The organism is Lactobacillus laiwuensis (assembly GCF_019972835.1).
Taxonomy (GTDB): domain Bacteria; phylum Bacillota; class Bacilli; order Lactobacillales; family Lactobacillaceae; genus Lactobacillus; species Lactobacillus laiwuensis.
The window spans coordinates 1-57,554 of the sequence record NZ_BPPB01000006.1; the positions used below are offsets into that span (position 1 = coordinate 1).

A 57,554-nucleotide genomic window follows, 5' to 3' on the forward strand; every position below is an offset into this window, starting at 1 on the left:
AACACAGCAGTTAAGCTTCTTCACGCCGAGAGTAGTTGGTGGGAGACTGCCTGCGAGGGTAGGACGCTGCCGTGCTTATGGAGGATTAGCTCAGCTGGGAGAGCATCTGCCTTACAAGCAGGAGGTCACAGGTTCGAGCCCTGTATCCTCCATTCCGAGTCGTTAGCTCAGTTGGTAGAGCATCTGACTTTTAATCAGAGGGTCGACGGTTCAAGCCCGTCACGACTCATGGCCCCATTTTGCGGGTGTGGCGGAATTGGCAGACGCGCTAGATTTAGGTTCTAGTGTTTTCGGACGTGTGGGTTCAAGTCCCACCACCCGTATTCGCCAATAATATATACCATATTTACATTTTGCCGATTTAGCTCAGTTGGTAGAGCATCTGTCTTGTAAACAGGGGGTCGTACGTTCAAATCGTATAATCGGCATTACATATTATGCGGAAGTAGTTCAGTGGTAGAACATCACCTTGCCATGGTGGGGGTCGCGGGTTCGAATCCCGTCTTCCGCTTTCATTACTTGCCGGGGTGGCGGAATTGGCAGACGCACGGGACTTAAAATCCCGCGGTTGGTTTCAACCGTACCGGTTCGACTCCGGTCCTCGGCATTTAGTGATGCGCCCTTAGCGCAACTGGATAGAGTGTCTGACTACGAATCAGAAGGTTGAAGGTTCAAATCCTTCAGGGCGCATGATAACGGGAAGTGGCTCAGTTTGGTAGAGCACCTGGTTTGGGACCAGGGGGTCGCAGGTTCGAATCCTGTCTTCCCGATTGTAATCTTTGTAAAATGGTTACATTGTTGGCGGTGTAGCTCAGCTGGCTAGAGCGTCCGGTTCATACCCGGGAGGTCGAGGGTTCGATCCCCCCCGCCGCTATTTTCCAGAGCTTGGACCTTTAGCTCAGTTGGTTAGAGCAGACGGCTCATAACCGTCCTGTCGTAGGTTCGAGTCCTACAAGGTCCATAAAGTATGGAGTTTGTTTGTACTTTTATATTTTAAAATCGCGGGATGGAGCAGTCTGGTAGCTCGTCGGGCTCATAACCCGAAGGTCGGTGGTCCAAATCCACCTCCCGCAATATGGTCCATTGGAGCAGTGGTTTATCTCGTCTCCCTGTCACGGAGAAGATCATCAGTTCAAATCTGATATGGACCGTAGGATGGCTCGGTAGCTCAGTCGGTAGAGCAAAGGATTGAAGCTCCTTGTGTCGGCGGTTCGATTCCGTCCCGCGCCATTTGTTATTAGTGCGGGTATGGTTTAGTGGTAAAACGAAAGCCTTCCAAGCTTTAGTCGCGAGTCCGATTCTCGTTACCCGCTTTTTGGGGCCTATAGCTCAGCTGGTTAGAGCGCACGCCTGATAAGCGTGAGGTCGATGGTTCAAGTCCATTTAGGCCCATTGTGGAGACTTACTCAAGTGGCTGAAGAGGCGCCCTTGCTAAGGGTGTAGATCGGGTTATTCTGGTGCGAGAGTTCGAATCTCTCAGTCTCCGCTTATACATTAAAAAGACCGTTAGAATTATATCTACGGTCTTTTTAATTGGTAAAGTTAGCTTTAATTGAGCTGCTAATACTTTTCAAAGGAAGCTGATACAACCTTTTCTATGATATTATGTTTTAATACTGTGATTGCTGGAAAAAGTATGTTTAGCTGGGAATCTTTTGAAAAAAAGTTCAACTTTTTGCACAAAAGTCTTGCATGATGAACCATAATCCTGTATTATTAATAACGTTGTGATTCAGCAACTTAACAGGATTTGTTGGGTTAACTAAATAAAAAACAGTTGACTTTTGACAATAAGTTAGGTATTATAATTAAGCGTCTTATGGCGTAGGAACGATAAATATGACCCGTTGGTCAAGCGGTTAAGACATCGCCCTTTCACGGCGGTAACATGGGTTCAAATCCCGTACGGGTCATTACCATTCTTGGTATATTTACATTTACATTTGGAGGATTACCCAAGTGGCTTAAGGGGACGGTTTTGAAAACCGTTAGACGGTCTTGCCGTGCGTGGGTTCAAATCCCACATCCTCCTTTAATAATAATCGCGGGATGGAGCAGTCTGGTAGCTCGTCGGGCTCATAACCCGAAGGTCGGTGGTCCAAATCCACCTCCCGCAATATGGTCCATTGGAGCAGTGGTTTATCTCGTCTCCCTGTCACGGAGAAGATCATCAGTTCAAATCTGATATGGACCGTAGGATGGCTCGGTAGCTCAGTCGGTAGAGCAAAGGATTGAAGCTCCTTGTGTCGGCGGTTCGATTCCGTCCCGCGCCATCAGCCTGGAGGAGTAGCGAAGTGGCTAAACGCGGCGGTCTGTAAAACCGCTCTCTCTGAGTTCGGCGGTTCGAATCCACCCTCCTCCATAATAGGGATATCGTATAAAGGTAGTACATCGGTCTCCAAAACCGCTAGTGTGGGTTCAATTCCTACTATCCCTGTTTACCTTCATGGCGGAATTGGTGAAGGGGTTAACACACCGGTTTGTGGATCCGGCATACATGGGTTCGAATCCCATATTCCGCCCTAGTATTGGGATATAGCCAAGCGGTAAGGCACTAGACTTTGACTCTATTATGCGCTGGTTCGAATCCAGCTATCCCAATCTATTTATTAATAAAATTCGATGGCGGTGTAGCCAAGTGGTAAGGCAGAGGTCTGCAAAACCTTAATCGTCGGTTCAAATCCGATCCCCGCCTTTATCGGTTCACTCATTGAACTGTAAATTAAAACACATCATGGCGGTGTGGCGGAATTGGCAGACGCGCCAGACTCAAAATCTGGTGTCCGTTTAGGACGTATCGGTTCGACCCCGATCACCGCTATTACTAAGCAGTCCTCATACGAGGGCTGCTTTTGTATTGTTAGTTTTTCTATAAAAATTGCACAAGTCATGTATAATCTTTATAATACCTTTTATGGAGGTATTCAAGATGAATATAGGTATTTTTACCGATTCATATTTCCCACAATTAAGTGGTGTAGCAACATCAATTAAAACCTTAAAAGATGCTCTTGAAAAGCAAGGTCATAATGTTTTTATTTTTACTACTACTGATCCTCATATTAAAAAGGGAACAGTTGAGGCTAATATATTCCGTTTCAGCAGCGTTCCTTTTATTTCATTTACCGATAGGCGTGTGGCGTTTAGAGGCTTTTTTGAAGCTACAAAGGTTGCTCGTGAGGTTAAATTGGATATTGTTCACACCCAAACTGAATTTGCTTTGGGTATGATAGGGAAGTATGTTGCCCACCAATTGAAAATTCCGGCAATTCATACTTATCATACTATGTATGAAGATTACCTGCACTATGTTTTAAATGGTCATTTGCTTAGGCCATATCATGTTAAGCAATTTACTAATGCTTACTTAAAAAATATGGATGGTGTTATTGCACCTAGTAAGCGCGTAGAGGCTCTTTTGAAGCGTTATAAGGTAAATATACCTATGAGGGTTATTCCAACTGGTGTGGACATAAATAGTTTAAATAGGCCTGAAACAGTTGACGTTCGCAAAGAGTTAGATATTCCAGACAATGTCCCGGTATTATTGACTTTGAGTAGAGTTGCAGAAGAAAAGAAAATAGATCGCATCCTAAATGCAATGCCGGAAATTCTTGATGAGTTTCCGCAAACACGTCTAGTGATTGCTGGAGACGGACCAGATATGGAAGTTTTGCAAGAACAGGTGGAGCGCTTAACATTGGAGGACAGTGTAATATTTACTGGCGATATACCTCATGATGATGTTGGTTCATACTATAAAATGGCAGACCTGTTTGTTTCAGCCAGTGATACGGAAACTCAAGGTCTGACATATATTGAAGCTTTAGCTTCAGGTACGAAATGTGTCGTTTATGATACGGACTATACTGAACATGTTTTTGATGATGAAGAATTTGGCAAAGTCTTTAGCGGTCCTGGCGAAATGCTAAATGAAATATTATTCTATTTAAGAAAAGGGAGAAAAAGAATTCAGCCTGATAAATTGGCTGCAAAATTGGAACAAATCTCTGCTCAAAAATTTGCTAGTTCAGTTTACCAATTTTATCAAGATACAATTTCAAATTCTCAAAAGGATCTCAAAGAGGAGACAAATGATTAGAATTAATATGTTTTCACAAGCTGCCTCGGTAAAAGGGCAGGGGGTCGGATCTGCATATACAGAGCTGATAAGATTACTTAGAACACACTTGGTTGACAAGTTTTATGTTACTAATAACAGATATGGTAAAAGTGATCTCACACATTATCATACAGTGAACCCAACTTATTTTGCTAATAGTTTTTCACCTGCACGTGGACGCAAAATTGGTTATGTTCACTTTTTACCGGAAACGCTTGAAGGATCAGTTAAATTGCCATCAGTGGCAAAAAATATCTTTTATAAGTACGTAATTGATTTTTATAAACGAATGGATGAGATCGTAGTCGTTAATCCCATTTTCATCGATAAATTAGTTAAATATGGCATCAAGCGTGAAAATGTTAAGTATATTCCGAACTTTGTGTCGAAAAATGAGTTTTATTCGGAAAGTCAGGAAAAAAAGAATTCATTTAGGCATCAATTAGGCATTCCACTTAATAAATTCGTAGTTTTTGGTGATGGTCAAGTACAGGCTCGTAAAGGCGTTGATGACTTTGCCAAACTGGCTGAGGCAAACCCTGAGATGCAATTTATCTGGGCCGGAGGTTTTTCTTTTGGCAAAATAACTGATGGTTACGATCATTTTAAGAAATTGGTCGAAAATCCACCACAGAATCTTAGATTTACGGGAATAATTGATCGGCGGAAATTAGTTGATTATCTCAACATTGCGGATCTATTTGTTTTGCCATCTTATGATGAGCTTTTTCCTATGTCTGTTTTAGAGGCCTTTAGCTGTGGTACGCCAGTTTTGTTGCGTGATCTCGATTTATATCAGGCAATAATTAATGGTTACTACCTGAAGGGCAGCAATTTTACTGAAATGAATCAGCAATTACAAGCAGCTGCTCACGATACTGCAATTTTAAATAAATATAGCAAGTTATCCGATGAAGCCAGTGAAAAATATTCTGAAGATAATTTAGCCCACATATGGGATGATTTTTATCACGAACAGTATGAAATTGGTCGTGAGCTGGGACAAATTCGCTAATGAATAAAAAACACTTGTGGGGCGTTGCCATAGTTCTTGTAATAAGTGGCATAATCTTATATGTTGACTTAAGATCAACTCCAATTGCCCAATTGGAGCAAGCAGCTCGCAATATTAATTTGATTGGATTAGTTGCTGTTTTTGGTTTGATGCTTCTTTCTTATGTTTTTGAAGCTAGCATTTTGGCAGTTCTTACCAAACGCAAAAATGAACCTAAACGTTCAAAATGGTCTTTTTTTAGAATTCCTTTGATTCAAGCGCTTTTCAATGCCATCACTCCTATGTCAACTGGTGGTCAGCCTTCGCAATTGGCTGCTATGGTTCAAATGGGAATAGAAGGCGGTCGGGCAACATCCTTACTACTAATGAAGTTTATTATTTATCAAATTGTAGTTTTTTTAGCTTACGTCACTACAATTATTACCGGCTTTCATATGGTTGCAACCAAGTTTGCGGGTTTAGCTGTTTTCATTGCAATCGGCTTTTTAATTCATGTTAGCTCTATTGCTTTTTTGCTGGCAATTTTGTTTGCCTATAATTGGACTAAAAATGCTGCCAACTGGATAATGAACTTACTAGCGAAATTTATTAATCAAAAGCGAGTCGCTATATGGCGTAAAAACACGCTTGACAAAATTGAAACATTTTATGAAGAAAGCCAAAAGCTAAAAAGAGAAAAAAAGAAATTGCTAGTGTGTGTAGTACTGACTGTTTTACAACTATTATGTTTTTATTCAATTCCTTACATGACTCTGGTCACATTAAATGTTTCTGCTGATTGGGCAAGCGTAACTCAAATGAACATTATGATTATCATGTTCATGGCAATCATACCAATTCCTGGAGCTTCAGGTGGGGCAGAATATAGCTTTCAAACTTTATTTTCCACCTTTATTTCATCTAATGGTACCTTAATCGTAGGGATGTTCTTGTGGCGTTTTGTCACGTATTTTTTCGGCATGATTTTAGGAATCTTTGGCTGGATTTTTAAACCGCAAAAATTGCTAAGCCCACAAAATGATTAATTTTTATTAAAATCCCTGTGTTTAACTGCAGTTAAGGGTAAGATATAGGCTTAGTGAGAGGAGAATAGGATGACACGTATCAAGTCTTTTCTACAATGGCTAACCCAAACCAAACTAGGCTTTTTTACTATTGTTTTAGTGACTTTCTGGTTGAAGACATACGTAATTTATCTAACAAAATTTAATTTGGGTGCTGAGGGTGCAATGCAGAATTTTCTGCTATTTTTAAATCCTTTGCCTTCAGGACTACTTTTGCTGGGAATTGGTCTTTTCTTTAAGGGTAGAAAGTCCTATTGGATTGTGATTGCAATTGATTTTGTTCTCAGTTTGTGGTTATTTGCCAATATCCTTTATTATCGCGAGTTTTCAAATTTTTTGTCTTTGTCTATTATTAAAACTTCCGGCTCAACTGCTGATAACTTGGGTAAAAGCATTGTAGGAATAACCCGAATAACTGATTTTTTAGCCTTTATTGACATTGCTCTTATCATTTTTTTAATGGTTGCCAAAGTTGTTGAATATGACTTACGTCCATTAAAGTTAAGATTTAATCTTTTGCTTGAAGGTATTGCAGTTCTTCTCATAGGCGTTAACTTGTTAATGGCTCAAAAAGACCGCTCAGGTTTGCTAACTAGAACTTTTGACAACAGCTATATCGTTAAATATTTAGGTATGAATGAATATGCGGTATATGATGCCTTTAAAACGGCTCAAACAAGTGAGCAAATGGCAAAGGCTAATGTTTCTGACTTGCAATCCGTTAAGAAGTACTTAAAGATTAATTACGTTAAACCGAATAGTACCTATGCAGGCGTTGCCAAAGGCAAAAATGTTATGGTTATACATCTTGAAAGCTTTCAGCAATTTCTAATAGGATATAAATGGCAGGGCAAAGAAGTTACTCCTAATCTAAATAAACTTTATCATTCTAAAAATACTCTTAGTTTTGCTAATTTTTATAACCAAGTAGGTCAAGGCAAAACTTCGGATGCCGAGATGATGCTGGAAAATTCTCTTTTCGGTTTACAATCAGGTTCAGCCATGTCTAGTTATGGTACTTCAAATACGTTTGAGAGCGCCCCGGCAATACTAAAACAGCAGGGGGGATATACTACTGCTGTTATGCATGGCGGTGCTGGTTCTTTTTGGAATCGTAATAATGCCTACAAGCAATTTGGCTATGAGTACTTTATGCCGCTTTCTTATTATCAAAATAAGCCCAAATATTACATCGGTTATGGCTTAAAAGACAAAATTTTCTTCTCTCAATCTATTAAATATATCGAACGTTTGCCGCAACCTTTTTATCTTAAATTAATTACTGTAACTAATCATTATCCCTATGATTTGGATAAGAAGAACCAGTCAATTGCTAAAACCGAAACTGGTGATGAAACGGTCGATGGTTATGTCCAAACGGCTCATTATTTAGATCAAGCCGTAGGGCAATTAATGCGGTGGCTGAAAAAAACTGGCTTAGATAAAAATACACTACTTGTTTTTTATGGTGATCATTATGGTATTTCCGGCAACCACCATAAGGCCAGTGCAGAACTTCTTAATCAGGATGAATTTACTAATTTTGATAACCTGAAATTTCAGCGTGTTCCCTTAATGTTTCATATGAAGGGGTTAAAAGGTGGCATTAAAAGAACTTATGGTGGAGAAATTGACGTGTTGCCAACATTATTAAATTTGCTTGGAATTAGGAACAAGGGCACTATACAATTTGGTCATGATTTGTTAAGTAACAAGGCACCACAAATTGTTGCCCAGCGTAATGGCGACTTTATAACACCGCTATATGCAAAAGTAGGCAGTACGTATTATGATACTAAAACTGGTGAGGAAATAATTCAGCCAGACAAAAAATTAAAGACTGAGTTAGTAGCAATTTCGAACAAGGTAACCACACAGCTTTCATTATCTGATCGCGTTATAGCGGGTAATCTCTTACGTTTTTATCATCCAAAGTGGTTTAAAAAGGTTAAACCACAAGATTATGATTATAATGAGCAAAAAGCCTTAAAGAATTTATATGCAAAAAATAAAACTTCTTTATGGTATAAAAATCACCAAAAATCAACGCAAAATAAATTTAAAACCGATGCACCTGAACTTGAAAAATAAAACTCGAAATTAAATCTATTTTGTGCTAAAATTTACCAGTAACGTATCTGTATATTGGAGGCAGCGCATTGTACAATTTATTTATGACGCTACTAATTATTGTTTCAATCTTAATCGTTATTGCGACAATGATGCAGCCGCAAAAGCAGCAAGATGCATTGAATGCACTCTCTGGCGGTGCAGTTTTTAGTGGTCAAACGAAGAAACGTGGTTTTGAAGCATTTATGGAAAAGGTAACATCTGTTTTACTGGTGCTCTTTTTCGCTTTTGCTATTGTATTAGCTTATTTGTCTTCAAAATAACTAATGGTTCCTCCCGATCAAGTGATGGGAGGACTTTTTTTATCTTTTTACTAACGAAATGGAGTTAAGTGCATGGCACAAAACGAGAATATCTTAGCCAATGTTTTAGAGATTTTTCGTCACAATCCTAAAAAACAATATCAAGTTGAACAAATTGACCGTATGTTGCGCCGAGACAGACTTGGCAGTTTTTCAGATATGGTCAAAGCATTATCCTATTTGGAACAGGAAAAGAAAATAATTACCGATGGCAATGGCCGATATCAATTAGCTGAGGAAAATATCGAAGTTGAAGGCACTTTTAAGGCAAACAGCAAGGGCTTCGGCTTCGTCAAACTCGAAGACGAAGATGCTGATGATATTTTTATTGCTCGCGATTACACAGCATATGCCGTAGACGGTGATCGTGTTAAGGTCAAAATAACTGCTGGTGGTAATCCATGGAATGGTAAGGGACCTGAAGGACAAGTAGAAGAAATTCTCGAACGTGGCACAAAAACACTTGTCGGTGAATTTCATTCAATGACTGATGCTCAAATAAAAACCAGTCATTTTATTGGTTATGTTCTCAGCTCAAATAAAAAACTGGCGAACTATCGTGTTTATATTAGTCAGGACAGTTTGCGTCCACAAAAACAAGATATTGTCAAAGTATCGCTCGCTAACTATCCTGACAAAGATAATCCAGATTCGATGACAGGTGTTGTTACCAATATTATTGGTAACAAAAATTTACCAGGCGTCGATATTATGGCTATTGTGTCCGAACATGATGTTCGGACAGAATGGTCTGAAGATGCTCTTGAGCAGTCTAATGCTATTCCTGATCACGTGACTGAGGCTGAAATGGCAGATCGAGAGGACATTAGGGAGCAGCCTGCAGTTACCATTGACGGTGATGATTCCAAAGATTTCGATGATGCCGTGGTTTTATGGAAACTTCCTAACGGTAACTACCATTTGGGGGTTCATATTGCTGATGTAGCGCATTATGTGACGGAAAATTCTCCTTTGGACAAAGAAGCTTTTACCAGGGGTAATAGTACATATCTTGTTGACCGTGTTATTCCTATGTTGCCCTTGAGATTATCTAACGGCATCTGCTCATTAAACGAAGGACAAGATCGTCTTGTTTTGTCTTGTGAAATGGAAATTTCACCTGAAGGTGAAAGAATTAATTACCGCATTCATCCTTCTGTTATGCGATCACATGGTCGTATGACTTATAACAATGTCAATAAGGTTTTGGATCCAGATAATCATGAAGAGCTTGAAGACAAATACGTTAAACTGGCACCCATGTTGCAAGATATGGCTGAACTGCATAACGTTTTATATCAGCAAAGGCATCGCCGTGGTGCTATAGATTTTGAGGAACCAGAAGCAAAAATTATTGTCGACGACCAAGGTAAACCCACAGATATTGTGTTACACGATCGTGGAATAGCTGAAAAAATGATTGAATCATTTATGTTGATGGCAAATGAAACTGTGGCGGAAGACTTTTATCGCAAGCACGTTCCGTTTCTGTATCGTGTACACGAAACTCCAGATGTTGAACGCATTAAAGGCTTCTTTGAATTTTGCAGTGCTTTTGGGTTGCACATTACTGCTGACCCTAATCACGTAAAGCCAATTGACTTGCAAAAAGTTGTGGCTAAAACAACTGATACGCCTGAAGAAGCAGTAGTCCAAATGATGATGCTCCGTAGTTTAAAGCAAGCACATTATTCTGAAGAACCACTGGGACACTTTGGTTTAGCGGCTAAGTTTTATACTCATTTTACTTCACCAATTAGGCGTTATTCAGATTTAATGGTTCACAGGATGATTCATGCCTATAGTGAAAGTGGCACAACTCAAAAAGTTAAGGATCATTTTGCCAGCTATTTGCCTGAAGTTGCTGATCAGACTTCAACTCAGGAACGTGTATCTGTTGATACCGAAAGAGAAGTAAATGATCTCAAAATGACTGAATTTATGGCTGATAAAGTGGGTGAACACTTTGATGCTGTTGTTTCATCGGTGACTAGTTTTGGCATGTTTATCCAATTACCTAATACCGTTGAGGGCTTAATTCACATTTCAAATTTGACTGATGATTTTTACAGTTACAATGAAAAAAGCATGACTCTAACTGGGCGCGACACTCATAAACAATATCATGTTGGGATGCCTCTTAAAGTAACCCTTACCAATGCCAACGTTGAACAGCATCAGCTTGATTTTGAAATTTATGATCCTAATGTACCTAAGAGGCCACATAATAATCGTGGTACTAAAAACGAAAGACGCGGCAATCGCGGCTTTCGCAACGATCACGCACATAAGGGTCACTATCGTAACAATTTTCAAAAAAATGGTAATCATCCACACTTAAGTAGATACAAGCATTAGGTTAGAAAATTGAAAAAAGAAAAAAATGAAAATTTAATTGCTCAAAATAAAAAAGCACATCATGATTATTTCATTAAAGAAACATATGAAGCAGGCATTGCTTTAACGGGCACAGAAATAAAATCAGTGAGGGCACGGCGTGTTAATTTACGCGATGGCTATGTCCAAATTATTAACGGTTCTGCTTTTCTTGAGAATGTCCACATCAGCGAATATAAGCAAGGCAATCGCTATAACCATGAACCACTTCGCTCAAGAAGATTGCTTTTACATAAAAAGGAACTGGCAAGACTTGCTAAGGACCAATCTGCACGCGGGATTGCAATTATTCCTTTGAAGGTCTATCTTAAACATGGTTTTGCCAAAGTTCTTATTGGTGTTGGCCAGGGAAAGAAAAAATATGATAAGCGTGAGGCAATTAAAAAACGGGATCAAGAACGAGAAATCCGCAGACAATATAAAATATAAAAGGACGGTTTAATTAGTTTTATAGTTAAACTGTTTTTTAATTTTACATTTGTTTAAAATTGAACAAATTATAAATATCTATTTTAAAAGCCTCAGTATATAAGTTAATAATCTTGATTTAACGGTGAAATTATTTGAAATACCCTTGTGTATAAATCACAAAGTTGCAAATAAAATAATCTTTTTTATTGAATTTTTTTGTTATCTTTGCCAAATACCTTTGCAATATTGCGTAGAATTTATTAATATTATTAATGTGTATATGACTGATTTTATTAGATAGTAATGCTTAAATTTGTAACTTTAATAGAAGTGTAAACAAGTGAGTATTGAAAGAATAGAATATTTTTGATTATTTCTGCCTGTATTTGAAATTCTAGAGAAATTTGTTTTTAAAAAGTAGGGTGTTTCATTATGCTCTCTTTATATGTAAGGATTTGAATCGGAATGGAATTTAATAAAGTTTATAACCATGAACGAGTAACTCGCAAGTTTACTAGTAGAAAAGTTAACGAAAAATTACTTGCTAAGATTATTCAAAGGGCACAGTTATCCCCATCGTTACTTAACTCACAGCCTTGGAAGGTTTATATGTTAACTGGTGATGCGCTTGCTGGTCTAAAAAAAGAAGTGAAAACTCAAATAGATAATAATGTTGAGCCTCACGAAGATTTTGTCCAAATGTTGTCACTTAATTGGGATTCATATCCTAGTCAAAATATGGCTGCTGTTGGGGCTTCCCAACCGTATTTTTTTAAGAACAAAATGGAACTTTTCTCGGAATCAAATAACAATATGTTTAACGCTCAGGATGTCGCGTTCTTGACGATTCCCAGAACCTCTCCAGCTTGGTCAGTTTACGACTTAGGGATTTTTTCACAAAGTATTATGCTGCTTGCGCTCAATGAGGGATTATCAATTATGCCAGCGCACTCAATGGTATCTTATCCTGAGCTGGTACGTAAGTATTGTAAAATCCCAGAAGATGAACTTGTGGGTATGGCAATTGGTTTAGGGTACCAGGATAATGCGGCAGAAGTTAATGATCCCAAATTTTATCCTGATCGTTTACCGTTTAAAAAAATTTATAAATTAGTTAAATAGGCAAGTAATTTAATTAAAATAAAGCGCTATTAATGATAAAATGTTTAATGAGGTAATTTAATTTAAACGATAAACTAATAAAGGTGATATAAATTTTGAGTACAGCCCAAATAGTTACTAATTTAATAGCAACTTTAGTTATTTTTGTTTTTGCAGCTTTCTTTGTGGCTGCAGAATTCGCTTTGGTTCAAACTAGGCCAAGCCAACTTGAAGATATGCTGTCTAATAAAATTGGCAACCATCGCAAAGTTAAACGCGCTTTGCATATGACTCATAATTTAAATGAGTATCTCTCCACAACACAGGTAGGAACTACCCTTGTTGGAGTAGTCTTAGGTTGGTTTTCTGCTGATACTTTAGCTGCAATATTTGAAAGAATGTTTAATTTAGTTGAGCTTAACCATTCTGTCATTCGCTCTATCAGTGCAATCTTAGGCGTTATTCTTTTAACTTATTTAGAAGTTGTAGTTACAGAAATCGTGCCCAAAAATATTGCAATTGACATGCCTGTGAAGATTTTGCTAAAAATTGTAACACCTTTACAGTTATTTCATACTTTGGTTTACCCTTTTGTTTGGTTACTTAATGCTAGTTCAAATGGTTTACTAAAAATGTTAGGTTTTGAGCCGGCTGATGAGGAAAATCAGGTTTATTCTCAATCAGAAATCATTAAATTATCACGTAAAGCTGTTCATGGGGGCTCACTTGATAAAAACGATCTGACCTATATGAAACGTGCTTTTGAACTGAATGACAAAATAGCTAAAGACATTATGACTGATAGAACACGGCTAGTAGTTATTAATTCAACTGAAACAATTAAGCAAGCTCTTAAAATGTATTTAGATGAAGGTTCAAGCCGAATACCGGTTGTGCGTGATAACAATAAGGATGATATTGTTGGTTATATTTATGCTTTTGATGTTATTCAGCAGAGTCAAATTGATGATAAAGTGCCAGTGACGCGCATCATTAGAACGATGATCACTGTACCTGAATCGATGCCAATTCAGGATATTCTGCAATTAATGATTAAGAAGCACACGCCAATTGTCCTTGTTGTGGATGAATACGGTGGTACCAGCGGAATAGTTACAGATAAGGATATTTACGAAGAATTATTTGGTACTGTCAAAGATGAAATTGATGATGTTTCTGATGATTACATAATTAAAGACGAGCAAGGTAATATTCATGTATCCGGCAAAACCACTTTATATGATTTTGCCCGTTACTTTAAAAAGGATTTAAAAAGCTTCCAAGATAGTGACATTATTACAATTGGTGGCTACATGATGGAACACTATCCAGATTTGAAAAAAGGTGAAAAAGTTGAGTTAGAAGGATTTGAATTCAAACTTGACGATATAGAGCAGGGATTTATGCGCTGGTTTATAGTTAAAGCTGTAGCTAAAGAAAAAAAGGCGTCTAAAGAAGAATAGACATTTGAAAAGGAGTTGTCTCTTGGACAACTCCTTTTTATTTATTATTAACTAATTTAATAATTTCAGGTTTTAACACACCAATATATTTTAAGTTGCGGTAAAAATTCATAAAATCAAGTCCGTAGCCCACTACGAATTCATTTCCGACTTTTGAACCAAAGTACTCAATATTAACATCTACTTTACGATTTGCTTCTTTGTTTAGTAAAACGCAGCATTTAACGCTTTTGGCGCCACGTTTTTCAAGCAACTTTTTCATAAAATCTAAAGTCAGACCAGTGTCAACAATGTCTTCAACGATTAAAACATCACGATCTTTAACATCGGTTGCTAAATCAGAAACTAACTTAACTTTCCCGGAAGACTCCATTTCGTTACCATAACTGGAAACATCCAGAAAATCAATTTCTGCTTTAACATCCATTTCTCTGACTAAATCGGTTAAGAAGAAGATGGCACCTTTAAGAGCCCCGACGATTAGTGGCTTTTTACCAGCATAATCGGTGGTAAGTTGCTTTCCTAATTTGACACACATCTGGTGAATGTCATCTTCACTAAACAATTTATGATCAATAATATTATTAATATTGTCGTTTTTTGGCATTTATCTACCCTTCATTTAAAACAATTATAATTCCTAATATTTTCGATTATATCATTTTTTGAGCAAAAAAACAGATTATTTTGGACTGTTTTAAGTAATTAAGGTGTAAATTACGTACAAAAAGTATATATATTACTAAAAGCAGTAAGATTATTTATGGACTTATTTATTTTTTAAACTTGTAATGCCAGTTTTTGGTAAAATTAAAGAATAAGATATTTAAGTGAAAGGTAAAAAATGGATAAACAACAAGAAATAAAAATGATCAAAGACTTTTCCGATGCCAATTCTACTTCGGGCTTTGAAGAAGAATTTGTTAAATTGTTTACTGAAACAGTTCGTGATTTTGCTAATGTTAAAGTTGATGGCATGCTCAATGTATATGCAACTAAGAAAGAAAATAAAAAAGATCAGCCGGTAATTCAATTAGATGCTCATTCAGACTCAGTTGGCTTTATTACACAGGCTGTTCGTCCTAATGGAATGATTAAATTCGTACCATTGGGTGGCTGGGTCAAATACAATATTCCTGCTTTACGCGTTAAAATAAAAAATCGTGCGGGTGAGTATGTGCCCGGAGTAGTTGCTACTAAGCCACCACACTTTATGACTGCTGCTGAAAAAAATAATGTACCAGATGTAGCCGATATGTCTATTGATGTTGGTTCCAGTTCTCGAGCTGAAACTATAAACGACTATCAAATTGACACTGGCTGTCCAATTTTTGTTGATGTCAAATGTGAATACAATGAAAAAAGTGGTCTATTCTTTGGCAAAGATTTTGATGATCGTTTTGGCGCAGCAGCTATGGCAGATGTCCTGGACAATTTAAAGGGCGAACAATGTGATTTTAACGTTGTAGCTGCACTTTCAAGCCAGGAAGAAGTGGGCTTGCGGGGTGCATATGTCACAGCCAGAGCTGTAAGACCTGATTTAGCTATCGTTTTGGAATCATGTCCTGCTGATGATACTTTTACCCCAGAATGGCTATCCCAAACTGGATTAAAGCGAGGTCCAATGCTTCGTGACATGGATACATCGTTTTTACCTAATCCTAAATTTCAACAGTATGCTTGCGAATTGGCTGATAAGAATAAAATTCCGTACACTCGTTCAGTTCGTACTGGTGGTGGCCAGGATGGTGCTGCCATTTATTATGAAAACGGAGCACCTACCATTGTGATTGGCATCCCAGTGCGCTATGAACATTCGCCTTATTGCTTTAGTGCTTATTCTGACTTTAAAGCGTCTGTAGATCTGGCCCTTGCTATCATTCGTGATCTTACTAAAGAAAAACTAGCGAGTTTTAGTCAGTTTTAAAAACACTTGTTCTTTTGCATAGAGCAGAAAAAACTACTGAAGTGACCTTAAATTTAGGGTCACTTCAATAGTTAAAATGTGCTATACTAGTAAAAATGAATATCAGTCACTAGGGGTGCCAAATAGCTGAGAAATACCCTCTGAACCTGAACGGGACAATACCTGCGTTAGGGAAGTGTTAAATTTAGTTACTAAAGATGCTCCTAATGACTTATAAAGTTAGGAGTATTTTTATGTTTACAAGGTCTTCAAAATGGAATGTGAAGTCAATTATTTTAATCGCGCTGATTGGTATCATTATGGGCGTAATTTATACTTATGGTTTTAACTGGGCTTTTAATCTAGTTAAGATGCTCTTGGTACCGACAGGTTTTGCACCGGTGACGGATACTGTGTTTTCTGGTTTATGGCTTATGGCTGGGCCACTGGCAATGTACTTTGTTCCCACAGCTGGTTCTGGGACAATCGGTGAACTGCTGGCATCAATTGTTGAAATGGCAATTGGTGGGCAGTGGGGAGCTACTACCATTCTTTCAGGAGTCATTCAGGGTGCGACTAATGAAATTGGCTTTTTTCCTAAAAAAGAGCGTTACCAAAAATTCACCTGGAAAAGCGTATTAACTGGTGCATTCTTTGCTTCATTTGGCTGTTTCGTTCCATCATATATTTTATATGGTTGGAGTAAATTCAGTATGCAGGTTCAAATAGTGATGTTCATTACTAACATCATTTCTGCGTTAGTTTTCGATGGCGTTTTAGTGAAATTAATTACGAATTTATTTGACAATGCTTTAAAACCTAAAGTTGATTAAATACGCAAAAAGGAGTAATGCCAGTAATGCATTTTGTACTTGAGCCCCAAAAGTTGGACAACTTTTGGGGCTCAAGTACGTTTACTCCTTTTTTATTGCTCTTTTTTACTTAAAATAGAATGAACTTTAGTAGTCAGCATATCAATAGCCACATCATTTTTGCCACCTTCTGGGACAATGATGTCAGCATAACGCTTAGTAGGTTCAATAAATTGATGATACATTGGCTTAACGGTACTCAAATACTGGTCAATTACAGATTCAATAGAGCGGCCCCTTTCATTTAAGTCCCGTTCTAAGCGCCTAATAAAACGAATATCGTCGTCTGTGTCAACGTACACTTTAATATCCATTAAATCGCGAATCTCTTTGTTAGCTAAAACCAGAATTCCTTCAAGGATAATAATATCGGCAGGTTCCTTGTGAATCGTTTTTTGGCTGCGATTATGTTCTTTAAAGTCATAAACGGGCATCTCAATTGGCTTGTATGCCAGCAAATCACGTAGTTGCTTTTCTAGTAATGGTACGTCAAAGGCATCGGGATGATCATAATTGATCTTCATTCTTTTAGCCATGGGGATACCGGTATTATCTTTATAGTAAGAGTCCTGCGTCATAATCAGGACATGTTCGTTTTCCTGCATTTGTGCAACAATTTTTTGAGCAATTGTGGTTTTTCCACTGCCTGAGCCACCAGTAATTCCGATCACGACAGGCCTTTCTAGTCTCGACATTATGCCACTCCTTTTTAACCCTTAAATATTTTACTTTACTTTGCCGGTAATTACCAACAGTTAAGGCAAATTCGACTATTAAAGCGCCTTCAGACAGATAAAGAATGCGAATTAAATAAAAAAACATTGACAAGATAAGTGGAAGCGATTACTATAAATCTGGTACCAAAAATAATAAAGGTATATTTTAAAACATTAATAGCCTTGAATTTAGCCCTTTAAAAAGGGAGTTTTTTAAAAAAAGAAGCAAAAAAATAAGATAATGATACCAGAATGAAGACGATATCATGGAATTTAAAGAAAGAACTGCTGCAGTACAAGTACAAGAATACTTAGAATTTTTAATCCACTTTAAAAAAGTGAGTGAATTACCTTCGCAACGGGAAATATCAGAAAAATTACAAGTTAGTCGTAATGCAGTTAAGCATGCTCTAGACAGGCTTAAAGATGAAGGCCAAATACAAGCCAAAGAACGAACGGGAATAATTTCTAACAAGAAAATTGACATTAATATGCTGGGCATGGACTCAATGACAACTGAACTTAAGAATAAAACTGTCAAAATCGAGCACTTGGCAACCACCATTGAAAAAATGCCTGGGAGATTAAAGGATTTTTTTAATGCACCTGAAGGACTGGCTATCAAGATTGCACGAATTAGGTTTGTCAAAGATATTCCTTTAACCTATGAAATAACATATTTTAATCAAACAGATTTTACCAGACTGGCAAATATTGATTTTACTAATAAGTCACTTTATGAGGTACTGGAAAAAGAATATCAAATCAGGCCAACCTATGGTAGAGAGAGTATCGGTTGCTTTTTGGCTGATGAGAAAATAAGCACCCTGTTGCAGGTCAAAAAGGGGACTCCTCTCTATCAAGTAAACAGCTTTAATTATCAAGACGACGATTTTCCAATTGAGAGTACTACCCAATATTTATTAGGAAATAAATTTAAATATCATTTTAATGCCAATAATATTTATGATTATCAAGAGGATTAGTTTTGCTTTTTAAAGAAATATATGCTGATTTGGATCAAAAAATTAATAATGGTGGATATCCTCCTGGCAGCACGTTGCCAAATGAAGCTGAATTGCAAAAAAAATATGATGTTAGTAGAACCACAATTAGAAAGGCTGTTAATAAATTGGTAGCTGAAAATAAGGTTGTGCGAAAAAAAGGAAGTGGTTTATTTGTTGCTCCAATAATTTCAAAGCAAAATATTTTGGAAATGACAGGCATTATTAGGCCGTTATATTTGGAGTCATCGGACAAAATAAAATTTAAGGATACTTACTTAAGGCTAGTTGGTTCATATTATGCTGCAGTTTTTAATGTGAGCTCACACGAATTGTTATATGATATTTCTTTTACAGCAGAAATTAAGGGTGAAATTACCTGCGAACATTTACTTTTACTTTTAGATAACTTTCCGGGATTTGATTCAAATTGCTTAAAAGTAATGTCAATTATTGAAGCGGTCAATACCGGTACACAGAAGCCAGATGATGTTTACCAAGACTTTCAGTTAATTAAAGCAACAGAAGAAATTAGTAAGCAATTTCATATCCAGGAAAAAGATCCTGTGTTTAAAATTACGAACCTGTTTTCAACTAGACAAGGTAAAATTGTAGCCCTAGAGTACAGACTGCAGGATGCTGTAAAAACAAGGTACTCAATAGATTTTAGTTAATGGAGGAAAGAAAAATGATTAAACTAGTGCGAGTTGACCATCGCTTGGTCCATGGGCAGGTAGCTGTTTCCTGGTTTAATAGTTTAGACGTTAATACGATATTTGTAGTAAATGATGATGTTGCCCATGATGATTTTCGCAAATCGGCCATCAGATTGGCAAAACCGGAAAAGTCTAAACTGGTAATGAAGTCTGTAGCAGACAGTATTAAAGCAATTAATTCTGGGATAACCGATAAATATAAAATGTTAGTCGTAGTGGAATCGGTTGCTGACGCCGTTGAATTAATTAAAGGAACTGGAGATAAAATAACGAGCCTTAATCTTGGTGGCACTAAGCCCAGAGAAGGAACAACGAACTATTCCAAAACTATTAATTTAACTGCGGAGGAGGCTAATGAATTAGCTCAGTTGCAGCAAAAGGGAGTAGATGTCTGGATTCAGCAGGTGCCAAATGATGAGAAACAAGAATTTCATAAAAAATGATTGGAGGTAAATAATGAATGTATATTTAACCGCAATTATTTTGGCTTTAATTGCGATGATGGGTAATGGTGAATACTTTGTTGGTTCATCCATGCTGTCAAGGCCACTTGTAACCTGTACGCTAACTGGCTTAGTGTTGGGTAATCTGCATCAAGGAATTATTATGGGGGCAACTTTGGAGTTAGCCTTTGTTGGTTCATTTTCTATTGGTGCGGCAATTCCCCCAGAAATAATTTCCGGTAGTGTTTTGGGAACTGCTTTCGCCATCGGAGCGGGCAAGAGTACTGCGGTTGCTTTAACCTTGGGGATTCCAATTGCATCCCTGGTTTTGGTAATCAAAAATTTGTGCTTTATTTTCATATTACCGTTCTTCGTTCACCGCGCAGATAAATATGCCGAAGAAGCTGATGGCAGTGGTGTAAGTCGGATGAACGTACTGGGCGGCTTTTTCTCGGTTAACTTGCCAATAGGTTTAGTAGTTGGTATTTCCTATGTCCTAGGAAGCCCGGTAATTAAAGCAATTTTAGCAGTCATTCCCCAATTTATTATTAATGGCTTGGGAATTGCCACAGGGCTTCTACCAGCATATGGTTTTGCTCTGCTGCTTAAGATGATGGTCAACAAGAATAATGTCACTTTCTTTATTATTGGTTTTGCCTTGGCGGTTTATCTCAAAGTATCAGTAACTGGGGTAGCTATTTTCGGCGCATGTTTGGCCCTTATTCTAACTGGCTATTCCGCTTTCAAAGGCCAACCGTTAGTAAATACTGCTGCTAATTCTAATAATACAAGCGAAAAAGATTCAGATGATGGAGGCATAGATTATGAAGATGAAGAATTCTAAGTTACTCACCAGAAAAGATTTAATGAAAACTTTCTGGCGGTCGTTCACAATGGAATGGGCTTGGAATTATGAACGCCAAATGAATCTTGGTTATGCCTACTCCATGGTTCCGGCTTTACGAAAGATCTATGGTAAAAACAAGGAAAAATTAAAGGACGCTTATAAGCGGCACCTTGAGTTTTATAATGTTACGCCTTGGCTTAGTACTTTTCCTTTGGGTATTTCAATTGCGATGGAGGAGCAAAACGAACTTGATCCTGATTTTGATGCAGCTTCAATCAATAACATTAAAGTTGCTTTAATGGGACCTTTGAGTGGTATCGGTGATTCATTCTTTTGGGGTACGTTAAGGGTTATTGCCACGGGAATAGGTACTTCTCTAGCAATGCAAGGAAATATTTTAGGACCAATTTTGTTCTTATTGATCTTTAATATTCCGGCCATTATCACTAGATATTATGGTTTGTTTATTGGCTACAATATCGGTTCATCATTTATTGATAAAGTGCAAAAGACTGGATTAATGGATAAGTTAACCTATGGTGCTTCTGTTTTAGGACTTGCTGTTGTCGGGGCTATGGTTGCGACCATGGTAACTTTGAAAATGCCTTTGAAAATTGGTAGTGGTGCTGAAGCGACTACCGTTCAAAAAATTTGTGATGGCATTGTTCCCGGTATTTTGCCACTATTGTTTACATTCTTTATTTTCTGGCTTGATAAAAAAGGTTGGAAATCACAATATATATTGTTGCTAATAGCAGCAATCGGAATATTTGGTGCCTGGTCAGGACTGCTGGGTCAGTAACTAAAGGAGATTCTTGTGAAAAGTATAGAAGATTATGTCCACTTAGAACCAAAATACTATGAAGCAGTTTTGCAAAATTATGACGATTTGTTTGCTAAGCAGATAGCACAAATAAATAACGATATTACTAATGTTGTTATTTATGCCACTGGTTCAAGCTCTAATGCCGCATATGGTGCATTGCCGTTTATGAGTAATATTTTAAAAATGCCTGTAAAAATTGAAGAGCCGTCTATAGCGGAAAACTATTTGCTTCATGTTGAGCAAAATTCTTTATGTATTGCAATATCTCAAGGAGGTCACAGCTATTCTGTAGTAAAAATTATTCAGCGATTACAAGATGCCGGTAATACAGTCTTTGCTTTAACCAGTGAACTTGATAGTCCAGTTGGCCAAGTTAGCCATCACGTTTTGGATATGGGAATGCCAGTTGAAGAAATGCCTTATGTCAGTGCTGGCTATAGCGTAGAAATTTTAGATTTAATGTTATTAGCAATGTTAATTGCACAAAAAACAGGCAAGCTTTCGTCTGTAGAATTTACACCAATTTTAGCTGAAATAAAAAATATAGTTCAGAAGATGCCTGAAGTAATTAAGCGTGCAAGTAGTTGGGTTGAAAATAACATTAGTAAATTTGCCACCGCGAAGAGATTAGTTTTTATCGGTTACGGTGCAGCTTATGGTGTCAGCCGCGAAGGTGAAACCAAGACGACTGAAGCAGTTCGTATTAGTGCTTGGGGAAAAGAACTGGAAGAATACATGCACGGTCCTTATTTGGGGTTGAACCCGGATGACTTTATCATTTGTTTAGACCCGATGGGAAAATTGCACGACAGAATGGAACTTTTAAAGCGGTTCTTAAATAAGCATGTTAAAAATGTCTACACAATATATGCAGGTAAAGATGAAAGTGCAACAGCTGACGACCTCAGTCTAGGTATTACAACAAGTGAACTTTTGGCTTCTTTATTTATGACAGTACCGGTTCACTTGCTAGCCTATAAGTTATCACAAGTGAAGAAGATAGATTTGCAACATTCTGCGTACCCGGATTTTGATCAGATAACAGCTTCAAAAATATAATAATTTTAAAAAAGAGGAAGAAAAAATGCGTAAATTTAACAAGCAAAAATTAATTGATAGTATGACTGGTGCCCTAAAACTGCGGAGCCAAATTAATGATGTGATTGATCCACTATTTAAAAAAGGCATAACCAATATTTGCTGGCTGGGAATCGGTGGCACCTATGCTTCGGGGATGCAGGCTAATATCCACATGAAAGAAAAAAGTGGTTTAGAAACTTTTTATCAAAATGCCGCTGAATATAATGTAACTGGTAATAAACGTATTACGGACAAGACCTTGGTGGTGATTTCCTCAGTTACTGGAAATACTAAAGAAATGGTTGATGCAGTTAAAAACTTGAACCAAGTTGGTGCAATCATCTTAGGATTTATGGATGACCCGAAAGCTAAATTAGCCTCAATGCTAACGTATTGTATTTCTTATCCTGAAAATGAACAGTTAAAATTCTTCATGGTCGGAGACCGCTTAATGTATTTGAATGGCGAATTTCCAGATTATGATGAATTTTATCAAGAAATGGACCAACATTTTGCAAAAGACATTGCTGACATCGAAGAAAATGCAGATGATTTTGCCCAAAAATTTGCCGAGAAACACCACGACGATGAAATTCACTATTTTGTCGGTGCCGGCAATCAATGGGGTGCAACTTATTCATATGCAATGTGCTATTGGGAAGAACAACACTGGATTAGAACGCGCGCAGTAGAAGCAGCAGAATTTTTCCATGGGATGTTTGAAATTGTTGACCGTGATACACCAGTTACCGTCTATGTCGGTGAAGATAGTCAACGGCCATTAAGCGAACGTGTTGCTAAATTTTTACCAGAAATCTGCGGTAATTATACTATTATTGATTCTAAAGACTATGATCTGCCAGGCTTTTCTGAAAAATATCGTGGCAGCTTGTCGCCGTTTGTCTTCCATGCTATTAATAACAGAATTGATGTTCATATTGAGCATATTAACCGGCACCCGATGGATATCCGCCGTTATTACCGCTGCTTGGATTATTAAATTTGGTGCGATCATATGGTTGGAGTAATTATTTGTACACATGGTAATTCAGCCCCTGAATTATTAAAGTCAGCAGAAATGATTTGTGGTAAACAAGAAAACTGCCAAACAGTGAGTTTCACAGAGGGTGAATCTTTAGAACAATTAAAGTCTGAAATAAGTGAAAAAATCAGTAAGCTAAAAGGGTCAGTTTTTTGTTTAACAGATTTAAAGGGAGGGACTCCTTTTAACACGCTAGTCAGTTTGCTAAAGAGCAATCCGGAAATGGAAATTATTACAGGTGTTAATATTCCCATGTTGCTGGAACTATTCATCAATCGCAGTCACTTAGAGAAAGAAGAGCTGCTATCAGCAATAATAGAAGCAGGTAAAACTGGAGTTTATCGCTATCAAAATGTCGAACCATCTGCTGATGACGAAGAATTTTAAATAAGAGAGTATAGCGGTCAATGCTATACTTTTTTATTAAAAGCTTTATAATGAATAAAATATAAGGATGAAAAGACTTTTTCAATATTAAAGAGGGCGAAAAAATGACTAACTTTTTGGCTAATATAATCTTTAAAAAACGATCAGGGGATCATATTAATTTTGCGAGCAATTTTTGAGTTAGTGAGTAGCTATAAATATACTAGAAATATTTTACGCAAGGGCACCAATAATGGCTATTCAATTCTAACAATTGCCGGTTCATTCTTTTTTTTACTTATTTATACAAATTGGTGGCTTCATTTGTCTCTTTGATCATTTTAAATTTAAAGTTAAAAAACATGATAAAATTTTAGCCACTTTAATTTCGAAAGGTGGTAAAATTACTTTATAATATAGTAATGTAATTTAAAAGAGGGTGTTAAAATGACAAACTTTTTAACAAGTGCAGCATTTTTAATGATCATTGCTGTGATTATGATGGCTTTAGGGTCTTATCAAATAGTTAATAGTGTCGTTTATATCCGTGGCATTTTACATAAGGGCACTAATAACGGTTTTATGCCAGTGGCAATGTGGACTTCTCTAATTATTGGTTTGGCATTGTTAATTATTGGTATAGCTGGAAGTGTGATGGCTTTTAGGGGATTTTAACTAATTTTCTAAAAGTTCATAGGAATTATTACTTTGACAGATTTTCAAAAGAAACATTTGAACTATATTATATTAATATTCGTGGTAGTAAAAGTTTTGACAAAGCCACGAATATTTTTCTTTTAATCATAAACATAAGGTATAATAAGAGCTTTTTTATATAATATAAAAATTAATAGATATATTAGTAAGCGCTATTTTAAACGTGCTATAATAGAGAATATTAATATTAGGATACATTTTTAGGAGGAAAGTATTATTATGGCAGAACAAACTATTATGCTTAACTGCAGTGCTGGAATGAGTACATCTTTGTTAGTTACTAAGATGCAGCAAGCTGCGAAGGATCAGGGTATTGACGCACATATTTTTGCATGTCCAGCTTCAGAAGCTTCACAACACATTGAACAAGATCATCCCGACTGTGTATTGCTTGGACCTCAAATTCGTTATATGGAAGATGACTTCAAGAATAAAGTCCAAGGTCAAGGAAAAGAAGGTAAGGATATTCCTCTTGGAGTTATTGATATGCGTGCTTATGGCATGATGGATGGTAAAAAGGTTTTACAACAAGCTGAAGACTTGATTAACGGATAAGGGGATTATGATGTCTGAAAAAGAAACACCTGAACAAAAAGAACAAGAAACTTTAGAAGCAGCCATGGGACTTATTGCCAATGGTGGTAACGCTAAAAGTCTTGCATTTGAAGCTATTCGCCTTGCGAAAAAGGGTGACATTGCAGGTGCACGTGCCAAATTGAAAGAATCGGATCAATCTTTGAACGAAGCACATAATTCTCAAACAGGGATGCTGACAAAAGAGGCTCAAGGAGATCACACGAAGGTTACCCTTCTGGTAGTTCATTCACAAGATCATTTGATGAATGCAATAACCTTTAGGGATTTGGCTGGAGAAATGGTAGATCTATATGAAAAACTTTTCAAAGCAGGTGCGTTAAAGAAAGAAACTGAGAATAAGTAATTAAAAACTAATGACTGTGGTATCTCAATCAGTTTAATATTGGGGATTTTTTATAAATTCCATAGGTAAAAACACTGAATTAACATAATTGATTTAGCTTTACTTGAAATATGGTCTGCTTTTTTCTTACATGTATAAATTACAAAACTATTGCCTTGAGCCTCTCAAGTCATTTATTTAGGAGAGAATCAACATGAAACAAATAAAAATTGGTAAAAGTGACGTTTATACTACTCCGTTAGGTTTAGGAACTAACAAAGTTGGTGGACATAACTTATTTCAGAATTTAGATGAACAAGATGGCTATGATCTTTTAAGAGAAGCTTTAAAACAAGGAATTAATTTTTTCGATACAGCTTATGTATATGGTCTTGGAAGATCTGAAGAAATTATTGGTGATGTGCTGCAAGACTATGATCGTTCAAAAGTAATAATTGCTACTAAGGCTGCCCAAGATAAGTCTCATGATATGGCTATCAATAATAGTCCTGAGTTTATTAAAAAAGCAGTCGATGAAGCCTTGTTAAGGTTGAAAACTGATTATATTGATATTTTTTATATTCATTTTCCAGACAATGATACGCCAAAAGATGAAGTAATTGAAACTTTAGATGAAATACGAAAAGCAGGCAAAATAAAAGCAATCGGCGTTTCCAATTTTTCTTTAGATCAGATTAAAGAAGCAAATAAAAATGGCAAAGTTGATATTGTTGAAGACCAGTTCAGCCTAGTTCACCAAGCTCCAGTTAAAGAGGAATTAAAGTACTTACAGGAAAATAATATTTCCTTTGTACCTTTCTTCCCATTAGCATCAGGACTTTTAACAGGAAAATACTATCTAAAAGACTGGGAAAAGTTTAAAAATAGTGATGGTGGACAATTATTGGGAGATTTCAGTGAAGAGCAGTATGAAGATGCTATGAAAGGGATTGATGGAATACGAAAAATTGCTGCTGATCATCAAGCGACGGTTACACAAACCGTATTAGCTTGGTATATGGCAAATCCAGCAATTAGTGTTGTAATTCCTGGTGCTCGTAACGCTGATCAAGTTAAAAGCAATGCAGCTGCTTTGCATGTTAATTTGACAACAGATGAATATCAGCAAATAGATCAATTATTTAGTAACTTCTAAAAAGCAAAAAAGGCTTTAAGCTAATTAAACAAGAGCTTAGAGCCCTTTTTGTATTAAATATTGGAATAGCTTTTTGCCACATGAATTTAGAAAAGTGTATCGGCTTTTTAAGCGTGTTTTCAATATTTGAATAACAAAAACACGACACTTATATAAGTGTCGTGTATTCAATTTGCTTTGTTTAGAAGTGCCAATTTTTTAAAGTTACTAGGTTAATCTAAATCGAGACCATTTGAACTAATAACTTTTTTATACCAATCAAATGAATCTTTGCGTGAGCGCTTCAAAGTACCTTCGCCAGCATCATTTTTGTCTACATAGATAAAGCCATAACGTTTATCCATTTGCCCTGTTCCAGCAGATACCAGGTCAATTGGACCCCAAGGTAGGTAGCCCATTAGGTCAACCCCGTCAATTGCAACTGCTTTTTCCATTTCTGAAATATGTTTTCTTAAGTAATCTACTCTGTAATCATCATGAATAGAACCATCTTTTTCAACTTTGTCGTAAGCACCCAGGCCATTTTCAACGATGAATAAAGGTTTATGATAACGATCAGTTAAGTGGTTTAAAGCAATTCTTAAGCCAGCGGGATCGATCTCCCAGCCCCAATCACTTTTTTCCAAAGTTGGATTAGTAGCTTTTGCCTTAGATAAGTCATTTAATTCATCAGCTTTTACGTTTTGGGCTGAGACGGTTGTTGTTTGATAGTAACTGAAGCCAACGTAGTCAACTGTACCTTCTTCCAGTACAATTCTGTCTTCATCAGTAATATCAGGTCGATAGCTGTTTCGTTCAATATATGCTTCAACTTCTTTGGGATATTCACCAAAGACATGAACGTCTGAAAACCAGTCGCGCCGTTGCTCAAACTTGTCCGCTAAAAGCATATCAGCAGATGAAGGAGTCAAAGGCCTTACTGGAGAATAGTTAATCATACAGCCAATTTGAAAATCTGGGTTAATCTGATGTCCAACTTTAACAGCCAAAGCTGAAGCAACTAATTCATAATGAGCTGCTTGATACATTGCAGCTTCTTTTTCTTTGTCAGTCATACCCTTGAGAATAATCCCGGAATTGGTTGCCATTAAAAAGTCATCATTGTATGCAGATTGATTATCGATTTCATTAAATGTCATCCAATATTTTACTTTACTTTGATAACGTTTAAAACAAACTGTGGCAAAGCGAACAAAGAAATCAATTACTTTGCGGTTAGTGAAACCGTGGTATTTCTTAACTAAATTAAATGGTATCTCAAAGTGAGATAAAGTAATTACCGGCTCAATGCCGTAGTGATGGCAAGTATCGAACAAGTCATCATAAAATTTTAGACCTGCTTCGTTGGGCTGCTCGTCGTCGCCATTGGGAAAAATCCTAGTCCAGGCAATGGAAGTTCTGAAGGCTTTAAAACCCATTTCTGCCATTAATTTAATATCTTCTTGATAGTGATGATAAAAGTCTATTGCACTATGGTTAGGGTAATTTTTGCCTGCAACAATTCCGTCAGTAATTTCACGTGGTTTAGTAGCAGAACCTACTGTCATGACGTCAGCAACTGACATTCCTTTGCCATCTTCGTTCCAAGCACCTTCTAACTGATGAGCAGCAACGGCTCCGCCCCATAAAAATCCATCTGGCATTTTGGCTGAAAACATTTTTATCTCCTTTTTTCTCTGATGATTGCATTAACAAATATATTTTATACTTATTGTTACTTTACCAGCAAGCTTCTCTAAAAAGCTATTATTATTTTTAATAAATAATAGCTAATATATAATTGTCAGTATTATATAGTATATTTTTGAGATAGAAAGGGGTGTTTAGATAATTTTGTGTAAATGTCTATTAAAAAAAGAAATCTCTTCGCCGTATGATTATCTTGTAAAACATAAAATCAACGAAAGAGAGATTCCCTCATGGATAATTCTACCAAACAATTAATGTCTGCACTAGCTCAAACTGGAGTTGCCAATTCTTTTAGTGCTTTGATACCTGCTTTTTGTGTCGCTCTGGTTGTAGCAGCTATTAATGGTGCTTTGGTTTTAGCGGGAACCGACATGTTCAATTTGTTATATGTTCCTTTCTCGTTTATTAGTAAAATTGCTGATACTTGGTGGGGCTTTTTGGTAATAATGTTTTTACTGCACCTTCTTTGGTGGTTTGGCATTCACGGAGCAACAATCTTGAGTTCATTTTATTATCCAATCGTTTTAGCTAATATGGCTGCTAACGTGAATGGTGCTCATCGGTTCTTTGCCGGTGATTCAACTGATGCATTCATAAATGTTGGTGGTTCTGGTGCAATGCTTGGTGTAGCTATTTGGCTGGTTTTACGTGCTCGCTCTGCTCAGCTCAAGGAGTTGGGGAAAGTTGAAATCGTACCAGCCTTTTTTAATATCAACGAGCCCTTAATATTTGGTTTGCCTATTGTTTATAACATTGATCTTTTTATTCCTTTTGTTTGTGCACCGCTTGCAGCTGGTATTGTAGCGTATGTAGGAATAGAATCTCGTTTGGTCCCTGTGATCAGATTTCAGCAACCTTGGCCCACACCGGTTGGATTGAGTGGTTTTATTGCCACTGTAAGCTGGCAGGGAGCAGTACTTTCAATAACTTGTGCAATAGTAGCTTTTCTAGTTTGGTATCCGTTTATTAAGCACTATGACAACAAACTTTTAAAACAAGAAAAGAAGCATCAAAAATCAGAAACTGCATAAAAGATAATTGCTTTAACAAAATCTGTCTGGTAAAGGCAGATTTTTTATTATAGTAGGACTAAAAAATGCTAAACAATATTTTAGTATTAATAGCGCTTACTCGCTATAATAAAAGTGTAACAATATTATTTAATTTTGGAGGCACTTTTATATGAAATATCCAAAGACTAAAGAAGTTTTAAATCAATTGGTCGCTGATTTGACACAATTACATATGGTAGTTCACCAACATCACTGGTACATGCGTGGTAATCGCTTTTTGAAATTACACCCATACTTAGACAAGGTAATGGATGAACTAGCTGACCAACTGGATGAAGTGTCTGAACGTTTAATTACCCTTGATGGTTCTCCAGTTTCAACCTTAAGTGAAATAGCAGCTAAAACTAAGATTCCTGATGAAAAGGGCAATTGGGATGAAACAATTGATGAGCGCTATGCAAAAATTATTGCTGATTACCATTACCTTGATCAGCTCTATGAAGAAGGCATTAAAGTCAGTGATGAAGAAGGAGATTACTCAACCAATGATTTGTTGACCGGTTTTCACACTGATGTAGAAAAGAGAATTTGGATGATGTCAGGCGAAATTAATAAGGCTCCTGAAATTGATCCAGAATAATAAAGTCAAGTTTAAAAAGCAGTTTATGACTGCTTTTTTTGTGTCTTCTTTTGCTAATATCTTTGCTATAATAATTTTAGTCACAGATCAATTACGTATTTTAGAAAGCATGAATTATGGATAAAGAAGAGCAGGATAAGTTAAAAAAGCAAGCTGCTGTAAAAGCTGCTGAATTAGTCAAATCAGGAATGAAACTGGGAGTAGGCACTGGTTCGACAGTAGCATTTTTAATTGCTGAGTTAGGCAGAAGAAAAAAAGAAGAAGGCCTTGACCTTGATGCTGTGGTAACAACTTCAAGCAGAAGTAAGAAGCAAATGGAAAGCTACGGTTTTCATGTTGATGACTTGAATGCAGTAGACCAACTGGATTTGACTATCGATGGTGCAGATAGATTAGCAGCTAATTTTGATGGTATTAAAGGTGGTGGTGGCGCTTTAACCATGGAAAAAAACGTTGCAGTTAATTCTCGCAAAATAATTTGGATTGTAGACGAATCTAAAGTGGTTGACCGACTGAGTGGCTTCGCTTTGCCTGTTGAGGTTTTACCTGTTTCGTGTGAACAAAATTTTAGACTTTTTCAAGCTGAAGGGTTGCACCCACAGTGGCGCATGGCAGGTAATGAACGCTTTGTAACTCATTATGGCAATTTTATTATCGACTTGAATATTGATCCTATTCCTGTTCCTGGTGGTTTAGCTGATTATTTGGATCATACCGTAGGAGTGGTCGAACATGGGCTTTTTTTAGGGATGTGTGATGAAGCCATTATCGCTCATTCAAATGGTGAGATAGAAGATCGTAAAAAGTAAATTTATGAGTTGACCCAAGTTTGTCTATGCGGTTAACTCTTTTTATTTTTACAGCAACGAGCAGCTAAATTTGGTATTATTGTTTTATAACCATTTTTAAAAAGAGGATACTTATGTTAAAAAAACCATTGATAATTAGTACTGATCCCGGAATTGACGATGTTGTAGCAATCACCGTTGCTCTTTTTGCTCCAGAATTTGATGTTAAATTGATAGCAGCGACTTGGGGCAATGTACCATTGAAAAATACTTTGGACAATACTTTAAAATTGGAAACATTTTTAAAAACCAATGTCCCCGTTGTAAGTGGTGCTGACAGACCTTTACTGCGGAATCAAATCGATGCTTCAGATGTTCACGGTAAGAGCGGACTAGCTGGATTTGACTTTCCGGCACCTAATCACAACTTATTAAAACCAGGTATCGCTGCAGAAGCAATTCATGAAGTTGTTGCTGGCAGTGCTGAAAAAGTAACATTAATGCAAATTGGGCCAGCAACAGATTTTGCACTTTACTTTAGGCAATTTCCAGAAGACTTGCCTAAAATTGAGCAATTGGTAATTATGGGCGGTGCAATTGGTCGCGGCAATTGGGGACCTTATGCAGAATATAATGTTGCAGGTGATCCTGAAGCAGCACAGATTGTTTTTTCATGTGGCGTAAAAATTTTGTTAGCACCTCTTGAATTAGGACATCAAGCATATGTGACTCCAGATGTTTTGGCCCAAATTAAGCAATTAGGCAGAACTGGAGATATGCTCTATCATATTATGAGCAATTTACATGATCATACTGAAACCAATGGTCGTGAAGTATACGATGCATTGGCAGCGGGTATGCTGGTAAAACCCGAAATGTTTGCTTTTAAGCCAGCTTATGTCATAGTAGATACCAAAAGTCCAAGTGCTTACGGTGCTTCTTTAATTGATTTTAATAACTTCTTTAACAAACCAGCAAATGTTCAAGTTGGAGTGAAAGTTGACCGGGTGCAATTTTCAGAATGGTTAATTGCCGCCGTCAGGAATATAAATAATTGAGGTAGATAATGGCAGATTTCGTTTATCGTACTGTGATGCGTGATATTAAACAGAATATTTTAGATAACAAATATGAGGGGATGCGCCTTCCAGACGAGCGTAGTCTAGCTGAACACTATCAAGTAAGTCGTTCCTCAATGAAAAGAGCGATGGAGCTGCTTTCTCAACAAGGCATTGTCTTTAAAAAAAGGGGTAGTGGAACATTTATTAACCCTTTGTATTTAAAAAATCAGTCCTTGTTTCGTTATGAGGGGTCTAACTTAGGTTTAACTGATAGTTTGAAAGTTCCTGGCAAAAAGCAAGGAATTAAATTGCTGTCTTTTAGCGTAATCAAGACTCCGAAAGGGATAGCACAAGACTTATTCCTTAAAGAAAATGACTTTGTTTATGAGTTTAAAAGGTTGCGCTTTTTAGATAAGCAACCATTTTTAATTGAAACTGGGTATGTACCAATTAAAATTGTTCCTGAGCTAAAACCAGAACACTTGAAAAAATCACTTTTTAATTACCTCGAAGATTCGCAAAATAAAGTGGTTACCAAAGCGTTTCTGAATATTACGGTTGAGCCATCAAATGATGAAGATCAAACTAGACTTAATTTGAAAGAGAGCGAACCAGTCGGAGTAATGGAAGGTATTTTCTTTTTAGATGATGGTACGCCATTTGAAGTATCAACTATGCGCATTCATTACCAATATATGAGATTCAATACTTTTGTGAATTTGAATAAATGAAAAAGCAGGCCTTGGCCTGCTTTTTTGGGATACATTCTATTTAAAAAAGAAAATCAAATATTCTTGAATTGTTGCATATCCATAATCCGTCCAGTATAAACAAAGTTTAAGTTGACTTTTCTGGTTTTATTACTTAAGTCACGCAAAAGTTTTTGCTGCAGAGTCGTTAAATGCAAATGCTGCAATGCGACACATGCCTCAATATACAATACTAATTTGCCGGTATAGTCTAATGGGTGATCTTGACTGTCAAACTTGCGCATTACCATACCAACGGCATCACGAATTTGCTTATACTTTTTGATATTCAATTCATTGTATATATTACTAAAAAAACTATTATAAAATTGGTTTAAATCTTGATAAACTTCTTCGATTAGCTGTTGCCGTTTTGTTGAAAACAAACTACCAAAAAAGCTCCACATAATCTCACTTCCTTAGTACTGAAATGATTTGCGTTTTTGGCGAAAAATTCTTTTGGAAATTTTCAGATAAAGGCAAATCTGTGATTAAAACGTCAATATTATTAAGTGGAATTGACATATAAGGAGAAGTATTTTGGCTATCAAATTTGTATTTTTCGGCAACGACGATCACTTGCTTAGCTCTTGAACTTGCAATCTTGATTAATTCTGAATCACTCATTTTTGTTGAATAGATACCGTCACTTTTAACATTTGAAGTACCAACAAAAGCAGTGTTAAAACTTATTTTCTGCAAAAGCTCAAGTGAGGTAATAGAGTAATTAAATCTATGTTCCTTATCTATTTTGCCCCCGAGAAGTCTCACATTAGGTAATTTAGATTGCATCAGAGCTAACGAATTATCAATTGAATTAGTAACGATTTGCAAATCAGTGCCGCAAATTAAGTCACACAATTTCTTTAAAGTAGTTGATGGACCGATAAAGTCACACTGGTTAGGATGGATAAATCTCTGAGCCATTTTTGCCATCTTAGTTTTAACTGGTGAATCGATTTGACTTCTCATGAGAAAGTTAGGCACATCACTTCGATCTATTGCGACTAATCCACCATGAACTCTGATAGCTTGACCAGTTGCTGTTAACCGCACTACATCACGACGGGCCGTGTCAAAAGAAATGTTGAAAAAATTTGCTAACTTGCGAGTACTCAAATGATTTTCTTGATTAAGCATTTGCTTAATCTGCCGCAACCGTTCTTCTTGTGTCATATTACCTCTCCTGTGCCTAATTTAGCACTAGAATAAATATTGTTTAATCACTTTTTCAGTATTTAACTTGAAAAATAAGTGTTTATCAGTATTTGAACATAAATATGCTGATCTGTAAATAGAAAATGGCATAATAATAGTATTACTTATCTACTTGGCAATAATTAAACACTTATTTTTTATAAATTGGGACGAACCAATTTTCAAAATGGTTGAACTTTACCCAAAACTTGCTATAATATGTTTATAAAATGAATTTTAGCAAATATTAAAAAGGGAGAATAAAAATGGCAGCTGATTACGATTCAAAAGAATTTCTCAAAAGTGTTGATGCTCACTGGCGTGCAGCAAATTATCTATCTGTAGGTCAACTTTTCTTAATGAGTAATCCGTTATTAAAACATGATCTCAAAGCAAGTGAAGTTAAACCTAAGCCAATTGGTCACTGGGGCACTATTTCACCGCAAAACTTTATTTATGCTCATTTAAACAGAGTTATCAAAAAGTATGGTTTGAACATGTTCTATATTGAAGGCTCAGGTCATGGTGGTCAGGTTATGGTATCTAATTCATACCTTGATGGTTCATATAGTGAGCTTTACCCTGAAATTCAACAAGATGAAAAAGGAATGGCTAAGCTCTTTAAGCGTTTCAGTTTCCCAGGTGGTTCTGCTTCACACGCTGCACCTGAAACTCCTGGTTCAATGCACGAAGGTGGAGAACTAGGTTACTCACTTTCCCATGGTACAGGTGCAATCTTAGACAATCCTGACGTAATTGCAGCGGTTGAAATTGGTGATGGTGAGGCAGAAACAGGACCACTTGCAGCTAGCTGGTTTAGCGATAAATTTATCAACCCTATTAAGGACGGGGCAGTTTTACCAATCTTGCAAATTAATGGTTTCAAGATTTCAAATCCAACGATTGTTTCCAGAATGTCGGACGAAGAATTGACCAAGTACTTTGAAGGCATGGGCTGGCATCCTTATATTATTTCTGCATATAATGGCGGTGAATTTGATGGCTATAAAGAGCACATGCAGGTTCATGAAGAAATGGCTAAATTGATGGATACTGTCATTGAAGAAATTAAGTCTATTCAAAAGAATGCTCGTGAAAATAATGATGAAACATTGCCCCACTGGCCAATGATCATTTTCCGGGTGCCAAAGGGCTGGACCGGTCCAAAGAAGGATCTTGATGGCAATCCTATTGAAAACTCGTTTAGAGCCCATCAAATTCCAATTCCTGTTGCTCAAGATGACATGGAACATAAAGATATGCTAGTTGATTGGCTTAAGAGCTATAAACCGGAAGAGTTATTCGATGAAAATGGTGTTCCAACTGAAATCGTGACAGCTGATAATGTTACTGGTGACAGCAGGATGGCCATGAATCCAATCACTAATGCGGGTGGAGAAAAAGCTAAGCGTCTTAGTTTGCCGGATTACCGTAAATATGCCTTGAAATTTGATCAACCAGGTTCTATTGAAGCTGAAGACATGACGGAATGGGCTAAATATCTAAACGAAATTGCTGAGCTCAATCCTAATACCTTCCGTGGCTTTGGTCCTGATGAAACTAAGTCAAACCGTTTATTCAAGTTTATTGATGAGCAAAAACGCCAATGGGAAAGTTCCGTTCATACACCTAATGATGAAAACCTGGCACCAAGTGGTCGTTTGATCGATTCACAATTGTCTGAGCACCAAGACGAAGGCTGGCTGGAGGGCTATGTTTTGTCTGGTCGTCACGGTTTCTTTGCTACTTATGAATCATTTGGTCGTGTTGTAGATTCAATGCTGACTCAACATATGAAATGGTTAAGAAAGGCTAAGGAACAATATTGGCGTAAGGACTATCCGTCATTAAACTTTGTTGCGACTTCAACTGTCTTTCAACAAGACCATAATGGTTATACTCACCAAGACCCTGGTGTCTTGACTCACATGTATGAAAAGAATCGTCCAGATTTAGTTCATGAGTATTTACCAGCTGATACCAATTCACTGTTGGCAGTTTCACAAAAAGCTTTCACCGATCGTGAGTGCATCAACATTTTGGTTACTTCCAAGCAGGAAAGACCACAATGGTTCTCAATTGATGAAGCAACTCGTATTGCCAACCACGGCTTATCGTACATTGATTGGGCATCAACTGACCAAAATGCTAAGCCTGATGTTGTATTTGCCTCAACTGAAACGGAACCGACAATGGAATCCCTTGCGGCAATTGATATTTTGCATAAGAACTTTCCTGATCTTAAGATTCGTTATATTAACGTAATTGACGTTATGAAATTGATGAATACTGAGGATAATCCAGAAGCAATTTCTGATGAAGAATTTGAGCAATTATTCCCAAGTGATGTGCCAGTGATTTTTGCATGGCATGGCTATAAGGCAATGATGCAATCCATTTGGTTTGGTCGTAAGCGTAGCAATGTTCATATTCACTGCTATGAGGAAGAAGGAGACATCACAACGCCATTTGACATGCGTGTAGTTAATAAACTTGATCGTTTCCATTTGGCAAAAGATGCCATTTTAAGTGTTCCTCGTTACGGTGAAAAGAGTGCAGGCTTTGTAGCGGAAATGGATAGATTACTTGCAAAACACCACCAATACATTCGTGACAATGGTAAAGATATGCCTGAAGTTACTGAATGGAAGTGGACCGGTCTTAAGTAAATATTAGTATTTATTAAAAACATGACCTCTCGAAATATGAAGTCATGTTTTTTATTTAATTAATTTAATAGCCTTATTCTTGTTAAAAGTAATAAATTTATTTATAATAAGAAGCATCATAAGGGAGTAACAGCAATTACTTGCGATAAGCCCAACACCCGAAGAAATACTTCTGGACTTATCTTAAATAGTGAGACTTGTGTGTGTTGTACATATAAGTCTCTTTTTTGTTATTAGGAGGTAAAGATGCCCCGGAATTTTTACAATCAAAAAATTGAGGATGTTGCAAAGGACTTTGCGACATCTGTAGCTAGTGGTTTAAAAGCAAGTCAAATAGACGGGTTACTAGCAAAATATGGCTCTAATAGTTTGACCAGTAAAAAGAAAGTTAGCATTTGGCAACGCTTTTTAGCCCAATTTAAAGATTTCATGATCATTGTTTTGATAGTCGCAGCATTGCTTTCCGGCTTTGTGGCTCAAGAATGGACAGACGCAGCTATTATTATGATTGTGGTCATTTTGAACGCAGTATTAGGCGTTTTTCAAGAAACACGTTCTGAAGAAGCAATTAATGCTTTAAAGAAAATGGCTACTCCTAACGCCCATGTTCGGCGTGATGGTCAAATTGTGGAAATACCAAGTACGGAACTAGTACCTGGGGATGTGGTCTTGCTTGAAGCAGGTGATGTTGTACCAGCTGATTTGCGGTTGACTCTTACTAAAAGTCTCAAAATCGAAGAATCAGCTTTGACTGGTGAGTCCGTTCCAGTTGATAAAACTAGTGAAGCTGTTAATGAAGAAAAGGTAGCACTAGCCGACCAGGATAATATGGCATTTGCTAATACTAATGTCACATATGGGCGTGGTGAAGGTATTGTTACCGCAACAGGAATGACCACTGAGGTCGGCAAAATTGCCACAATGCTTAACAATACTGATGAAACGGATACACCATTAAAGCGTAATCTAAACCAGTTAGGCAAAACGCTAACTATCATGATTCTGCTAATCTGTGCTGTGGTCTTTGTTGTAGGCTTTTTTACCAAAAAAGGAACAGAACCAACAAATAAATTAGCAATCGATATGTTCTTAGTAGCTGTCTCACTAGCTGTTGCAGCAATTCCGGAAGGATTACCTGCAATCGTAACTATTATTTTGGCTCTAGGTACTCAGGTAATGGCCAAGCACAACTCAATTGTGCGTAAGTTGCCAGCAGTGGAAACGTTGGGAGCAACGGATATTATTTGCTCTGATAAAACAGGTACCTTAACTCAAAATAAAATGACGGTTGAACAGGTTTATTATGATAACCAGGTTCATAATTCTTCAAATAGCATTAATCATGATAATCATGCTTTGATGGCAATGGTTTTAGCTAATGATTCAAAACTTGATGATAACAATCAATTGTTGGGCGACCCAACTGAAACAGCTTTGATTCAGTATGCACTTGACCAAGAAATTGATGTGCATAATTTACTTGCAAAGCATAAGAGGCTCCAGGAAGTACCGTTTGATTCTGGTCGTAAATTAATGAGTACTATTAATGAAGACAGCGGTCAATATTTTGTAGCGGTTAAAGGGGCACCGGATCAACTGCTCAAACGGGTAACACGGATTGAACTTGATGGTAAAGTCAGTGAGATTACTGAGAAGCAAAAAGATGAAATTATGCTTTCAAATCAAAATATGGCTAAAAACGCCTTGCGGGTTTTGGGGCTAGCTTATAAACCAGTTGAACAATTATACGATGATCCTACAACTGATAATGTTGAGCAGGACTTGATTTTTGCTGGCTTGGTGGGGATGATTGACCCAGAACGTCCTGAAGCTAAAGAAGCTATTAAAGAAGCTCACAGTGCCGGCATTAGAACAGTTATGATTACAGGCGACTTTCAAGTCACTGCCCAAGCTATTGCAGAAAGGCTGGGGATTTTAAAGCCTGGTCAAGATGAACGGGTAGTTACCGGTGCACAGCTTGATGAATTTAGTGATGAGTACTTAGAAAAACATGTAACTGATTTTGATGTATATGCCAGGGTTTCTCCGGAACACAAAGTTCGTATTGTTAAGGCTTGGCAAGCTCAAGGCAAAATTGTAGCTATGACAGGAGACGGAGTTAATGACGCACCTAGTTTAAAACAAGCTGACATTGGTATCGGTATGGGCATCACTGGTACAGAAGTATCAAAAGGTGCCAGTGATATGGTTTTAGCAGATGACAACTTTGCTACTATCGTTGAAGCTGTTAAACAAGGACGTAAGGTCTTTAGCAATATTCAAAAAGCCATTCTTTACCTCATGAGTTGTAATGTCGGGGAAGTTTTAACAGTATTTATGATGACCATGCTGGGTTGGGATATTTTAGCTCCAGTGCAATTGCTGTGGATTAACTTGGTGACAGATACCTTACCAGCTATTGCTCTGGGACTTGAACCTGTTGAAAAAGGCATTATGAAACGGACACCACGGGGTAAAAAATCAAACTTCTTCAGTGGTGGCGTTGCCAGTTCAATTGTTTATCAAGGAATACTAGAAGGTGTCATTGTTTTAGCCACTTATCAACTAGGCCTAAATTTTGGCCCTCACATGGGTAACGCCAACCTGCAACATGCTGATGCTCTGACAATGGCCTTTCTTACATTAGGACTCATTCAACTGTTTCATGCTTTCAATTCTAAGTACATACACCAGTCTATTTTTTCTAAGCAAACATTTGCTAATAAATGGTTTAATTGGGCAATATTAATTTCAGCTGTGGTAATGGCTGCAGTAGAATTGCCGTTTATGACAAAATTTTTTGATGTCACAGAATTGAATTCCACACAATGGTTGATAGTTTTAGGTGCTGGATTTTGTATGATTGTAATAGTCGAAATTGTCAAAGCATTTCAACGTCTAGCAGGCAAAAAGTAGAAAGCTATATATAATAAAGAGTTCCGCAATCTTAATTTAGATTGCGGAACTTTTTTTGTTTATTTTGAAACAAGATCAGCTATTTTTGCTAAATATTCAGCATCAATTTGATCAAATCTATTGAAAATATTGCTGTCAAGGTCAAGAACGGCAAGAAGCTTCTTATTGTGAATAATAGGAACAACGATTTCTGAATTGGTATTAGCGTCACAGGCAATATGACCACTAAACCCGTGAACATTAGGCACAATTTGAATTTGCTGAGTCTTTGCAGCGACACCGCAGACCCCTTTTCCTAATTGAATATGCATGCAAGCGACTGGCCCTTGAAAAGGTCCTAAAATGAGCTCTTGATCCAGAAAACGATAAAATCCGGCATAACTTACTTCAGCTAAACTATTAAAAAGTAGTGCACTGATGTTACTCATGTTGGCAATTAAGTCGTGTTCACCTTGAAGAAGGTTGCCAGCCTGTTTTAAAAGTAATTTATAAGTTTTTTCTTTATCCATAAGTTTTCTCCTTAATTAGAGTGTATGCTAGTCAAACTATTTTTGGAAGAAAAAAATGCAAATAAGAGTATATTTTTCACAGATAATTTTAATTATAAATGGCATTTTTTGACATTAATTTATTATTAATGAACATACAAAAGCCCTTTTTATTACTGTACTTTCCCGTCGTAACGCTAACTATGTGACTTTCAAGTCAATGTGAATTAAGCAGATCTTTCTATAAATTTTTATTAAAAACACTGTATTACTTTTAAAATTCTTAACGGTTATAGTAAAATAGATTCTACAACTTATTATTTCATGCATTGATTATGAAAGGGGCGATGACAATGTCGATGATAGAGTTCCATGACGTGCAAAAATTTTATGGCCATTTTCATGCACTGCACGACATTAATTTAGAGATTGATGAAGGCGAAACGGTGGTTCTGATTGGACCATCTGGTTCAGGTAAGAGTACTTTAGTACGGACCGTAAACGGGCTTGAATCAATCCAGAAAGGTAAGTTAGTAGTTAACGGTCACGATCTTTCAGATCCAAAGACCAACCTCAACATCTTACGGAGTGATGTTGGGATGGTTTTCCAGCACTTTAATTTATACAAAAATAAAGATGTACTGGAAAATATCATGCTGGCTCCCAGAATAGTAAGCCACATGCCTGAAGAAGAAAATAAAAAACAGGCGTTAGATTTACTTGATATGGTTGGGCTACGCAAATGGGCACATAATATGCCTTCACAAATTTCTGGTGGTCAAAAGCAGCGTGTTGCTATTGCCAGAACATTGGCAATGAGACCAAAACTAATTTTATATGATGAACCAACTTCTGCTCTTGATCCGGAAATGATTGATGATGTTTTACAAGTTATGAAGAAAGTTACCACTGAAAGTGGTATGACTTCATTAATTGTTACTCACGAAATGGGCTTTGCTAAAGAGGTGGCAAATAGAGTTATCTTTATGGATCAAGGTCGAATTGTTGAGGATGATGATAGCGAAAGCTTCTTTAAGCAGCCTAAGACGGAGCGGGCACAACAATTTTTGAGTAAAATTATTTCTCACTAAGGAGGCCAATTATGAAAAAGAAATTTTGGCTGTTTCCTTTATTAGCATGTATTTTGATGTTAACCGGTTGTGGTAAAAGTCTTAGTGATCAATCTGTTTTAAATAATGCCAAACAAGCAAATACTATTGTTTGGGGTGTTAAAGGTGATGTTAAACTTTTTGGCTTAATTGATGTTAAGGATGGTCAGCAAAAGGGTTTTGATGTTGATATGGCAAAACATATCACAAAGCATATATTAGGACCTCAAGGAAAAGCTGAGTTTGTAACAACAACCTCTCAATCCAGAATTCCACTTTTAAAGAACGGAAATGTGGATGCCGTTATAGCCACAATGTCAATCACGCCCGAGCGTAAAAAGATTATTTCTTTTTCAAAGTCATACTTTGATGCGGGTCAGTCACTTTTAGTTCCTAAAGATTCTTCAATTAAGAGTACAAAGGACCTTAATGGCAAGACAGTTATCGGTGTTGTCGGTGCCAACTCGGTTGAAAACATTAAAAAGGTGGCTCCAAGAGCAAAAGTGATTGAATTGCAAGACTATGCTCAGGCAATGAACGCTTTAAAATCACATCAGGGGGATGCATTAACTACTGATAACGGAATTTTATTTGGGTTAGCAGTTCAAAATCCAGGCTACGAAGTTCGTGGTGGCACTTTTACTGTTGAACCTTACGGTGTTGCGGTTAATAAGGGACAAACCTCATTTACTGAAGCTGTAGACAAGGCAGTTCTTGAGATGCAGCATGATGGTGAATATAATCGCTTAATTAAAAAGTGGTTTGGCGATGTTCCAGGATTTAAGTATAAGGAGCTGTATCGCCGATGATTAATATTTTTTCAAAATTCAGCAGCCAGCTGTTTGTTGGCTTGGGCTGGACAATACTATCTAGTGTAATTGCTTTATTTTTCAGTTTAATAATTGGCACAATATTTGCAATTATGGAAGTTGTTCCAAGTAAAGTAATGCGTGTAATTGGACATGCTTATGTGGAAATAATGCGTAACATTCCTTTGCTTGTAATCACTATGTTTTTCTACTTGGTAATTCCGATGTATGTTGTCAAAATCAACGGTTTTACAGCTGGTACAATTGGGTTAACTCTGTATACTTCTGCTTTTATTGCCGAGACAATTCGTTCAGGAATTCAATCAGTTTCCGGCGGTCAAATGGAAGGTGCGAGATCAACTGGTATGACCTACTGGCAGGCAATGCGTTATATAATTTTGCCTCAAGCATTCAAGATAGTAATACCACCTTTAGGAAATCAGTTTGTTAACTTGGTCAAAAATTCTTCAGTTCTAGCCTTTGTAGCAGGATTTGATTTAATGTACCAAGCAAATTCAATTGCATCAACAACTTTTGACACTATTAACAGTTATTTAGTTGTAGGTGTTCTATATCTGATTGTTACACTGCCTATTAGCTATTATATGCGGCATTTGGAAAAGAAATTAGGTTAAAAGGAGGTACTAGAAAATGCAAAATTGGGTGAACGCCTTTTCGTGGCTTAATGTGCGCTTTTTGTTGATGGGCCTCTGGGTAACTATTTACATCTCCGTAATTTCAGTCATTCTAAGCTTTATTATTGGTTCCATTTTAGGAATAATTAGATATTCTAAAATTAAATATGTTTCAGCAATTGTAGGTTTCGTTATTGATATTATTCGTAACATTCCTTTGCTGCTAATTATCTTTTTTACTTATTTTGGACTACCAAACTTTGGCTTAAGGCCGGAAACAATACCAGCGGCGATTATTGCAATGACAGTATTTGAATCCTGCATGATTGCAGAAATTGTGCGTTCAGGTATTCAGTCTGTTTCTATCGGTCAGATGGAAGGCGCAAGATCAACTGGCATGTCTTTTGTTCAGGCATTATGGCATGTTGTATTGCCTCAGGCTTATAAAAACATGATTCCAACAATTATCAGTCAGTTTGTTTCTCTGATTAAGGATACATCTCTGGCAACAATCATTGTTGTGCCTGAAATGATGCAACATGCACAAGTCATTTATGGTCAGAATGCAAATTATATTTTGCCTATGTTTGCTGCCTTAGCTGTATTGTACTTTGCGGTTTGCTTTACACTTTCAATTGTTGGTAGTATGATTGGCAAACATTTATCTTAAATAAGAATTTAATTAGCAATTATTAAAAAGCATTTCACTAATTTGTGAAATGCTTTTTTTGCATACTTTGATGTATAGGCAATTGGTTTATACCAGTTCACAAACTTTTTATTAATTTTTTACTAAGTGATCATTTTTATTAAATAATTTTAAGAAAACTCTTGACATATTAAAAACTAGCGATTATCTTATAATATAACATCATATAACAAGAATGATTGAGAGGTTAAAAATGAAAAAAGAATATCAACAAGAAATTAAGAACGCCCTTGCCGCTACAGAGAAGCTTGATGGCATTAATCATGTTTATTTTGTAGCTTGTGGAGGATCTATGGCTTTTATGCAGCCAGCTGAATATATTTTCAATCGTGAATGCGATATTCCAGCTACGATTTTACCTGCACGAGAATTCACAACCCGTAATCCTCACGATTTAGGCAAGCACAGTTTAGTTGTTTCTTGTTCACATTCTGGTACTACACCAGAAACAAATGAAGCAGTCAATTTTGCCAAAGGTAAAGGGGCTTTAACAGTTGGCATTACCTACACGGCAGGTTCTGACTTAGACAAGAATTCAGATTTCACTTTGCATTATAGCTGGGGCAAAGGAACGGATGCTTCTGATTTAAATAATGGAGTTTTATATGGTTTCTTGTTTAGCTTATTGAAGTCTGTAACTGGTGATAATAAATATGAAAAAGGCCTGAAGGCTCTGGATAGTTTAGAAACTATGGCTGATAGGGTAAGGAAGCAATTTGGCGAAACTGCTAAGAAGTGGACCAGTGAATTAAAACGTGAAAAATTAATTTATGCTGTAGGTTCAGGTATTAATACTGGAGAAACATATTCATTTTCAGCATGCTGGCTTCAAGAAATGCAATGGATTCATAGTGGTTACATCAATTCTGCCGAGTATTTCCATGGTCCATTTGAAGTAACAGATTTTGATGTGCCTTTTATCATTTGTAAGGGATTAGGCGTTACTAGAAAGATGGATCAACGTGTAATCGATTTTGCCAAAAAGCATAGTCAAAAAGTTTATGTGATTGACGACGCTGACTTTGATATGCATGAAGTAGATGACGACTTTAAAGAATACTATTCTCAGATTCTTTCAGGAGTAGCTTTCCGTCAATTAGCCGAAGGATTTGCTTATGAAAGAGGACACTCATTAGATGTTCGTCGTTATATGGGACACCTCAATTATTAAAAAGGCTGCAAATCATGAAAATAATTGCAGTTGGTGACAATGTGGCTGACACATACATCAAGCAAAAGGTATTTTTCCCAGGCGGAAATTGTGTCAATGTAGCAGTTGATGCCAAAAAGGCAGGAGCTGACGTATCAGCTTACCTGGGAATGTTTGGAGATGACGATCGGGCACAGCATATTAAACAATCTTTAGCAGAAGAAAATGTGGAACTCATTAATTGTCGAGAGGTCTATGCGCCTACAGCACAACCTCGAGTTATTCTCACAGATGATGGTGATAGAACTTTTGCCCCTGGTCCTAAAAATTCAGTAATGCATTTGTTGTCCTTAAGACTTACCCCGACAGATTTTGCTGAAATAAAAAAATTTGATGTGGTTCATGTTGGAATTGATTCGGGAATTGAAAATTATCTTGATGAACTGCATCATATTACTAAAGTATCATTTGATTTTTCAGATTCTCGTAATGAAAGTTATTTTAAACGTGTTTTGCCGTTTGTAGATTATGCTTTCTTTTCTGGTTCAGAGATGTCTGATGAACAAGTGGAAGGATTTGCTAAAAAATATTTAACTTTAGGACCAGAAGTCATTGTTATAACCCGGGGTGCCAAGCCAGCTTTCTTGTTGACATCGCAAGAGTCCCTTTATCAAGAACCACAAACTGGGAAGATTGTCGACACGATGGGAGCAGGTGACAGCTTTATTGGTGGCTTTCTAGTTTCCTATTTGAATCAAAAAAATTTGCAAGAAGCTGCTTTAGCTGCTAGTAAAAATGCTGCAGCTACTTGCCAACTATCTGGTGGCTTTGGTCATCAGAAATCTTTTTAGAAAAGAGTGATATTTATGAAAAAAAGTGCTTTGCTTGCCACTGCGATTGCATGTGTAGGTTTGCTAATCACAGGATGCCAGAAAAATTCTAGTTCTGGTACTAAAAATCAAGATAAAATTACCGTTGTGCAAAATGCAACAGTTGACTCTCTTGACCCAATTTTAGCGTATCAAAACACCTCTTCAACTGTTGTAGCTAACACAATAGAAGGGCTTTATACTATTGATGCCCACGATAAGCCCCAATTGGCATTGGCCTCTAAAGTTAAAACGAGTAATCATGGACTCACTAAGACTTTTACTATTCGTAAAAACGCCAATTGGTCAAATGGTGATCCTGTAACGGCTAATGATTTTGTTTTTGCCTGGCGGCGGTTGTCTGATCCTAAGATTGCCTCAGCCTTTAACTTCCAACCAGGTGCTGCTGGCATTAAAAACGCTAATGACATTGTAGCTGGTAAGAAGCCGGTTAAGTCATTGGGCGTTAAGGCAGCAGGTCCTAAAACTCTAGTAGTGCAATTGGATCATGTTGTACCTTACATGAACAAATTGTTGGCATTCAGTGATTTTGCCCCTGTCAATCAGAAATACTTCCAAAAAACTGGTAAAAAATTTGCACAAGATTCCAATCACTTAATTTACTCCGGTCCATATCAAATCAAGGATTGGAAATTAGGTGATAACACTATCCAGTTAGTTAAAAATCCTAAGTATTGGGATGCCAAAAATGTCAAAATTAAGAATGTTAAGCTTGATATTATTACCGATCCCGAAAAAGCAGCTATCGCTTTCGAAAACGGTAGTGCAGACTATGTTCACTTAAGCGGTCAGCTTGTTTCTAAATATCGTAAAGATAAGAACTTTGTCAATGATGTTGGTAATTTTACCCAGTACATTATGTTTAATTTGAAAAAGCCAGGATTAGATAACGCTGATCTGCGTAAGGCAATTTCTTGCAGTATTAACAGGAAAGAAATAACGACTCATATTCTAAAAGATGGCTCAATTCCTTCTCATTCAATGGTTATGAAAGATTTGGTTAAGAATCCGGCCACTGGTAAAGACTTTGCGGATGAATCAACTACTAATCTTTACGAGTACTCACCAGCTCAAGCTAAGAAGTATTGGAATAAGGCCAAGAAAGCAACCAATCTCAGGTCGTTTACCCTGCTTTATGATGACAGTGATCCCTCATATGCTAATGTAGCAGCTTATATCAAAGCACAAGTTGAAAAGCATCTTCCTGGCATGAAAGTGACGTTGCAGCAAGTAGCAAAGAAGACCAGAACTGATAAGATGTCGAAAGCTACTTATGATGCTACTTTAACTCGTTGGGGACCAGATTATGCCGATCCAACAGCGATCTTGAGTATGTATCAATCTAAGAACGACAGTAATTACGGCCGCTGGGCAAATTCAGAATTTGATAAGTTAATGGCTCAATCTGATCAAACAACTGATCAAGCTAAGAGATATAAATTGCTTCTTAAAGCAAATAATATCCTAATTGACAGTGCCTCTTGCCCACCGCTATATCAAATTGGCGCACCGGTTTTGCAAAGAGCAAATATTAAAGACTTACCGATGCATATTGCCGGTGTACCATTCTTCTTCAAATATGCTTCAATTAAATAATTTCACTATAAGTATTAACGGGGCTGGGATACAATCTCAGCTCTGTTTGCTTATTTAAGAAGATAGGAGGGAAAAACTTGAAAAAGTATGTCTTGAAAAGAATCTTAATTGCAGTGATTACTTTATTTTTGATTACTTTGATTCTTTTTATTATGGAAAAGGCTATGCCCGGTTCGCCATTTAATGATGAGAAAATGTCACATGCTCAAGTAGCAGCACTTTATCATAAATATGGTTTGGATGGTCCGGTGCCATTACAGTTTTTTAATTACTTAAAAAATATGTTGTCTGGCGATTTTGGTGTTTCGTACACAGTTCAGGTTAATACGCCGGTTACTACAATGATTATGCAACATTTTATTATTTCACTCCAGATAGGTTTACAGGCTACTGTACTAGGCTCAGTTTTAGGCTTTCTGATGGGAATTTTGGCAGCGATCAAAAGAGGTACAATTTGGGATAACTTAATGACTGGCATTTCTGTTTTAGGAATAAGTCTCCCTAACTTTGTGGTAGCTTTGATTGTTTCAATCATATTTTCTTACAAGTTGATGGTCTTTCCGGGAACATATCAACCCAGTCAGCCATTTGTTTCCAGTATTCTGCCAACAATAGCATTGAGTACTTTTACTATGGCAAGCATTGAACGATATGTTAGAAATGACATGATTGATATTATGAATTCCGATTATTATCGTTTGGCGGATTCAAAGGGAATAAAAAAGTTCCAATTAATCGGACATCATGTTATCAGAAACACTCTAATTTCAGTTATTACAGTATTAGCACCGCTGATGATTGATCTACTTGCAGGAAGTATGGTAATTGAAAAAGCTTTTGCTATCCCAGGCCTAGGTACTTTGTATATTAGTGCTATACAAGCTAATGACTATAATGTAGTCTTAGGTATAACTTTCTTTTATGCAGTGCTTTTTATCAGCATTATGCTAATTGTTGACATTCTCTATGGATTAATAGATCCACGTATTAGATTAGATGAGGGCAAATAATTATGACTAATATAGAAAATGATGATTTTGAATTTGCCCATAAATCTGAAACGGTTGACCATTATTCTGGTAAATCTTATTCATATGGGCAGTTGGTTTGGCATCGCTTTTTAAGAAATAAGGGTGCGGTGATTAGCGCAGTTGTTTTAATTATTATTGCTTTAATAGCTGTTCTGGCACCTCATCTTAGTCAATACTCACCCACTACACCGTATCCTAACCAGTCTAATTTAGCTCCTGGTGTTAATGGTCATTGGTTTGGAACAGATAATTTAGGCAGAGATATTTTTGTAAGAGTTGCTGCTGGCACTTCAGTTTCACTACGAGTGGCTCTGGTGGCTATGGCAATTGATCTGGTTATTGGTACTAGTTATGGCCTGATTTCAGGATATTTTGGTGGCAAAATTGATTTATTCATGCAAAGAATAACAGAAATTCTCAGTACTATTCCTATGATCATTATTGTTACTTTGCTGGTTTTGGTCATGAAACCTGGTCTAGTAAGCATAATTACGGCAATGATGATTGTCGGTTGGATTAATATGAGTAGAATAGTTCGCGCACAGGTGTTGGAACTGAAAACCAGCGAGTATGTTTTGTCTGCAAAGACAATGGGCGAATCTGATATTAAAATTATTTTCTCTCAAATTTTACCCAATACATTAGGACAAATAATTACCACATTCATGTTATCTATTCCGAATGCCATTTTTTTAGAAGCATTCTTGGCCTTTATCGGTTTAGGTGTTCCGGCACCGTTAGCATCACTAGGAACGATGATCAATGATGGTTATACCCAGGCTATCGTTTACCCGTACATGGTTATTTTCCCCGTTTTGTTTTTAGCATTAATTATGCTAAGTTTTAATATTATTGCAGATGGTTTACGGGATGCTATTGAAGGAAGTTAGGTAAGATCATGACTGAAACAGTTTTAGAAATAAAAAATTTACAAGTGGCCTACCATACCGAGCATGGAGAAGTGCAAGCTGTCAGGGGGATAAGTTATCAGGTAAAAAAGGGTGAAACAGTTGCTTTAGTCGGTGAATCCGGTTGTGGTAAGTCAGCAAGTGTTAAACCAATCATGGGCGAAAAAGAGGCCAATCAAATAATTAAAGCCGGTGAGATCAATTTCACTTATCAGACTGAAAATGGTCCTCAAACTGTTGATTTATTAAAAATTAGTCCCAAGATTATGCAAAATCGCATTAAAGGCAAAGAAATAGCAATGGTTTTTCAAGACCCGATGACCTCTCTTGACCCAACCATGAAAATTAATAAACAAATTGCTGAGGCAGTTAAGTCTTCTCATCCTGAGATGAATAAGGATCAAATCAATGAACGAGTGCTTAGCTTAATCGAAACCGTTGGCATTCAAAACATGAAGGTTGTGCAAAACCAATATCCACATCAGCTTTCTGGAGGCATGAGACAGAGAATTGTTATTGCCATAGCCTTGGCCGGAAATCCTAGTTTACTGATCTGTGACGAGCCAACTACGGGTTTGGATGTTACTATCCAAGCTAAAATTTTGAACCTGATTAAAGATATCCAGAAGAGTAGGAAATTATCTGTCATTTTTATCACTCATAATCTGGGAGTAGTTGCTAATATTGCAACCTATGTGAACGTCATGTACGCTGGAAAAATAGTTGAGACAGGAACAAGCCAAGATATCTTTTTTGAACCTCGCCACCCATATACCTGGGGTTTGCTTGAATCAGTACCTGATATCAATGAAAAAGTTGACGAACTGCCAACAATTGCAGGCACGATTCCAGATTTAACACAACCAATTGTTGGTGATGCTTTTGCTCCAAGAAATAAGTACGCCCTAAACATTGATTTTAAAAAGCAACCACCAATGTTTAAAATTAACGACCACCATTACGCTGCAACTTGGCTCTTAGATAAGAGGGCTCCTAAAGTACCAATTCCAGCAGTTTTGCAGGAAAGAATTTCAAAAATGAAGGGGGGCATCATAAGCAATGACTAAAAATATCTTAGAAGTTCATCATTTGAAGCAATATTTTCCCGTTGCAAATAAAAAAATAGTTAAGGCAGTTGATGATGTTTCCTTTAATATTGCTAATGGAGAGACTTTTGGCCTGGTAGGTGAGTCAGGAAGTGGCAAGACCACTATTGGACGCTCCATTATTCGCCTTTATTGGCCTACAGCAGGTGAGGTCATTTTTGAAGGTGAACAAATAGCAGGTCAGTTAAGTAAAAAGCAGACTGCCAAATTGCGCAAAGACATGCAAATGATTTTTCAAGATCCTATGTCTTCACTAAATCCTCGCAAAAAAGTCGGTGATATAGTTAAACTAGGCTTAGATATTCATTATCCAGAATTATCTAAGGATGAAAAACTGCAAAAGGTTATAGAAATGCTCAAAGTAGTCGGACTTGATTCATCCTTTGTTAATCGTTACCCACAAGAACTTTCAGGTGGTCAAAGACAAAGGGTTGGCATTGCCAGAGTGGTTATTATGCATCCTAGACTTATTATTGCGGATGAAGCTATTTCTGCTTTGGATGTTTCAGTACAAGCTCAAGTTGTTAACCTTCTCCAAAGAATACAACGAGAAAGTGGCAGCGCCATGCTCTTTATTGCCCATGACTTGGCAATGGTCAAACATATTTCAAGTCATATAGGTGTAATTCACTTGGGGCATATTGTCGAAATTGGGCCCACAGAAGCAATTTTTGATGATCCTGTACACCCTTATACTAAAAGTTTGCTAACTGCTATTCCCACTACTAATCCAGTAGCAGAACAAAATAAAAAATTATCAAATTATCACGCTTTTAGGCAACAATATGAAAATAAAGAAATGGCAGATTTAGGCAATGGTCACTATGTAATAGACGATGGTTCGTGGACTAAGTAAAACCCTTTATGATAAAATATTGATAAATAATTTTTAATATTATCAAGAAAAGGAAAAACAGATGCCACGTCCTAAAACCAAGCAAGAATTAGTTGATGCAAGTAATTCGTCATACCAAAGAATAGTTGATTTAATTGCTAAGTTACCGGAAGAAGCTCGAACTGGCAGTTTTAATTTTGATACGAGTAAGTTAAAAGAAGCCCATTGGAAAAGAGATCATAATGTACGCGATGTTTTGATTCATTTATATGAATGGCAAGAATTGTTGCTAGAATGGGTTAAAAGCAATCAATCTGAAGAAAGCAAAGAATTTTTGCCTGAAGGGTACAATTGGCGCAATTATGGTGAAATGAATCAAGAATTTTGGCAAAAACACCAATCTACCTCACTTGCGGAAGCAGAAAAGCTACTGGCAACTAGTCATAAACAAACAATGGCTTTGCTTGCTACCTTTACAGAAGAACAACTCTTTCAAAAAAATGTTTTTCCTTGGACTGGTAATAATGCATTGGGTACTTACTTCATTGCAAATACTAGCAGTCATTATGATTGGGCTTTAAAAAAGTTACGAAAATATCAAAGATCCTTGAAATAAGGGTTCATGAAAACCGTTAGCGTAAAAGCTGACGGTTTTTATTTTGAATGGGCTACTTATAAATGAATTAGAGTTTGGTCAAGTTATTTATATAAAATATTAGTGAGAAAACATATACAGCTAAGGCTTTAGGCGATATTATAGGACTTAAAATATTTTTAGAGTCCTTTAATTAGCATAATCTCCCAAACTTTTCATACAGTTATAATTTAAAATGACTGTTATACTAATCTTTGAGTTTGTTATTTCCATTTTAATTTAGTAATATTGAATGATTAAGGAAGTGTGATAATGAATTCTGTCAAAACAATTGCTGGTGTACCACTTTACAAAAAAATTTACTTAGATATTAAACAAAAGATTCAGCAAAATATTTTAAAAACTGACGAAAAATTACCAAGTGAACAATATTTGTGTCAAAAATATCAGGTTAGCAGAATAACAGTGCGGAAAGCTCTGAAGTTATTGACTGATGAAGGACTAGTAGTTACTATCCAGGGTAAAGGATCCTATGTCAATGTTAAAAAATTGACGGGGAGGCTGGAACAAATTGAAGGATTTTCTGAATTTGCTGAGTCGCGGTCTAAGACAAATAAAAAGATCATTTTAAAAAGAGAAATATTACAAAATGCTAAAATTGCTAAGATTTTACAATTGCCTGAGCAAACAGACTTAGTCTACATTAAAAGAATATCTCAAACAGGAAATGTACCCATGGCAATTGATGAAGCCTGGCTATCAGCTGAACGCTTTCCGGAATTACTTACAAATATTCATGAAGATACCTCACTATACCAATACCTAGCAGATAAGTACCATGAAACTTTAGCAAGTTCATATCGCGAAATCAGCACTATCCTACCCAGTAGTGAACAAGCTAGATTACTGGCATTAACTAATGTAGTACCACTTTTTGATGTAAACAAGACTGTTTACAATCAGTTTGATCAGCCGCTGGAATTTTCTCATTATGTTGTAAGAGGAGATAAAATGGTTTATACTATCGACTCCAAAAATGACAGCAATATTTATTTTAACCACAAAAAGTAATTGTATTTAAAAAACTTTCCATTATGCTTAAAAATGCACAGCTGAATAATAAATTCAGCTGTGCGTTTTGTTATTTTTTAGGCTTTAAATGTTGAGAGTAGGTACAAATATTATTTTGTATAAAAGTATGTGGCTGAGTTTGAAAAACACAATTAGGAAAGGAATGCTGCATAATAGCTTGGCCTAAATTGAGTAAAACTAAGTTATCAATTTCAACATTTTTATCAATATCTTGAGCAATTTCCCCTGTTTTTTGCATTTGTTCAAACTTTTCAGCTAAAATTTTTCTGATTAAATCGAGGAAATTTTTAATCACTGTTTGCAATTCTGGCAAATTTTGAGATTCACGAATACCAGTTAAAAACAGTGCTAAATGCTGCTTTATAAAATTTTGGTAGATAATGGAAAAATTCATAATATCCTTATCTAAATCGCCAACTAATTGATAGTTTTTGCCGATCAGTTTAATATCATTTTGATATTCAGATATAAGCTGCTGTAAAATGCCGTGTTTATCTTTAAAATGCCTAAACAGGGTACTTTCATTAACTCGAGCCACTTGGGCAATTTTTTTAGTAGTGGTTCTTTGATAGCCATTATGAATTAATAATTGTGAAAAAGCTGTTAATATTCTTTGTTCAACATCACCGCTCATTTTGACTACCCACCTTAACTCAACTCTTGAATTTTCAATATTGACTGCTTGTGTCTAATTGTAACAATTATCACATTAACTAACAAGGCACCAAATATAAAACACATAATCGAATTTGTTATTGTGTTAAAAAATCTACTACTATAAGTTAAAATCATTTTGTGTTCTTTAGTAGACTTGTGAGAAATATTGAGCTGCCGTAAAGTAGGCATCTAAGCCTCTAACTGAGTATCGTTTCTTTTTCCTAAGAAGACCTAATTTAGCGCGAAAATAAAAATCATAACCAAAAAAATTTCAGTTATGATTTTAAATTTATTCAAAATACTTTTCTACTTTGTCGCTAACAATAAAATTAGGAAAGCTAATGTATCAAACAGGAAGTGGACTAAAAAGCTGACCCAGATATTATGGGTTTTGATGAAAGCCCAGTTTAAAACTAAACGAGTAAATGCTAAACCCAATATGACATAGCCCAGATTGTAGTCATAAGTTGAAAGATGGAGTAGGGCAAAAATTAGGGCAGAAGCAACATTACCCCATAATAGTGGATAAACTAAATTAATAGAGTCAGCTAACTGGGTCACAGCTAATAAAGGCATGATTGCTAAGAACTCTTCACCTAGTATTTGGATCGCGCTGCTAAGGCGTTGATAAAGGAAAATTAGCCAAACATGTGGCGTCTTCATAGTCAATCCTGCAGCTGCATTACCCGAAACAGAGCCAAATAATTTTTGCGAAATTGTGCCTGATAAAACGGATACGATATAGGCAAAGATAAAGAAGACAAGAATCCAAAGCCATTCTTTAGCATGTGGTACATGAAATAATTGGTGCCATCTTTTGTCAGTAGCAATTTGTACACCGATTATTTGAATTATTAAAAAAATGGTTACAATTAACAATTGAAAACAAGCAGCTGCTAACGAGGGATGATTTTCATCAAAGATCAAGTAATCTGGCACTTGTATACCAGGCATGACTAAACAACAGTATGCAATTATGTTAGAAAATAATATTAATAACCATTTTTTACCAGATAAGTGAAATGAATTTGTTAAATTATTTGTCATTGAAATTCCCCTTTTTATTTTTGATTCTATATTGCCACTTTAAAAAATACAATTGCAAAGCTTGTGAAAAATAAAACAAGATGATTTTATCTAGTTCTTTGCTTAAATTTTGATATTTCAACTTAAAGATTAATTTGCACAAACAGAGACTAGTGGTACATGTGTTACAATTAATTATATTAAGATTGAAATTTTATTGTGAAAATTATAAACAATTTATTTTATTCGCTAAGATATAATCGCTGTATATGCACAATAATATCAAATGGAATTTTAAGGAGGCTACTTATGAAAAAGGTTACTATCAATGATCAGGTCTTGCCAGCTTTAGGTATTGGAACTTGGGAAATGGGGGATAGCCCCAAAGTTAGAGAAGAAGAAATCAAAGCTATTCGAGCAGGACTTGATGCCGGCTTAAAGGTGATTGACACAGCCGAAATGTATGGCAATGGTCGTTCGGAAGAATTGGTGGCTGAGGCTATAAAACCTTATCAAAGAGCAAAAATATTTCTAATTTCCAAGGTTTTGCCACAAAATGCTTCTAGCCATAAAATGCGCCAAAGCTTAGAAGCTAGTCTTAAAAGGTTACAAACTGATTATTTAGATTTGTATCTATATCATTGGCGCGGAATGGTGCCACTGGCAGAGACTGTTTTAGAACTGCAATCCTTACAAGATGAAGGTCTTATTCGTTCTTGGGGCGTATCGAACTTTGACATTGATGATATGCAGGAACTCTGGCGGGTGCCGAACGGTCAAAACTGCGTTGCTAATGAGGATTTGTATAATTTAGAAACCAGGGGAATTGAATATAGTCTTTTACCTTGGCAAAGAGAACATCACGTTCCACTAATTGCTTATAGTCCTTTAGGACGTGGACCAAAAATGGGCAGCACAATGATGAAAAATGGGGCGGTCTTACAGGTAGCCGAAAAACACGAGGCAAGTCCTTATCAGATTTTATTGGCTTGGGTAATGCAACAGCCAAACGTTTTAGCGATACCAAAAAGTAGTAGTTCAAAGCATTTATTGTCTAATCTGAAAGCCTTAGATATTGAGTTAACTTCGGAAGACTTACAAATTTTGGAACAAGCTTATCCGAAACCTGATCATAAAGAACCCCTGGCAATATATTAAAAAATAGTGCTTGGTACTGCTTTTTATTTATCTAAAATGGTTACGATTATATCCCAGAGCATGTGATATGTGACTGGTATCCAGATGTTTTTACTTTTAATAAATAGCCAGCCAAAAATTATTCCTAAAATAAAAACAGTAACAAAACTGCCAGAAGTGAAATTTTCTATTAAAGTATGAGTCTGATACCAAATTGGGAAATGAATACATAAAAAGAGCAAGTTATTGACGATTAGCGCTAACCAAGTTGACATTTTCTTTAGCAGAGCATTTAAAATCCAACCGCGGAACACCAATTCTTCCGTAATGCCAACTATCAGGAATTTATCAATGAAATCACTGGGCTTGAATTGCGGGTTAATTTTAAAGCCACCGTTTTCTAAGTAAAGTATAATAGCTAAATAGATAAGCATTATCACGATACCCGCAAAATATGGCCATAAACGGCAATGATTTTTGAACATTTGCGGGTACTCAATTTTTAGTTGAGACGAATACTTTTTAATTAAAATAAATGCGGGAATGCTCCAGGTAATAAATTTAACTAGCGAACTCAATAAAACTTGAGGCAAAGTATTGCTGGTATAGCCCCAATATGCGAGTTCTTCGATAGTCCACCAGAGATAAAAAATAGCCAGATATATTATTAAAACTTTATTTGGTACAGTGTTTTTGCTATTCATTTTTGCCTTTTTTAAAGTCTATAGTAAATTCTGTTTTTATTGTGATTGATTATGTGAGCAATGGCAAATTGTTGAAAAATAGCAGCTAATAAATTATTTATAAGCTATAATCATTAAAAAACTAAAAAATAAAGTAAAAAAGCTTGAGTTCTCTCAGGCTTTTTCTGTACTCTTATACTAGGTAAGAGATTGGGAAGTTGAATAATGAAGAGTTTTTTGTTTCGTTTATATTTAGCGGCAATGAAATTAATTGCTCGCTTTACACCAGTGCAAGATAATGAAGTGGTGATTCTTAATGGCGCAGGTAGATCAGGGTCAAATGGTTATTTGTTTGGTAAATATTTGCAAAAGAATCATCCCGAATACGAGGTTACCCTTGTAGAACCATGGCCATCTTCACATTTATCCTTAAAAACTTGGCGCCAAATTGGTGCAGCAAAGTTTGTACTAACGACACACCAGCCATTTAAAGTTCATGCTAGACAAATCAATATTCAGTTCTGGCACGGCATTCCCCTCAAGCGCATGGGATTTATGGCTAATAATACTAGTCGCAAAACTGATCGGCATAATGCTAATTTGTGGCAAAAAAATGCTGACGTTGTTTGCTCAAGCAGTGATTTATACGAAAGTCTAATGAGTGCCTGCTGCGCGATTGAAACTAACAAATATCGAAAAACTGGGTTTCCTCGTCTTGATGCCTTGAAAAATCCTGCTATTAGTAAAAAGAAATTATTAACTGACTTATTCAAAGCTGAGGATAATGATGCTCAAATTGGAATATACATGCCAACTTTTCGTTATGAAATGGATGATCGACAAATTATGACGCAAGTTGAGCAGGGTAATTTCTTTGCATTGCCTGATTTTGATGCTGTGAAGCTGAATAATTCTTTAAAAAAGAACCATCAGTTTTTAATAGTAAAGTTGCATCCCTATGAAATGAACCTGTTTAAACACCTGCGGAGCAGCTTTTCAAATATTGCCTTTCTCAATAACGACTATTTGTATCAACTTAATATTGATTTATATGAAATTTTAGGTAATACAGACTTTTTAATTACTGATTTTTCTTCGATTTATTTTGATTATCTAAACATTGACAAACCAATCATATTTATTACCAATTATTTGCGGCAATACGAAAAAAAACGAGGGCTTTTAATGGGACCTTATGAAGAAATTGTGCCTGGACTATGTGTGAAAACGCAGCAGGAGCTGATTAAGGCACTTGTAATGCCTGATCAATTCAGTCAAAAGCGGCACTACTGGCTTAATTTAACTAATGAGGTGCAGGCTGATTCAAATTGTGAAAATGTATTTAAGTTGTTAAAAAATAGAGGGTAAATTGTGAAAAGAACATTTTTAAACATTCTATATAATGCGGTTTACCAAATATTTTTGGTATTAGTACCGTTAATAACCGTGCCTTACCTTTCCAGAATTTTGGGTCCTAAAACATATGGTATTTATAGTAATGTGAATAATATTGTTCAGTTCTTAATGATATTCTGTACACTGTCTGTGTCATATATTGGTATGAGAACAATTTCGCAGATCAGAGCTTTTGGCAGTGGTCAAGATCTAACGAAAGCTTTTTGGGGATTGTGGTACTTTCAGGCTATTGCTGGTTTTGTGACAATTGCGTTAGTAATTTCCGTAACCAGTTTTTTCCATATTAAGTACGGTCAATATTTGTTATTAATGGTGCCTTACCTCATTTCAGCCCAAGTAGATAT

54 protein-coding genes, 27 tRNA genes, 1 pseudogene and 1 riboswitch (1 of these 83 running past the window's edge) are annotated in these 57,554 nt (G+C 36.5%); of the genes and pseudogenes, 73 read left to right on the forward strand and 9 right to left on the reverse strand.

Annotation, left to right across the window (positions count from 1 at the left end; all coding sequences use genetic code 11):
- Positions 1-79: 79 nt before the first annotated feature.
- The 36 genes from LDM92_RS05665 to LDM92_RS05840 all read left to right on the forward strand — a co-directional run bounded on the left by LDM92_RS05665 (position 80) and on the right by LDM92_RS05840 (position 14,006).
- A tRNA-Val gene (locus LDM92_RS05665) sits at positions 80-152 on the forward strand.
- A 4-nt stretch (positions 153-156) separates the two neighbouring features.
- Positions 157-229 (forward strand) — tRNA-Lys (locus LDM92_RS05670).
- Between the two features lie 12 nt (positions 230-241).
- Positions 242-323 (forward strand) — tRNA-Leu (locus LDM92_RS05675).
- Between the two features lie 32 nt (positions 324-355).
- Positions 356-428: transfer RNA gene (locus tag LDM92_RS05680), tRNA-Thr, on the forward strand.
- Between the two features lie 11 nt (positions 429-439).
- A tRNA-Gly gene (locus tag LDM92_RS05685) sits at positions 440-511 on the forward strand.
- A gap of 10 nt (positions 512-521) precedes the next feature.
- A tRNA-Leu gene (locus LDM92_RS05690) sits at positions 522-607 on the forward strand.
- Positions 608-616: 9 nt separating this feature from the next.
- Positions 617-690, forward strand: a tRNA-Arg gene (locus LDM92_RS05695).
- A 6-nt stretch (positions 691-696) separates the two neighbouring features.
- Positions 697-770: transfer RNA gene (locus tag LDM92_RS05700), tRNA-Pro, on the forward strand.
- 30 nt (positions 771-800) lie between these two features.
- Positions 801-874 (forward strand) — tRNA-Met (locus tag LDM92_RS05705).
- Between the two features lie 13 nt (positions 875-887).
- Positions 888-961 (forward strand) — tRNA-Ile (locus LDM92_RS05710).
- A gap of 39 nt (positions 962-1,000) precedes the next feature.
- Positions 1,001-1,074, forward strand: a tRNA-Met gene (locus tag LDM92_RS05715).
- Between the two features lie 3 nt (positions 1,075-1,077).
- Positions 1,078-1,151: transfer RNA gene (locus LDM92_RS05720), tRNA-Asp, on the forward strand.
- A 6-nt stretch (positions 1,152-1,157) separates the two neighbouring features.
- Positions 1,158-1,230: transfer RNA gene (locus tag LDM92_RS05725), tRNA-Phe, on the forward strand.
- A 12-nt stretch (positions 1,231-1,242) separates the two neighbouring features.
- Positions 1,243-1,313: transfer RNA gene (locus LDM92_RS05730), tRNA-Gly, on the forward strand.
- 5 nt (positions 1,314-1,318) lie between these two features.
- Positions 1,319-1,392: transfer RNA gene (locus LDM92_RS05735), tRNA-Ile, on the forward strand.
- A 4-nt stretch (positions 1,393-1,396) separates the two neighbouring features.
- A tRNA-Ser gene (locus LDM92_RS05740) sits at positions 1,397-1,486 on the forward strand.
- A 355-nt stretch (positions 1,487-1,841) separates the two neighbouring features.
- Positions 1,842-1,913, forward strand: a tRNA-Glu gene (locus tag LDM92_RS05745).
- Between the two features lie 32 nt (positions 1,914-1,945).
- Positions 1,946-2,032: transfer RNA gene (locus LDM92_RS05750), tRNA-Ser, on the forward strand.
- Positions 2,033-2,043: 11 nt separating this feature from the next.
- Positions 2,044-2,117: transfer RNA gene (locus tag LDM92_RS05755), tRNA-Met, on the forward strand.
- Positions 2,118-2,120: 3 nt separating this feature from the next.
- Positions 2,121-2,194: transfer RNA gene (locus tag LDM92_RS05760), tRNA-Asp, on the forward strand.
- Between the two features lie 6 nt (positions 2,195-2,200).
- Positions 2,201-2,273 (forward strand) — tRNA-Phe (locus tag LDM92_RS05765).
- A gap of 7 nt (positions 2,274-2,280) precedes the next feature.
- Positions 2,281-2,362 (forward strand) — tRNA-Tyr (locus LDM92_RS05770).
- Positions 2,363-2,366: 4 nt separating this feature from the next.
- A tRNA-Trp gene (locus LDM92_RS05775) sits at positions 2,367-2,437 on the forward strand.
- Between the two features lie 12 nt (positions 2,438-2,449).
- Positions 2,450-2,522, forward strand: a tRNA-His gene (locus tag LDM92_RS05780).
- A 7-nt stretch (positions 2,523-2,529) separates the two neighbouring features.
- A tRNA-Gln gene (locus tag LDM92_RS05785) sits at positions 2,530-2,601 on the forward strand.
- 23 nt (positions 2,602-2,624) lie between these two features.
- Positions 2,625-2,695 (forward strand) — tRNA-Cys (locus tag LDM92_RS05790).
- A gap of 41 nt (positions 2,696-2,736) precedes the next feature.
- Positions 2,737-2,821 (forward strand) — tRNA-Leu (locus tag LDM92_RS05795).
- Positions 2,822-2,929: 108 nt separating this feature from the next.
- Complete coding sequence (locus LDM92_RS05800) at positions 2,930-4,102, forward strand: glycosyltransferase family 4 protein (RefSeq protein WP_223902401.1); 1,173 nt, start codon at positions 2,930-2,932, stop codon at positions 4,100-4,102.
- Positions 4,095-5,138 (forward strand): glycosyltransferase family 4 protein, encoded by a 1,044-nt coding sequence (locus tag LDM92_RS05805; RefSeq protein WP_223902402.1) that lies wholly within the window; start codon positions 4,095-4,097, stop codon positions 5,136-5,138. Before LDM92_RS05800 ends, LDM92_RS05805 begins: the two co-directional genes overlap by 8 nt.
- Positions 5,138-6,163: a lysylphosphatidylglycerol synthase transmembrane domain-containing protein gene (locus LDM92_RS05810; protein WP_223902403.1), complete on the forward strand. Its 1,026-nt coding sequence runs from the start codon at positions 5,138-5,140 to the stop codon at positions 6,161-6,163. Before LDM92_RS05805 ends, LDM92_RS05810 begins: the two co-directional genes overlap by 1 nt.
- A gap of 69 nt (positions 6,164-6,232) precedes the next feature.
- Positions 6,233-8,293 (forward strand): LTA synthase family protein, encoded by a 2,061-nt coding sequence (locus tag LDM92_RS05815; protein WP_223902404.1) that lies wholly within the window; start codon positions 6,233-6,235, stop codon positions 8,291-8,293.
- A 68-nt stretch (positions 8,294-8,361) separates the two neighbouring features.
- Positions 8,362-8,595, forward strand: coding sequence for a preprotein translocase subunit SecG (gene secG, locus LDM92_RS05820; protein WP_034977075.1), 234 nt, complete (start codon positions 8,362-8,364; stop codon positions 8,593-8,595).
- A 72-nt stretch (positions 8,596-8,667) separates the two neighbouring features.
- A complete protein-coding gene (gene rnr / locus LDM92_RS05825) occupies positions 8,668-10,992 on the forward strand; it encodes a ribonuclease R (RefSeq protein ID WP_223902405.1) in 2,325 nt (774 codons plus the stop codon).
- 9 nt (positions 10,993-11,001) lie between these two features.
- Positions 11,002-11,460: an SsrA-binding protein SmpB gene (smpB, locus tag LDM92_RS05830; RefSeq protein WP_223902406.1), complete on the forward strand. Its 459-nt coding sequence runs from the start codon at positions 11,002-11,004 to the stop codon at positions 11,458-11,460.
- A gap of 447 nt (positions 11,461-11,907) precedes the next feature.
- Positions 11,908-12,564 (forward strand): nitroreductase, encoded by a 657-nt coding sequence (locus LDM92_RS05835; protein WP_223902407.1) that lies wholly within the window; start codon positions 11,908-11,910, stop codon positions 12,562-12,564.
- Between the two features lie 95 nt (positions 12,565-12,659).
- Positions 12,660-14,006, forward strand: a complete 1,347-nt coding sequence (locus LDM92_RS05840; protein ID WP_223902408.1) for a hemolysin family protein — start codon at positions 12,660-12,662, stop codon at positions 14,004-14,006.
- A gap of 37 nt (positions 14,007-14,043) precedes the next feature.
- On the opposite strand, the gene hpt is transcribed toward LDM92_RS05840, so the two are convergent.
- A complete protein-coding gene (hpt, locus tag LDM92_RS05845; RefSeq protein WP_223902409.1) occupies positions 14,044-14,613 on the reverse strand; it encodes a hypoxanthine phosphoribosyltransferase in 570 nt (189 codons plus the stop codon).
- Positions 14,614-14,850: 237 nt separating this feature from the next.
- On the opposite strand from hpt, the gene LDM92_RS05850 reads away from it, so the two are divergent.
- Together LDM92_RS05850 and LDM92_RS05855 are read left to right on the forward strand one after the other, a co-directional pair.
- Positions 14,851-15,933: a M42 family metallopeptidase gene (locus LDM92_RS05850; RefSeq protein ID WP_223902410.1), complete on the forward strand. Its 1,083-nt coding sequence runs from the start codon at positions 14,851-14,853 to the stop codon at positions 15,931-15,933.
- Between the two features lie 101 nt (positions 15,934-16,034).
- Positions 16,035-16,124, forward strand: a riboswitch (TPP riboswitch).
- 42 nt (positions 16,125-16,166) lie between these two features.
- Positions 16,167-16,745, forward strand: a complete 579-nt coding sequence (locus LDM92_RS05855; RefSeq protein WP_223902411.1) for an ECF transporter S component — start codon at positions 16,167-16,169, stop codon at positions 16,743-16,745.
- A gap of 92 nt (positions 16,746-16,837) precedes the next feature.
- Here the strand turns inward: LDM92_RS05855 and udk are convergent, their stop codons facing one another.
- Entirely contained in the window at positions 16,838-17,479 is a 642-nt protein-coding gene (gene udk / locus LDM92_RS05860) for a uridine kinase (protein WP_045927678.1), read from the reverse strand.
- Between the two features lie 287 nt (positions 17,480-17,766).
- Here udk and LDM92_RS05865 point away from each other — a divergent pair, with 287 nt between their 5' ends.
- The 12 genes from LDM92_RS05865 (at position 17,767) to LDM92_RS05920 (ending at position 26,616) form a co-directional block, all read left to right on the forward strand.
- Positions 17,767-18,486 carry a GntR family transcriptional regulator gene (locus LDM92_RS05865; RefSeq protein WP_223902412.1) on the forward strand — a complete coding sequence of 240 codons (720 nt, stop codon included), beginning with the start codon at positions 17,767-17,769 and terminating at the stop codon, positions 18,484-18,486.
- A 2-nt stretch (positions 18,487-18,488) separates the two neighbouring features.
- Positions 18,489-19,178: a GntR family transcriptional regulator gene (locus LDM92_RS05870; protein WP_223902413.1), complete on the forward strand. Its 690-nt coding sequence runs from the start codon at positions 18,489-18,491 to the stop codon at positions 19,176-19,178.
- 14 nt (positions 19,179-19,192) lie between these two features.
- Positions 19,193-19,663, forward strand: coding sequence for a PTS sugar transporter subunit IIB (locus LDM92_RS05875; RefSeq protein WP_223902414.1), 471 nt, complete (start codon positions 19,193-19,195; stop codon positions 19,661-19,663).
- A gap of 13 nt (positions 19,664-19,676) precedes the next feature.
- Entirely contained in the window at positions 19,677-20,507 is an 831-nt protein-coding gene (locus tag LDM92_RS05880) for a PTS mannose/fructose/sorbose/N-acetylgalactosamine transporter subunit IIC (protein ID WP_223902415.1), read from the forward strand.
- Positions 20,488-21,312: a PTS system mannose/fructose/sorbose family transporter subunit IID gene (locus LDM92_RS05885; RefSeq protein WP_046331716.1), complete on the forward strand. Its 825-nt coding sequence runs from the start codon at positions 20,488-20,490 to the stop codon at positions 21,310-21,312. The genes LDM92_RS05880 and LDM92_RS05885 overlap by 20 nt, the downstream gene beginning before the upstream one ends.
- A gap of 15 nt (positions 21,313-21,327) precedes the next feature.
- Positions 21,328-22,395, forward strand: coding sequence for an SIS domain-containing protein (locus tag LDM92_RS05890; protein ID WP_223902416.1), 1,068 nt, complete (start codon positions 21,328-21,330; stop codon positions 22,393-22,395).
- Between the two features lie 25 nt (positions 22,396-22,420).
- Positions 22,421-23,416 carry an SIS domain-containing protein gene (locus LDM92_RS05895; RefSeq protein ID WP_223902417.1) on the forward strand — a complete coding sequence of 332 codons (996 nt, stop codon included), beginning with the start codon at positions 22,421-22,423 and terminating at the stop codon, positions 23,414-23,416.
- A gap of 15 nt (positions 23,417-23,431) precedes the next feature.
- Positions 23,432-23,845, forward strand: coding sequence for a PTS sugar transporter subunit IIA (locus tag LDM92_RS05900; protein WP_223902418.1), 414 nt, complete (start codon positions 23,432-23,434; stop codon positions 23,843-23,845).
- Between the two features lie 426 nt (positions 23,846-24,271).
- Entirely contained in the window at positions 24,272-24,499 is a 228-nt protein-coding gene (locus LDM92_RS05905) for a hypothetical protein (protein ID WP_223902419.1), read from the forward strand.
- A 261-nt stretch (positions 24,500-24,760) separates the two neighbouring features.
- A complete protein-coding gene (locus LDM92_RS05910; protein WP_034977128.1) occupies positions 24,761-25,096 on the forward strand; it encodes a PTS sugar transporter subunit IIB in 336 nt (111 codons plus the stop codon).
- Between the two features lie 7 nt (positions 25,097-25,103).
- On the forward strand, positions 25,104-25,481 hold the full coding sequence (locus LDM92_RS05915) for a PTS lactose/cellobiose transporter subunit IIA (protein ID WP_045927689.1): 378 nt from the start codon (positions 25,104-25,106) through the stop codon (positions 25,479-25,481).
- Positions 25,482-25,674: 193 nt separating this feature from the next.
- Entirely contained in the window at positions 25,675-26,616 is a 942-nt protein-coding gene (locus LDM92_RS05920; RefSeq protein WP_223902420.1) for an aldo/keto reductase, read from the forward strand.
- Positions 26,617-26,828: 212 nt separating this feature from the next.
- On the opposite strand, the gene LDM92_RS05925 is transcribed toward LDM92_RS05920, so the two are convergent.
- Positions 26,829-28,274, reverse strand: a complete 1,446-nt coding sequence (locus tag LDM92_RS05925; protein WP_223902421.1) for a 6-phospho-beta-glucosidase — start codon at positions 28,272-28,274, stop codon at positions 26,829-26,831.
- 306 nt (positions 28,275-28,580) lie between these two features.
- On the opposite strand from LDM92_RS05925, the pseudogene LDM92_RS05930 reads away from it, so the two are divergent.
- From LDM92_RS05930 to LDM92_RS05950, 5 genes and pseudogenes are all read left to right on the forward strand, one after another.
- Positions 28,581-29,336: pseudogene (locus tag LDM92_RS05930) on the forward strand (PTS transporter subunit EIIC); the annotation flags it as partial.
- Positions 29,337-29,487: 151 nt separating this feature from the next.
- Complete coding sequence (locus LDM92_RS05935; RefSeq protein ID WP_045927693.1) at positions 29,488-29,958, forward strand: Dps family protein; 471 nt, start codon at positions 29,488-29,490, stop codon at positions 29,956-29,958.
- Between the two features lie 116 nt (positions 29,959-30,074).
- The gene (rpiA, locus tag LDM92_RS05940; RefSeq protein ID WP_223902422.1) at positions 30,075-30,767 is read left to right on the forward strand and encodes a ribose-5-phosphate isomerase RpiA; all 693 of its coding nucleotides are present in this window, start codon (positions 30,075-30,077) and stop codon (positions 30,765-30,767) included.
- A 113-nt stretch (positions 30,768-30,880) separates the two neighbouring features.
- Positions 30,881-31,804 (forward strand): nucleoside hydrolase, encoded by a 924-nt coding sequence (locus tag LDM92_RS05945; protein WP_223902423.1) that lies wholly within the window; start codon positions 30,881-30,883, stop codon positions 31,802-31,804.
- Between the two features lie 8 nt (positions 31,805-31,812).
- Positions 31,813-32,538 carry a GntR family transcriptional regulator gene (locus LDM92_RS05950; protein ID WP_223902424.1) on the forward strand — a complete coding sequence of 242 codons (726 nt, stop codon included), beginning with the start codon at positions 31,813-31,815 and terminating at the stop codon, positions 32,536-32,538.
- Between the two features lie 53 nt (positions 32,539-32,591).
- Here LDM92_RS05950 and LDM92_RS05955 read toward each other — a convergent pair whose 3' ends face one another.
- Both LDM92_RS05955 and LDM92_RS05960 read right to left on the reverse strand, forming a co-directional pair.
- Positions 32,592-32,963: a bacteriocin immunity protein gene (locus LDM92_RS05955; protein WP_223902425.1), complete on the reverse strand. Its 372-nt coding sequence runs from the start codon at positions 32,961-32,963 to the stop codon at positions 32,592-32,594.
- Between the two features lie 4 nt (positions 32,964-32,967).
- The gene (locus tag LDM92_RS05960; protein WP_223902426.1) at positions 32,968-33,732 is read right to left on the reverse strand and encodes a DeoR/GlpR family DNA-binding transcription regulator; all 765 of its coding nucleotides are present in this window, start codon (positions 33,730-33,732) and stop codon (positions 32,968-32,970) included.
- A 287-nt stretch (positions 33,733-34,019) separates the two neighbouring features.
- On the opposite strand from LDM92_RS05960, the gene LDM92_RS05965 reads away from it, so the two are divergent.
- Complete coding sequence (locus LDM92_RS05965) at positions 34,020-36,422, forward strand: phosphoketolase family protein (protein WP_223902427.1); 2,403 nt, start codon at positions 34,020-34,022, stop codon at positions 36,420-36,422.
- A 246-nt stretch (positions 36,423-36,668) separates the two neighbouring features.
- Positions 36,669-39,338 carry a calcium-translocating P-type ATPase, PMCA-type gene (locus tag LDM92_RS05970; protein ID WP_223902428.1) on the forward strand — a complete coding sequence of 890 codons (2,670 nt, stop codon included), beginning with the start codon at positions 36,669-36,671 and terminating at the stop codon, positions 39,336-39,338.
- 59 nt (positions 39,339-39,397) lie between these two features.
- Here LDM92_RS05970 and msrC read toward each other — a convergent pair whose 3' ends face one another.
- The gene (gene msrC / locus LDM92_RS05975) at positions 39,398-39,847 is read right to left on the reverse strand and encodes a free L-methionine (R)-S-oxide reductase MsrC (protein ID WP_223902429.1); all 450 of its coding nucleotides are present in this window, start codon (positions 39,845-39,847) and stop codon (positions 39,398-39,400) included.
- Between the two features lie 332 nt (positions 39,848-40,179).
- Between msrC and LDM92_RS05980 the strand changes: the two genes are divergently transcribed.
- From LDM92_RS05980 to LDM92_RS06040, 13 genes are all read left to right on the forward strand, one after another.
- The gene (locus LDM92_RS05980; RefSeq protein WP_109585990.1) at positions 40,180-40,917 is read left to right on the forward strand and encodes an amino acid ABC transporter ATP-binding protein; all 738 of its coding nucleotides are present in this window, start codon (positions 40,180-40,182) and stop codon (positions 40,915-40,917) included.
- 11 nt (positions 40,918-40,928) lie between these two features.
- Positions 40,929-41,744, forward strand: coding sequence for a glutamate ABC transporter substrate-binding protein (locus tag LDM92_RS05985; protein WP_122052070.1), 816 nt, complete (start codon positions 40,929-40,931; stop codon positions 41,742-41,744).
- Positions 41,741-42,379, forward strand: a complete 639-nt coding sequence (locus LDM92_RS05990; RefSeq protein ID WP_122052071.1) for an amino acid ABC transporter permease — start codon at positions 41,741-41,743, stop codon at positions 42,377-42,379. Before LDM92_RS05985 ends, LDM92_RS05990 begins: the two co-directional genes overlap by 4 nt.
- A gap of 16 nt (positions 42,380-42,395) precedes the next feature.
- Entirely contained in the window at positions 42,396-43,049 is a 654-nt protein-coding gene (locus tag LDM92_RS05995; protein ID WP_223902430.1) for an amino acid ABC transporter permease, read from the forward strand.
- Between the two features lie 232 nt (positions 43,050-43,281).
- The gene (locus LDM92_RS06000) at positions 43,282-44,259 is read left to right on the forward strand and encodes an SIS domain-containing protein (RefSeq protein ID WP_223902431.1); all 978 of its coding nucleotides are present in this window, start codon (positions 43,282-43,284) and stop codon (positions 44,257-44,259) included.
- Between the two features lie 14 nt (positions 44,260-44,273).
- Positions 44,274-45,089 carry a PfkB family carbohydrate kinase gene (locus LDM92_RS06005; protein ID WP_223902432.1) on the forward strand — a complete coding sequence of 272 codons (816 nt, stop codon included), beginning with the start codon at positions 44,274-44,276 and terminating at the stop codon, positions 45,087-45,089.
- 15 nt (positions 45,090-45,104) lie between these two features.
- A complete protein-coding gene (locus tag LDM92_RS06010) occupies positions 45,105-46,724 on the forward strand; it encodes a peptide ABC transporter substrate-binding protein (protein WP_223902433.1) in 1,620 nt (539 codons plus the stop codon).
- A gap of 77 nt (positions 46,725-46,801) precedes the next feature.
- Positions 46,802-47,734 (forward strand): ABC transporter permease, encoded by a 933-nt coding sequence (locus LDM92_RS06015; protein WP_223902434.1) that lies wholly within the window; start codon positions 46,802-46,804, stop codon positions 47,732-47,734.
- Between the two features lie 2 nt (positions 47,735-47,736).
- A complete protein-coding gene (locus tag LDM92_RS06020; RefSeq protein ID WP_223902435.1) occupies positions 47,737-48,645 on the forward strand; it encodes an ABC transporter permease in 909 nt (302 codons plus the stop codon).
- 5 nt (positions 48,646-48,650) lie between these two features.
- Positions 48,651-49,730 carry an ABC transporter ATP-binding protein gene (locus LDM92_RS06025; protein ID WP_223902566.1) on the forward strand — a complete coding sequence of 360 codons (1,080 nt, stop codon included), beginning with the start codon at positions 48,651-48,653 and terminating at the stop codon, positions 49,728-49,730.
- Complete coding sequence (locus tag LDM92_RS06030; RefSeq protein ID WP_223902436.1) at positions 49,723-50,625, forward strand: ATP-binding cassette domain-containing protein; 903 nt, start codon at positions 49,723-49,725, stop codon at positions 50,623-50,625. The genes LDM92_RS06025 and LDM92_RS06030 overlap by 8 nt, the downstream gene beginning before the upstream one ends.
- Before the next feature lie 61 nt (positions 50,626-50,686).
- A complete protein-coding gene (locus LDM92_RS06035) occupies positions 50,687-51,220 on the forward strand; it encodes a ClbS/DfsB family four-helix bundle protein (protein WP_223902437.1) in 534 nt (177 codons plus the stop codon).
- A 291-nt stretch (positions 51,221-51,511) separates the two neighbouring features.
- Complete coding sequence (locus tag LDM92_RS06040; protein WP_223902438.1) at positions 51,512-52,270, forward strand: GntR family transcriptional regulator; 759 nt, start codon at positions 51,512-51,514, stop codon at positions 52,268-52,270.
- Between the two features lie 70 nt (positions 52,271-52,340).
- Here LDM92_RS06040 and LDM92_RS06045 read toward each other — a convergent pair whose 3' ends face one another.
- Positions 52,341-52,925 (reverse strand): TetR/AcrR family transcriptional regulator, encoded by a 585-nt coding sequence (locus LDM92_RS06045; RefSeq protein WP_223902439.1) that lies wholly within the window; start codon positions 52,923-52,925, stop codon positions 52,341-52,343.
- 329 nt (positions 52,926-53,254) lie between these two features.
- Entirely contained in the window at positions 53,255-53,995 is a 741-nt protein-coding gene (locus LDM92_RS06050) for a CPBP family intramembrane glutamic endopeptidase (protein WP_223902440.1), read from the reverse strand.
- Between the two features lie 288 nt (positions 53,996-54,283).
- Here LDM92_RS06050 and LDM92_RS06055 point away from each other — a divergent pair, with 288 nt between their 5' ends.
- The gene (locus tag LDM92_RS06055) at positions 54,284-55,132 is read left to right on the forward strand and encodes an aldo/keto reductase (RefSeq protein WP_223902441.1); all 849 of its coding nucleotides are present in this window, start codon (positions 54,284-54,286) and stop codon (positions 55,130-55,132) included.
- 23 nt (positions 55,133-55,155) lie between these two features.
- On the opposite strand, the gene LDM92_RS06060 is transcribed toward LDM92_RS06055, so the two are convergent.
- Positions 55,156-55,815, reverse strand: coding sequence for a CPBP family intramembrane glutamic endopeptidase (locus LDM92_RS06060; protein WP_223902442.1), 660 nt, complete (start codon positions 55,813-55,815; stop codon positions 55,156-55,158).
- Positions 55,816-56,019: 204 nt separating this feature from the next.
- On the opposite strand from LDM92_RS06060, the gene LDM92_RS06065 reads away from it, so the two are divergent.
- Together LDM92_RS06065 and LDM92_RS06070 are read left to right on the forward strand one after the other, a co-directional pair.
- On the forward strand, positions 56,020-57,162 hold the full coding sequence (locus LDM92_RS06065) for a CDP-glycerol glycerophosphotransferase family protein (protein ID WP_223902443.1): 1,143 nt from the start codon (positions 56,020-56,022) through the stop codon (positions 57,160-57,162).
- A gap of 3 nt (positions 57,163-57,165) precedes the next feature.
- A protein-coding gene (locus LDM92_RS06070) for an oligosaccharide flippase family protein (RefSeq protein ID WP_223902444.1) crosses the window boundary here: on the forward strand, positions 57,166-57,554 show its 5' portion. The gene runs 1,042 nt beyond the window's last position; 389 of the gene's 1,431 nt are visible here — the first part of the coding sequence; the start codon lies at positions 57,166-57,168; the stop codon falls past the right edge of the window.

Bases quoted from the DNA above. Each gene is read 5' to 3' on its own strand.
- LDM92_RS05800 (WP_223902401.1), top strand. From the start codon at position 2,930: ATGAATATAGGTATTTTTACCGATTCATATTTCCCACAATTAAGTGGT.
- LDM92_RS05805 (WP_223902402.1), top strand. From the start codon at position 4,095: ATGATTAGAATTAATATGTTTTCACAAGCTGCCTCGGTAAAAGGGCAG.
- LDM92_RS05810 (WP_223902403.1), top strand. From the start codon at position 5,138: ATGAATAAAAAACACTTGTGGGGCGTTGCCATAGTTCTTGTAATAAGT.
- LDM92_RS05815 (WP_223902404.1), top strand. From the start codon at position 6,233: ATGACACGTATCAAGTCTTTTCTACAATGGCTAACCCAAACCAAACTA.
- rnr (WP_223902405.1), top strand. From the start codon at position 8,668: ATGGCACAAAACGAGAATATCTTAGCCAATGTTTTAGAGATTTTTCGT.
- LDM92_RS05835 (WP_223902407.1), top strand. From the start codon at position 11,908: ATGGAATTTAATAAAGTTTATAACCATGAACGAGTAACTCGCAAGTTT.
- hpt (WP_223902409.1), bottom strand. From the start codon at position 14,613: ATGCCAAAAAACGACAATATTAATAATATTATTGATCATAAATTGTTT.
- LDM92_RS05850 (WP_223902410.1), top strand. From the start codon at position 14,851: ATGGATAAACAACAAGAAATAAAAATGATCAAAGACTTTTCCGATGCC.
- LDM92_RS05855 (WP_223902411.1), top strand. From the start codon at position 16,167: ATGTTTACAAGGTCTTCAAAATGGAATGTGAAGTCAATTATTTTAATC.
- udk (WP_045927678.1), bottom strand. From the start codon at position 17,479: ATGTCGAGACTAGAAAGGCCTGTCGTGATCGGAATTACTGGTGGCTCA.
- LDM92_RS05865 (WP_223902412.1), top strand. From the start codon at position 17,767: ATGGAATTTAAAGAAAGAACTGCTGCAGTACAAGTACAAGAATACTTA.
- LDM92_RS05875 (WP_223902414.1), top strand. From the start codon at position 19,193: ATGATTAAACTAGTGCGAGTTGACCATCGCTTGGTCCATGGGCAGGTA.
- LDM92_RS05880 (WP_223902415.1), top strand. From the start codon at position 19,677: ATGAATGTATATTTAACCGCAATTATTTTGGCTTTAATTGCGATGATG.
- LDM92_RS05885 (WP_046331716.1), top strand. From the start codon at position 20,488: ATGAAGATGAAGAATTCTAAGTTACTCACCAGAAAAGATTTAATGAAA.
- LDM92_RS05895 (WP_223902417.1), top strand. From the start codon at position 22,421: ATGCGTAAATTTAACAAGCAAAAATTAATTGATAGTATGACTGGTGCC.
- LDM92_RS05900 (WP_223902418.1), top strand. From the start codon at position 23,432: ATGGTTGGAGTAATTATTTGTACACATGGTAATTCAGCCCCTGAATTA.
- LDM92_RS05905 (WP_223902419.1), top strand. From the start codon at position 24,272: ATGACAAACTTTTTAACAAGTGCAGCATTTTTAATGATCATTGCTGTG.
- LDM92_RS05910 (WP_034977128.1), top strand. From the start codon at position 24,761: ATGGCAGAACAAACTATTATGCTTAACTGCAGTGCTGGAATGAGTACA.
- LDM92_RS05915 (WP_045927689.1), top strand. From the start codon at position 25,104: ATGATGTCTGAAAAAGAAACACCTGAACAAAAAGAACAAGAAACTTTA.
- LDM92_RS05920 (WP_223902420.1), top strand. From the start codon at position 25,675: ATGAAACAAATAAAAATTGGTAAAAGTGACGTTTATACTACTCCGTTA.
- LDM92_RS05925 (WP_223902421.1), bottom strand. From the start codon at position 28,274: ATGTTTTCAGCCAAAATGCCAGATGGATTTTTATGGGGCGGAGCCGTT.
- LDM92_RS05935 (WP_045927693.1), top strand. From the start codon at position 29,488: ATGAAATATCCAAAGACTAAAGAAGTTTTAAATCAATTGGTCGCTGAT.
- rpiA (WP_223902422.1), top strand. From the start codon at position 30,075: ATGGATAAAGAAGAGCAGGATAAGTTAAAAAAGCAAGCTGCTGTAAAA.
- LDM92_RS05945 (WP_223902423.1), top strand. From the start codon at position 30,881: ATGTTAAAAAAACCATTGATAATTAGTACTGATCCCGGAATTGACGAT.
- LDM92_RS05950 (WP_223902424.1), top strand. From the start codon at position 31,813: ATGGCAGATTTCGTTTATCGTACTGTGATGCGTGATATTAAACAGAAT.
- LDM92_RS05955 (WP_223902425.1), bottom strand. From the start codon at position 32,963: ATGTGGAGCTTTTTTGGTAGTTTGTTTTCAACAAAACGGCAACAGCTA.
- LDM92_RS05960 (WP_223902426.1), bottom strand. From the start codon at position 33,732: ATGACACAAGAAGAACGGTTGCGGCAGATTAAGCAAATGCTTAATCAA.
- LDM92_RS05965 (WP_223902427.1), top strand. From the start codon at position 34,020: ATGGCAGCTGATTACGATTCAAAAGAATTTCTCAAAAGTGTTGATGCT.
- LDM92_RS05970 (WP_223902428.1), top strand. From the start codon at position 36,669: ATGCCCCGGAATTTTTACAATCAAAAAATTGAGGATGTTGCAAAGGAC.
- msrC (WP_223902429.1), bottom strand. From the start codon at position 39,847: ATGGATAAAGAAAAAACTTATAAATTACTTTTAAAACAGGCTGGCAAC.
- LDM92_RS05980 (WP_109585990.1), top strand. From the start codon at position 40,180: ATGTCGATGATAGAGTTCCATGACGTGCAAAAATTTTATGGCCATTTT.
- LDM92_RS05985 (WP_122052070.1), top strand. From the start codon at position 40,929: ATGAAAAAGAAATTTTGGCTGTTTCCTTTATTAGCATGTATTTTGATG.
- LDM92_RS05990 (WP_122052071.1), top strand. From the start codon at position 41,741: ATGATTAATATTTTTTCAAAATTCAGCAGCCAGCTGTTTGTTGGCTTG.
- LDM92_RS05995 (WP_223902430.1), top strand. From the start codon at position 42,396: ATGCAAAATTGGGTGAACGCCTTTTCGTGGCTTAATGTGCGCTTTTTG.
- LDM92_RS06000 (WP_223902431.1), top strand. From the start codon at position 43,282: ATGAAAAAAGAATATCAACAAGAAATTAAGAACGCCCTTGCCGCTACA.
- LDM92_RS06005 (WP_223902432.1), top strand. From the start codon at position 44,274: ATGAAAATAATTGCAGTTGGTGACAATGTGGCTGACACATACATCAAG.
- LDM92_RS06010 (WP_223902433.1), top strand. From the start codon at position 45,105: ATGAAAAAAAGTGCTTTGCTTGCCACTGCGATTGCATGTGTAGGTTTG.
- LDM92_RS06020 (WP_223902435.1), top strand. From the start codon at position 47,737: ATGACTAATATAGAAAATGATGATTTTGAATTTGCCCATAAATCTGAA.
- LDM92_RS06030 (WP_223902436.1), top strand. From the start codon at position 49,723: ATGACTAAAAATATCTTAGAAGTTCATCATTTGAAGCAATATTTTCCC.
- LDM92_RS06035 (WP_223902437.1), top strand. From the start codon at position 50,687: ATGCCACGTCCTAAAACCAAGCAAGAATTAGTTGATGCAAGTAATTCG.
- LDM92_RS06040 (WP_223902438.1), top strand. From the start codon at position 51,512: ATGAATTCTGTCAAAACAATTGCTGGTGTACCACTTTACAAAAAAATT.
- LDM92_RS06045 (WP_223902439.1), bottom strand. From the start codon at position 52,925: ATGAGCGGTGATGTTGAACAAAGAATATTAACAGCTTTTTCACAATTA.
- LDM92_RS06050 (WP_223902440.1), bottom strand. From the start codon at position 53,995: ATGACAAATAATTTAACAAATTCATTTCACTTATCTGGTAAAAAATGG.
- LDM92_RS06055 (WP_223902441.1), top strand. From the start codon at position 54,284: ATGAAAAAGGTTACTATCAATGATCAGGTCTTGCCAGCTTTAGGTATT.
- LDM92_RS06060 (WP_223902442.1), bottom strand. From the start codon at position 55,815: ATGAATAGCAAAAACACTGTACCAAATAAAGTTTTAATAATATATCTG.
- LDM92_RS06065 (WP_223902443.1), top strand. From the start codon at position 56,020: ATGAAGAGTTTTTTGTTTCGTTTATATTTAGCGGCAATGAAATTAATT.